Annotated in this window: 49 protein-coding genes and 3 pseudogenes (2 of these 52 running past the window's edge); 16 read left to right on the top strand and 36 right to left on the bottom strand. The window is 72.0% G+C overall.

Annotated features, from left to right (window positions below; genetic code table 11):
- The 5 genes from ACGFIW_RS29205 to ACGFIW_RS29185 all read left to right on the top strand — a co-directional run.
- Positions 1-504, top strand: the 3' portion of a protein-coding gene (locus tag ACGFIW_RS29205; protein ID WP_393322387.1) for a methyltransferase domain-containing protein. It extends 210 nt beyond the left edge of the window; 504 of the gene's 714 nt are visible here — the last part of the coding sequence; the start codon falls outside the window, past its left edge; its stop codon occupies positions 502-504.
- Entirely contained in the window at positions 501-1649 is a 1149-nt protein-coding gene (locus tag ACGFIW_RS29200) for a molybdopterin-dependent oxidoreductase (protein WP_393322384.1), read from the top strand. The genes ACGFIW_RS29205 and ACGFIW_RS29200 overlap by 4 nt, the downstream gene beginning before the upstream one ends.
- Complete coding sequence (locus tag ACGFIW_RS29195; RefSeq protein WP_393322381.1) at positions 1646-2059, top strand: hypothetical protein; 414 nt, start codon at positions 1646-1648, stop codon at positions 2057-2059. The genes ACGFIW_RS29200 and ACGFIW_RS29195 overlap by 4 nt, the downstream gene beginning before the upstream one ends.
- Positions 2060-2092: 33 nt before the next feature.
- Complete coding sequence (locus ACGFIW_RS29190) at positions 2093-2935, top strand: S-methyl-5'-thioadenosine phosphorylase (RefSeq protein WP_393322378.1); 843 nt, start codon at positions 2093-2095, stop codon at positions 2933-2935.
- 93 nt (positions 2936-3028) lie between these two features.
- Positions 3029-3640, top strand: coding sequence for a DM13 domain-containing protein (locus tag ACGFIW_RS29185; RefSeq protein WP_393322375.1), 612 nt, complete (start codon positions 3029-3031; stop codon positions 3638-3640).
- Positions 3641-3663: 23 nt separating this feature from the next.
- On the opposite strand, the gene ACGFIW_RS29180 is transcribed toward ACGFIW_RS29185, so the two are convergent.
- Together ACGFIW_RS29180 and ACGFIW_RS29175 are read right to left on the bottom strand one after the other, a co-directional pair.
- The gene (locus ACGFIW_RS29180; protein WP_393322372.1) at positions 3664-4266 is read right to left on the bottom strand and encodes a histidine phosphatase family protein; all 603 of its coding nucleotides are present in this window, start codon (positions 4264-4266) and stop codon (positions 3664-3666) included.
- Positions 4267-4275: 9 nt separating this feature from the next.
- Positions 4276-4935, bottom strand: a complete 660-nt coding sequence (locus ACGFIW_RS29175) for a transcriptional regulator (RefSeq protein ID WP_393322369.1) — start codon at positions 4933-4935, stop codon at positions 4276-4278.
- 99 nt (positions 4936-5034) lie between these two features.
- Between ACGFIW_RS29175 and ACGFIW_RS29170 the strand changes: the two genes are divergently transcribed.
- Entirely contained in the window at positions 5035-6168 is a 1134-nt protein-coding gene (locus ACGFIW_RS29170; protein ID WP_393322366.1) for a PEP/pyruvate-binding domain-containing protein, read from the top strand.
- A gap of 57 nt (positions 6169-6225) precedes the next feature.
- Here the strand turns inward: ACGFIW_RS29170 and ACGFIW_RS29165 are convergent, their stop codons facing one another.
- Positions 6226-6441, bottom strand: coding sequence for a 2TM domain-containing protein (locus ACGFIW_RS29165; RefSeq protein ID WP_393322363.1), 216 nt, complete (start codon positions 6439-6441; stop codon positions 6226-6228).
- 141 nt (positions 6442-6582) lie between these two features.
- Between ACGFIW_RS29165 and ACGFIW_RS29160 the strand changes: the two genes are divergently transcribed.
- The gene (locus tag ACGFIW_RS29160; RefSeq protein WP_393322361.1) at positions 6583-7380 is read left to right on the top strand and encodes an alpha/beta fold hydrolase; all 798 of its coding nucleotides are present in this window, start codon (positions 6583-6585) and stop codon (positions 7378-7380) included.
- A gap of 120 nt (positions 7381-7500) precedes the next feature.
- Entirely contained in the window at positions 7501-8781 is a 1281-nt protein-coding gene (locus ACGFIW_RS29155; RefSeq protein ID WP_393322358.1) for an MFS transporter, read from the top strand.
- 216 nt (positions 8782-8997) lie between these two features.
- On the opposite strand, the gene ACGFIW_RS29150 is transcribed toward ACGFIW_RS29155, so the two are convergent.
- Positions 8998-9717 (bottom strand): alpha/beta fold hydrolase, encoded by a 720-nt coding sequence (locus ACGFIW_RS29150; RefSeq protein WP_393322355.1) that lies wholly within the window; start codon positions 9715-9717, stop codon positions 8998-9000.
- Positions 9718-10338: 621 nt separating this feature from the next.
- Here ACGFIW_RS29150 and ACGFIW_RS29145 point away from each other — a divergent pair.
- Entirely contained in the window at positions 10339-10860 is a 522-nt protein-coding gene (locus tag ACGFIW_RS29145) for a monooxygenase family protein (RefSeq protein WP_393322353.1), read from the top strand.
- A gap of 40 nt (positions 10861-10900) precedes the next feature.
- Here ACGFIW_RS29145 and ACGFIW_RS29140 read toward each other — a convergent pair whose 3' ends face one another.
- From ACGFIW_RS29140 to ACGFIW_RS29120, 5 genes are all read right to left on the bottom strand, one after another.
- A complete protein-coding gene (locus ACGFIW_RS29140) occupies positions 10901-13021 on the bottom strand; it encodes a B12-binding domain-containing radical SAM protein (RefSeq protein WP_393322350.1) in 2121 nt (706 codons plus the stop codon).
- Positions 13022-13031: 10 nt separating this feature from the next.
- Positions 13032-14429 carry a TfuA-like protein gene (locus tag ACGFIW_RS29135; protein WP_393322347.1) on the bottom strand — a complete coding sequence of 466 codons (1398 nt, stop codon included), beginning with the start codon at positions 14427-14429 and terminating at the stop codon, positions 13032-13034.
- A complete protein-coding gene (locus ACGFIW_RS29130; protein WP_393322345.1) occupies positions 14422-15588 on the bottom strand; it encodes a YcaO-like family protein in 1167 nt (388 codons plus the stop codon). Before ACGFIW_RS29130 ends, ACGFIW_RS29135 begins: the two co-directional genes overlap by 8 nt.
- Positions 15589-15614: 26 nt before the next feature.
- Entirely contained in the window at positions 15615-15989 is a 375-nt protein-coding gene (locus ACGFIW_RS29125) for a class IIb bacteriocin, lactobin A/cerein 7B family (protein WP_357079234.1), read from the bottom strand.
- Positions 15990-16121: 132 nt separating this feature from the next.
- Positions 16122-16484 carry a hypothetical protein gene (locus ACGFIW_RS29120; RefSeq protein WP_393322342.1) on the bottom strand — a complete coding sequence of 121 codons (363 nt, stop codon included), beginning with the start codon at positions 16482-16484 and terminating at the stop codon, positions 16122-16124.
- Between the two features lie 355 nt (positions 16485-16839).
- Between ACGFIW_RS29120 and ACGFIW_RS29115 the strand changes: the two genes are divergently transcribed.
- Complete coding sequence (locus ACGFIW_RS29115) at positions 16840-17583, top strand: MerR family transcriptional regulator (RefSeq protein WP_393322339.1); 744 nt, start codon at positions 16840-16842, stop codon at positions 17581-17583.
- Positions 17584-17586: 3 nt separating this feature from the next.
- Here ACGFIW_RS29115 and ACGFIW_RS29110 read toward each other — a convergent pair whose 3' ends face one another.
- The 7 genes from ACGFIW_RS29110 to ACGFIW_RS29080 form a co-directional block, all read right to left on the bottom strand.
- Entirely contained in the window at positions 17587-20619 is a 3033-nt protein-coding gene (locus tag ACGFIW_RS29110; protein WP_393322337.1) for an ATP-binding cassette domain-containing protein, read from the bottom strand.
- Positions 20620-20643: 24 nt separating this feature from the next.
- Positions 20644-22827 (bottom strand): NHLP family bacteriocin export ABC transporter peptidase/permease/ATPase subunit, encoded by a 2184-nt coding sequence (locus ACGFIW_RS29105; RefSeq protein WP_393322334.1) that lies wholly within the window; start codon positions 22825-22827, stop codon positions 20644-20646.
- The gene (locus tag ACGFIW_RS29100) at positions 22824-23633 is read right to left on the bottom strand and encodes a hypothetical protein (RefSeq protein ID WP_393322331.1); all 810 of its coding nucleotides are present in this window, start codon (positions 23631-23633) and stop codon (positions 22824-22826) included. The genes ACGFIW_RS29105 and ACGFIW_RS29100 overlap by 4 nt, the downstream gene beginning before the upstream one ends.
- A complete protein-coding gene (locus tag ACGFIW_RS29095; RefSeq protein WP_393322328.1) occupies positions 23630-25093 on the bottom strand; it encodes a SagB family peptide dehydrogenase in 1464 nt (487 codons plus the stop codon). Before ACGFIW_RS29095 ends, ACGFIW_RS29100 begins: the two co-directional genes overlap by 4 nt.
- A gap of 52 nt (positions 25094-25145) precedes the next feature.
- Complete coding sequence (locus ACGFIW_RS29090) at positions 25146-27419, bottom strand: TOMM precursor leader peptide-binding protein (RefSeq protein ID WP_393322326.1); 2274 nt, start codon at positions 27417-27419, stop codon at positions 25146-25148.
- A 149-nt stretch (positions 27420-27568) separates the two neighbouring features.
- Positions 27569-28594 carry a hypothetical protein gene (locus tag ACGFIW_RS29085; protein WP_393322324.1) on the bottom strand — a complete coding sequence of 342 codons (1026 nt, stop codon included), beginning with the start codon at positions 28592-28594 and terminating at the stop codon, positions 27569-27571.
- 151 nt (positions 28595-28745) lie between these two features.
- A complete protein-coding gene (locus tag ACGFIW_RS29080; protein ID WP_393322321.1) occupies positions 28746-31625 on the bottom strand; it encodes an ATP-binding protein in 2880 nt (959 codons plus the stop codon).
- A 591-nt stretch (positions 31626-32216) separates the two neighbouring features.
- Between ACGFIW_RS29080 and fxsT the strand changes: the two genes are divergently transcribed.
- A complete protein-coding gene (gene fxsT / locus ACGFIW_RS29075; protein WP_393322318.1) occupies positions 32217-34559 on the top strand; it encodes an FxSxx-COOH system tetratricopeptide repeat protein in 2343 nt (780 codons plus the stop codon).
- Here fxsT and ACGFIW_RS29070 read toward each other — a convergent pair.
- The 3 genes and pseudogenes from ACGFIW_RS29070 to ACGFIW_RS29060 all read right to left on the bottom strand — a co-directional run.
- A pseudogene (locus tag ACGFIW_RS29070) lies at positions 34529-34639 on the bottom strand (hypothetical protein); the annotation flags it as partial. The gene fxsT and the pseudogene ACGFIW_RS29070 overlap by 31 nt on opposite strands.
- A gap of 160 nt (positions 34640-34799) precedes the next feature.
- Positions 34800-34988 (bottom strand): annotated as a pseudogene (locus ACGFIW_RS29065) (amidase family protein); the annotation flags it as partial.
- Positions 34989-35027: 39 nt separating this feature from the next.
- Complete coding sequence (locus tag ACGFIW_RS29060; RefSeq protein WP_393322315.1) at positions 35028-35264, bottom strand: hypothetical protein; 237 nt, start codon at positions 35262-35264, stop codon at positions 35028-35030.
- Between the two features lie 616 nt (positions 35265-35880).
- Here ACGFIW_RS29060 and ACGFIW_RS29055 point away from each other — a divergent pair.
- The 3 genes from ACGFIW_RS29055 (at position 35881) to ACGFIW_RS29045 (ending at position 38291) form a co-directional block, all read left to right on the top strand.
- Positions 35881-37239: a ricin-type beta-trefoil lectin domain protein gene (locus ACGFIW_RS29055; RefSeq protein WP_393322312.1), complete on the top strand. Its 1359-nt coding sequence runs from the start codon at positions 35881-35883 to the stop codon at positions 37237-37239.
- A gap of 86 nt (positions 37240-37325) precedes the next feature.
- Positions 37326-37856: a GNAT family N-acetyltransferase gene (locus tag ACGFIW_RS29050; protein WP_393322309.1), complete on the top strand. Its 531-nt coding sequence runs from the start codon at positions 37326-37328 to the stop codon at positions 37854-37856.
- A gap of 51 nt (positions 37857-37907) precedes the next feature.
- Positions 37908-38291 (top strand): hypothetical protein, encoded by a 384-nt coding sequence (locus ACGFIW_RS29045; protein ID WP_393322306.1) that lies wholly within the window; start codon positions 37908-37910, stop codon positions 38289-38291.
- Between the two features lie 268 nt (positions 38292-38559).
- Here ACGFIW_RS29045 and ACGFIW_RS29040 read toward each other — a convergent pair whose 3' ends face one another.
- The 5 genes and pseudogenes from ACGFIW_RS29040 to ACGFIW_RS29020 all read right to left on the bottom strand — a co-directional run bounded on the left by ACGFIW_RS29040 (position 38560) and on the right by ACGFIW_RS29020 (position 40854).
- The gene (locus ACGFIW_RS29040; protein WP_393322303.1) at positions 38560-39030 is read right to left on the bottom strand and encodes a hypothetical protein; all 471 of its coding nucleotides are present in this window, start codon (positions 39028-39030) and stop codon (positions 38560-38562) included.
- A 391-nt stretch (positions 39031-39421) separates the two neighbouring features.
- A complete protein-coding gene (locus ACGFIW_RS29035) occupies positions 39422-39613 on the bottom strand; it encodes a DUF397 domain-containing protein (protein WP_393322299.1) in 192 nt (63 codons plus the stop codon).
- Positions 39604-39705: pseudogene (locus ACGFIW_RS29030) on the bottom strand (XRE family transcriptional regulator); the annotation flags it as partial. The gene ACGFIW_RS29035 and the pseudogene ACGFIW_RS29030, both read right to left, overlap by 10 nt.
- Positions 39706-39904: 199 nt before the next feature.
- Positions 39905-40090: a DUF397 domain-containing protein gene (locus ACGFIW_RS29025; RefSeq protein ID WP_357555450.1), complete on the bottom strand. Its 186-nt coding sequence runs from the start codon at positions 40088-40090 to the stop codon at positions 39905-39907.
- Positions 40087-40854, bottom strand: a complete 768-nt coding sequence (locus ACGFIW_RS29020) for a DUF5753 domain-containing protein (RefSeq protein ID WP_393322296.1) — start codon at positions 40852-40854, stop codon at positions 40087-40089. Before ACGFIW_RS29020 ends, ACGFIW_RS29025 begins: the two co-directional genes overlap by 4 nt.
- A gap of 365 nt (positions 40855-41219) precedes the next feature.
- On the opposite strand from ACGFIW_RS29020, the gene ACGFIW_RS29015 reads away from it, so the two are divergent.
- Entirely contained in the window at positions 41220-41504 is a 285-nt protein-coding gene (locus ACGFIW_RS29015; protein ID WP_393322293.1) for a hypothetical protein, read from the top strand.
- Between the two features lie 302 nt (positions 41505-41806).
- Here the strand turns inward: ACGFIW_RS29015 and ACGFIW_RS29010 are convergent, their stop codons facing one another.
- The 12 genes from ACGFIW_RS29010 to ACGFIW_RS28955 all read right to left on the bottom strand — a co-directional run bounded on the left by ACGFIW_RS29010 (position 41807) and on the right by ACGFIW_RS28955 (position 57168).
- Positions 41807-42859, bottom strand: coding sequence for a discoidin domain-containing protein (locus ACGFIW_RS29010; protein WP_393322290.1), 1053 nt, complete (start codon positions 42857-42859; stop codon positions 41807-41809).
- A gap of 343 nt (positions 42860-43202) precedes the next feature.
- Entirely contained in the window at positions 43203-45311 is a 2109-nt protein-coding gene (locus ACGFIW_RS29005; protein ID WP_393322287.1) for a hypothetical protein, read from the bottom strand.
- A 234-nt stretch (positions 45312-45545) separates the two neighbouring features.
- Entirely contained in the window at positions 45546-47984 is a 2439-nt protein-coding gene (locus ACGFIW_RS29000) for a right-handed parallel beta-helix repeat-containing protein (protein WP_393322284.1), read from the bottom strand.
- A gap of 55 nt (positions 47985-48039) precedes the next feature.
- Positions 48040-48345 carry a hypothetical protein gene (locus ACGFIW_RS28995; protein ID WP_393322281.1) on the bottom strand — a complete coding sequence of 102 codons (306 nt, stop codon included), beginning with the start codon at positions 48343-48345 and terminating at the stop codon, positions 48040-48042.
- The gene (locus ACGFIW_RS28990) at positions 48338-48790 is read right to left on the bottom strand and encodes a YbaB/EbfC family nucleoid-associated protein (RefSeq protein WP_393322278.1); all 453 of its coding nucleotides are present in this window, start codon (positions 48788-48790) and stop codon (positions 48338-48340) included. The genes ACGFIW_RS28995 and ACGFIW_RS28990 overlap by 8 nt, the downstream gene beginning before the upstream one ends.
- A complete protein-coding gene (locus ACGFIW_RS28985; RefSeq protein WP_393322275.1) occupies positions 48783-49703 on the bottom strand; it encodes a hypothetical protein in 921 nt (306 codons plus the stop codon). Before ACGFIW_RS28985 ends, ACGFIW_RS28990 begins: the two co-directional genes overlap by 8 nt.
- A 3-nt stretch (positions 49704-49706) precedes the next feature.
- The gene (locus ACGFIW_RS28980) at positions 49707-52598 is read right to left on the bottom strand and encodes a hypothetical protein (protein ID WP_393322272.1); all 2892 of its coding nucleotides are present in this window, start codon (positions 52596-52598) and stop codon (positions 49707-49709) included.
- Between the two features lie 83 nt (positions 52599-52681).
- Positions 52682-52984 carry a WXG100 family type VII secretion target gene (locus ACGFIW_RS28975; RefSeq protein ID WP_393322270.1) on the bottom strand — a complete coding sequence of 101 codons (303 nt, stop codon included), beginning with the start codon at positions 52982-52984 and terminating at the stop codon, positions 52682-52684.
- 32 nt (positions 52985-53016) lie between these two features.
- Positions 53017-53340 carry a hypothetical protein gene (locus ACGFIW_RS28970; RefSeq protein ID WP_393322267.1) on the bottom strand — a complete coding sequence of 108 codons (324 nt, stop codon included), beginning with the start codon at positions 53338-53340 and terminating at the stop codon, positions 53017-53019.
- A gap of 130 nt (positions 53341-53470) precedes the next feature.
- A complete protein-coding gene (gene eccB / locus ACGFIW_RS28965) occupies positions 53471-54883 on the bottom strand; it encodes a type VII secretion protein EccB (RefSeq protein ID WP_393322264.1) in 1413 nt (470 codons plus the stop codon).
- Positions 54883-56271, bottom strand: coding sequence for a type VII secretion integral membrane protein EccD (eccD, locus tag ACGFIW_RS28960; protein ID WP_393322261.1), 1389 nt, complete (start codon positions 56269-56271; stop codon positions 54883-54885). Before eccD ends, eccB begins: the two co-directional genes overlap by 1 nt.
- 18 nt (positions 56272-56289) lie before the next feature.
- Positions 56290-57168, bottom strand: a complete 879-nt coding sequence (locus ACGFIW_RS28955) for a WXG100 family type VII secretion target (RefSeq protein ID WP_393322258.1) — start codon at positions 57166-57168, stop codon at positions 56290-56292.
- Positions 57169-57370: 202 nt separating this feature from the next.
- Here ACGFIW_RS28955 and eccCa point away from each other — a divergent pair, with 202 nt between their 5' ends.
- On the top strand, positions 57371-57671 hold the start of the coding sequence (gene eccCa / locus ACGFIW_RS28950; RefSeq protein ID WP_393322255.1) for a type VII secretion protein EccCa. 3671 nt of this gene lie beyond the right edge of the window; only the first 301 of its 3972 coding nucleotides appear in the window; the start codon lies at positions 57371-57373; its stop codon lies off the right edge, out of view.

Raw genomic sequence — 57671 nt, 5'->3', positions numbered from 1 at the left:
GCCCGCTGCGACGGGCCCACGATCGACCTCGGTTGCGGCCCCGGCCGACTGACCGTGGCACTCGCCAAGCGTGGCCTCGTGGCGTTGGGGGTGGACATCTCCGCCGAGGCGGTACGGCTGACCCAGGGCCGGGGTGTGGTGGCCCTGCGCCGCGACGTCTTCGAGCCCCTGCCCGGCGAGGGGAGGTGGGCGCACGCCCTGCTCATCGACGGCAACATCGGCATCGGCGGCGACCCGGTCCGACTGCTGCGCCGGTGCGGGGCCCTGATCGCGGCCGACGGGACACTGTTGGTCGAGGTGGAGCCTCCGGGGGCCGGGCTGTGGCAGGGGCAGGCGTACGTCCTGTCCGGGTCGTCCGGCGCGGGGGAACGGCAGGGGCCGGCGTTTCGCTGGGCGCGGGTCGGGGCGGAGGCGGTGACCGCCACCGCCACCGCCGCCGGCCTGCGGGTCGCCACCACGTTGCGGTTCGGTCCACGCTGGTTCGCCGAGTTGGTGCGCTCGTGATCCGCCGGCCCCGCGTCCCCGTGCCCGAGGACTTCACCGCGCCGACGCACTCGCCGCTCGTCGCCGCCCGGCTCGGCCTCTGGCTCGGGGTGGCGTTCGGGTTGTGTTTCGTCACCGGTCTGCTCAGCCACTACATCCAGCACCCGCCGGGCTGGTTCACCTGGCCGACCCGACCGGTCGACCTCTACCGGGTCACCCAGGGCGTCCACGTGCTCTCCGGCGTCGCGGCCATCCCCCTGCTACTGGCCAAACTGTGGAGCGTCTACCCCCGGCTGTTCGTCCGTCCGCCCCTGCGCCGGCCGATCCGGCTGTCCGTCCACGCCCTCGAACGGATCTCCATCCTGGTCCTGGTCTGTGCCGCGTTCTTCGAGCTGGTCACCGGCCTGTTCAACGTCGCACAGTCGTACCCGTGGGGGTTCTTCTTCCCGGCGGCGCACTACGCGGTCGCCTGGCTGGTGCTTGGCGCGTTGCTGCTGCACGTCGCGGTGAAACTCCCGGTCGCCCGCACGGCGCTCGGGACACCGCTGCGGCCCGGCGCCGGTGGGCGGGACGACCGGGACTCGTCCGGACGGCGCGCGTTCCTGCGTACCTCGGTGGGTGTCGCCGGCATCGCCGTGCTGGCCACCGCCGGGGTCACCGTGCCGTGGCTGCGTCGGGTGTCCCCGCTGGCGTGGCGGTCCGCGTCCGGCCCGCAGGGCGTGCCGATCAACCGGACGGCCGCCGCCGCGCACATCGCCGTCCCACCCGACTGGCGGTTGGAGATCCTCTGGCCGGGCGGTCGGTACGCCCTGTCCCTGGCCGACCTGGCGGCCCTGCCGCAGCGTACGGCGGAACTGCCGATCGCCTGCGTCGAGGGCTGGAGCTTCTCCGCCCACTGGACCGGCGTGCCCGTGGTCGAGCTGTTGCGCCGCGCCGGCGCACCCACCGGTCGACCGGTTCGCGTCACCTCACTGGAGACCGACGGCCTGTACGCGGCGAGCACACTCCCCGCCGCCCACGCCCGCGACCCGCTGACCCTGCTGGCACTGCGGATCAATGGCGAGGAACTGTCCCCGGACCACGGTTACCCCTGCCGCCTCATCGCCCCGAGCCGGCCGGGCGTCCTCCAGACCAAGTGGGTGGCCCGGCTGGAGGTGCTGCGATGAGAACCGTCCGGCTGCTCCTGCTCGTGTTCGGTGCCGCCGCGGCGGCGTACGGCGGTTGGCTGCTCCTCCCCCAGCTCGACACCACCCTGCCCTGGCTTCTCGGCGGCCCGGTGCTGCACGACCTCCTGGTGGCACCGCTGGTCGGGTTGGTCGGGTTGGCGCTGGGCCGACTGGTGCCCGACCGGCGACGCCTGGCCTGGCTCACCGCCGGCCTGCTGGCCAGCGCCACGTTGCTGCTGATCGCGGTGCCACTGCTGTGGCGACCGCCGACGGCGCCACCGAACCCCGGCCTACCGGACCGCGACTACCCACTGGGGCTCACGGTCGGGCTGGCCGCCGTCTGGGCCGTCATCGTGCTCGTGCTCGTCGTCGCCACGGTCGTCGGCCGGCGCGGCGCGAACCGTTCCTGAGTCGACACCACTCTCTCCGAGGAGAACGCACGCATGTCAGAAGGTAACGTCCGCCCGCCGATCGGCGTGATCGGCGGGTCCGGCTTCTACGAGTTCCTCGACGACGTCACCGAGGTCGCGGTCGACACACCGTACGGGCCGCCGAGCGACGCGCTGTCGGTCGGGAACGTCGCCGGGCGACCCGTCGTGTTCCTGCCCCGGCACGGACGTCGACACACCCTCCCCCCGCACCGCATCAACTACCGGGCCAACCTGTGGGCGCTGCGGGCGGCGGGCGTCCGCCAGGTGCTCGCCCCGGGCGCGGTGGGCGGTCTGCGACCGGATCTGGGCCCCGGCACCCTCGTCGTACCGGACCAGCTTGTCGACCGGACCAGCGGTCGCGAGCAGACCTACTACGACGGACGACGACGCACGGACGGGCAACTTCCCGGGGTGGTGCACGTGCCGTTCGCCGACCCCTACTGCCCGGTCGGACGCGCCACGGTCCTCGACGCCGCCCGGGCCGCCGACTGGCGACCGGTCGACGGCGGGACCATGGTCGTCATCGAGGGCCCCCGGTTCTCCACGCGTGCCGAATCACGCTGGTACGGCCAGGCGGGCTGGTCGGTCGTCGGCATGACCGGCCACCCCGAAGCCGTGCTGGCCCGCGAACTGGCGCTGTGTTACACCGCCCTGTCGCTGGTGACCGACCTCGACTCGGGCGTCGAGGTCGGGCACGGCGTCACCCAGCAGGAGGTGTTCACGGTCTTCGCCCGAAGCATCGACCGCCTGCGTCTCCTGCTCGGCGACACGGTCCGGGCGTTGCCACCGGACCAGGCGGGCTGCCCGTGCGGCGGGGCTCTGTTCGGCACGGACACCGGCATCACGCTCCCCTGACATCGGGGGCGTCGGCAGGGGCACGGGCCGTCGTAAGGGTTCCGAAAGGGTTCGCGACCGTTTCGACGGCTGCCGCGGCCGTACGCTGCGGTGGTGGGAAAACCGATCTTCCGGTCACCGGTGGCCTGGGCCGCTCTCGCCTGCGCCGTCGTCGTGGCGGCCCTGGCCCTGTTCTGGTTCCAGCCGTGGAAGCTGTTCACCGACACCTACGTCGACGAGGCGATCCCGGGCGCGGGGACGACGCCGGCCGTCCCCGCGCCGACCTCCGCGACCCCGGCTCCCGCGACCCCGACCGTCACGACCCTGGCCCCCGCGACCCCGGCCCCGGCGTCGAAGGCCACACCGGCTGCTAACGAGATCGTGGCCGCCGGGACGTTCGTCACCCACGAGCACCAGACGACCGGCAGTGCCGAGATCCACCGGCTCGCCAACGGGCGCCACCGGCTCGTCCTGCGCGACCTTAAGACGTCGAACGGACCGGATCTGCGGGTGTGGCTGACCGACCAACAGGTCATCCGGGGCACGGCCGGCTGGCGCGTGTTCGACGACGGCGAGTGGGTCGAGCTGGCACGACTCAAGGGCAACAGGGGCAACCAGGTGTACGACCTACCGGCCTCGGTGGACCCGGGCGACTTCCGGAGCGTCTCCATCTGGTGCAAGCGATTCTCGGTCTCCTTCGGTGCGGCCGATCTCAAGACCACCTGACCTGGCCGCACCCGGCAGGCCCCTCACGGGCGGGTGGTCGAGCGAAAACCGGTCCAGCGCAGGTCACCGGACAGGTGGCTCTGGTCGTTGAACATGACGAGCGTGGGTGCCAGCCCGGCCCGGTATTCGATTACGGTGAGCCCGGTGTTCGCGCTGTCCAGGCCGAGCCACCTGGTGGGCGGGGCCCCCAGGGCGTGCCGCACCAGCCACGCGATCGGGTACGCGTGCGTGACAAGCACCTCGTGCGAGTCCGGCTCGGTGCGCTCCGGGGCGGTGGTGAACCGCGCCACCAGGGCATCCGCGGTGCGTCTGCCGGCCACCGCCTCGGCCTCGTCGTAACCGTCGAAGAAGCCGGCCCAGGAGCGGGGCATCTCGTCCGGCGTCGGCACGTACGGCACGTGGTCGACGAGTTCGGCCGCCTCGGCGACCGGCACGTCCGGCAGGTGCTTGGCGATCTCGCGGGCGCTCGCGGCGGCTCGCGGCAGCACCGAGTGCCACACCGCGTCGATCGGCAGACCGGCGAGCCGTCGACCGAGCAGGTCGGCCTGCCGGTGCCCCACCTCGGTGAGTTCGCCGAAGGCGTCCGCCGCGCCGTGTCGTGCCAGGTAGAGATGTCGGACAGCCACGGCGCAAACCTACCGGCTTCCCGGTTCGGCGGCGCCGCGAGCGATCCCGAGCGTCGACAGGAGATCCTCGTGCAGCTCCATCCACACGGCGTGACACGACGCGACCCCCACCCCGGTCACCCAGCGCCCGTCGCCCGCGCGACCCCGTGCGAGCGCCGCGTCGAACCGATCCGCGTAACCGTCGAACCGGCTCAGCGCGCTCGCCAGTACGCCGGTCAGCCGGGTCAGTTCCGCGCCGATCGCGGTGAGCTCGTCGAGCACCCGACCGTCCCACTGCGGGTCGCTGTGGTCGTTGGACGTCAACCGGTCACCCTCGACCGGCCGCAACTGCCAGTCGGTGCAGGCCCGGACCAGTCGCCCGTTGAGGGTCTCGAACTCCTTGTGGGCCTGTTCGACGGTGGCCCGCGCGCCAGTCTGGTCCAGCTCCTCGCCGAGCTTGCGGGAGTCCTGCGCACGGCCGCGCTCGGTGAGCGTCCACCCGCTGGTGCCGGCGAACTCGACGTGTGTCACCCACCCGTACGCCTCGAAGTCCCCCAGCAGTTCGGAGGCCGTGTCCAGGTCGATGCCGGTGCGGCGGGAGACCGCCGCCTCGTCGGCCACCCCGCTCACCCGTACGGCGTGCAGGACGGACAGCTCCGGTGCTGAGGCATGCGTCATGGTGATCAGCATTCCGACTCCCCCACCGGGCGTCAACGCGGCGCACACCCGGCGCGAGTGGGGAATCGCGCCGCTCGGGTCCGGATAGGCTTCCCGGGAGCTGGAGGTGGCGTGTTGCTGATCGACCTGACCGACGCCGACCCCGCGACGTGCGGCGGCAAGGCCGCCACGCTCGCCCGGCTGCTCCGCGCGGGCCTGCCGGTTCCACCCGGTTTCGTGGTGCCGACCGCAGCCCACGCGCAGGCGGACGACGGCCCGTCCGCCGAGCTGATCGACGAGATCGCCCGGGCGCTGCCGCGGCTCGGCGACGGCCACCTCGCCGTGCGGTCGTCGGCGACAAGCGAGGACACTGCCCGCGCCACCGCGGCGGGGCAGCACGACACCTTCCTGGGCGTGCGTGGCATCGATCAGGTGGCTGACGCCGTGCGCGGGTGCTGGTCGTCGGTGTGGTCCGAGCGCGCCGTGGAATATCGGCGTCGGCAGGGCGACACGCGGTCGCCGGCGGTCGCCGTGCTTGTGCAACGCCTGGTGGACGCGGACGTCGCCGGGGTGCTGTTCACCGGCGACGACACCCGCGTCGAGGCGTCCTGGGGTTTGGGGGGGAGCGTGGTCAGCGGCCACGTCACCCCGGACTCGTGGACGCTGACCGGCGGCGAGATCACCAGTCGGTCGCTCGGCACGAAGAAGACCCGGGTCGACCACGGGGTCACCCGCGAGGTGGCGCGGGCCGACCGGGAGCGCTTCTGTCTCGCCGATGACGAGCTCACCCGCCTCGCGCAGCTCGGTAGCCAGGCAGCCGACCTGCTGGGCGGCCCGCAGGATGTCGAGTGGGCCATCGCCGGCTCCCGGATCTGGCTCCTCCAGTCGCGCCCGGTCACCAGCGCCCTCCCTCCCGCGTCCACGGCCGGCGGCGACGGCAGCGAGGCACTCACCGGTACGCCCGGCAGCCCCGGTCGCGCCGCCGGGCCGGCACGCGTGGTGCGTGGTCCCGCCGACTTCGCCCGGGTCCGGCCCGGTGACGTCCTCGTGTGCCGCACCACGGATCCGGCCTGGACCCCACTGTTCGGCGTGGTCGCGGCGGTCGTCACCGAGACCGGCGGCCTCCTGTCGCACGCCGCGATCGTCGCCCGCGAGCTGGGCCTCCCGGCCGTCCTGGCCGTCCCGGACGCGACGACGGCCCTGCCCGACGGCGCGCCGGTCGAGGTGGACGGGAGCACCGGCCGGGTCGTACCCCTGGGTCCCTGATCCGTCGCAGGTCGGCCGACGTCACGCCGAAGCGAAACCGTATTCGTCGCTGCCCGCTCAGCCCTTCGGCTGCACGTTGACCGGTGACCTGACCGCCCAGCCGTGGAAGAACAGCCCCACTCCCCAGCCCAGAATCGACCACAGCGGCCAGAAGAAGTGGTCCGGGGTGAAGAGCCACCAGGTCACGATCTGGGCCAGGTTGCCGATCACGTACGAGAAAATGTGCACCCGTAGGCCCCATTTTCTGGCGGTTTCGCTCGTCGTTGCCCTCATGATCGCAGACTAGGTCCACGGACTTGACGACGACGGAATCCGTCGATGGCTGGCCTGCGGCTTCGTTCAGTGCTCGTCAAGTGGCCGAACCTACGCTGGCCCGGAGTCACGACCGAGAACGATCATCGAGAGGTCAACCCAATGACAACAAGCCGTCGTACGTTGCTGGCCGGTTCCGTCGCGGCCGCCACCGGGGCTGTGCTCGGGGCACCCGCCGCGCAGGCCCACCCCCGACCCGGTAACCAGCCCAAGCCGACCGTCGTCCTCGTCCACGGGGCCTTCGCCGACGCCTCCGGCTGGAACGACGTCGCCACCCGGCTCATCCGCGACGGCTACCCGGTCATCGCTCCGGCGAACCCGCTGCGCGGCGTGGCCACCGACTCCGCATACCTGGCCAGCATCCTCGCCACCCTGAGCGGTCCGATCGTCCTCGCCGCGCACTCCTACGGCGGGATCGTCACCACGAACGCCGCGACCGGCAACCCGAACGTGAAGGCACTTGTGTACGTGGCCGCGTTCGCGCCCGATCAGCACGAGTCGTTGCTGGGTCTGCAGACGATGTACCCGGGCAGCAAGCTCACCGAGGCGGCACTGGACTTCCGGCCGTACGACAGGGATCTCGTCGACGGTTACATCAAGCGGCAGTTCTTCCGGGAGGTGTTCGCGGGTGACGTGCCGAAGGCGACCACCGAGCTGATGTGGGCCGGGCAGCGGCCGGCCGACACCCGCACCCTCGGTGAGCCGTCCGGGGTGCCGGCGTGGAAGACCATTCCGTCCTGGTATCTGGTCGCCCGCAACGACCAGGTGCTGCCCGCCGCGGCACAGCGGTTCATGGCGCAGCGGGCCGGCGCGCAGGTTCGCGAGGTCGCCGCGTCGCACGTCGCGATGATCTCGCAGCCCGCCGTCACGGCCGACATCATCAGGCGCGCCGCGCGCTGACGAAGCGCTCCGCGGGCTCGCGAGGTCCGAGCGGTTGAGGTGGCCACGCGGCCCGGTCCGATCGTGGCCCACCCCAGCCCCACCGCCAGTTGGCCGATAGTTCACGCGAAGGACGACACGATGCACCAGAAGGCGTATGACGGTCAGTGCGCGGTCGCCGAGGAGATGCGACGCGCGTCGACGGCGGCACCGATCCGATATCCGAAGCTGACACTGCTCGCGTTGGCGCTTGGCACCTTCGCGATCGGCACCGGCGAGTTCGGCAGCAACGGCATCATCCAGCTCTTCTCCTCCGATCTGGACGTCTCCCTCCCGGTCGCCACCTACGCGATCACCGCGTACGCCTTCGGTGTGGTGATCGGTTCCCCGGCGATCATCCTGCTCGCGGCCCGAGCCAACCGGCGCACCCTGCTGCTCGGCCTGATCGCGCTGTTCCTGGTCGGCAACGGGCTCTCCGCCCTGGCACCGAACATCGCGCTGCTCGTCCTCTTCCGCTTCGTCGCCGGCAGTGTGCAGGGTGCGTTCTTCGGCGCGGGAGCCGTCGTCGCCGCCTACGTGTACGGGCCGGGCAAGGGCGGCAAGGCGTTCGCCACGGTGATGGGCGGCCTCACCGTCGCCACCATCGCCGGGTCCCCGCTGGGCACCTTCATCGGTCAGAGCGCGGGCTGGCGAGTCATGTACTGGACGGTGGTCGCCGTCGGTCTGCTTGCCGGCGCCGCCCTGGTCGCCTGGCTACCGCGCACCGACGAGCTACGCGGCACCTCGATCGCGAACGAGCTGAGAGCGCTGCGTCGGCTGAACGTCTGGCTGATGGTCGCCGTCGCCGCGCTCGGCATCTCCAGCATCTTCGCCGTCTACACGTTCATCGGCCCGTTCGTCACCGACGCGGCACGGCGGGACGCCTCGCTCATTCCGCTGGCGCTCGCCGTCTTCGGTCTCGGTATGGCGGTCGGCAACTACCTCGGTGGCCGGGTCGCCGACCGGCACCAGAATCGCGGGCTGCTCTGGGGCTACGGCGGCGTGCTGGTCCTCCTCGTGCTGATCGGCGTGGCCGGCAGCGACCTGGCGGTTCTGCTGCCCTGCCTGTTCGGCGTCGGCGCGACCATGATGTACGCGATCCCCACCATCCAGGTACGGCTGACCAGCTTCGCGCCCGACGCCCCGACCCTGATGGGCGCCCTCAACCTGGCCGCCCTCAACCTGGCCAACTCTCTCGGCGCGATCGGCGGCGCGGTCACCCTCGACGCCGGCTGGGGAACCCTGTCCACCGTCTGGGCCGGTTTCGTCCTCACCGCCGCCGGCCTGCTCCTGTACGTCGTGACCGTCGGCCGGCGCGGGCCAGCACCGGTCCGCCCGGACGGGCCGGCTCGACCGCGGCCTCGGCAGCGGATCCAGGCGTGACGCGCAGCTCCACGTGAACGACCGTGGCCTGACGGGTTGGGGCGCCGGCGTCGCCTGCACCGCTGGGCGGTGCGGTCGCCGGACAGGTCCAGTCACCAGCACTGACCTACGTGACCCGGCGGGCCTGGCCGACAGGTGACGGGTCTCCCGTGGGCCGGCCTGGAGCAGCCTTCGAGAGGCTGTCCCAGACCGGCCCACCGGCGGGATGGGCGACGATCAACGTGCGGTCTCGTGGGCCGCCTGTTCGATGAGGGCCACCGCGGTCTCCGGGTGCGAGACGAACACCAGGTGCGAGGCGTCGTCGACCACCCGCACCGTGGCCCCGGCCCGCTCGGCCATGAACTCCTGCGTCTCCGGCGGAATGATCATGTCGGCGCCACTGATCAGGGTGAAGGCCGGAATCGTGTTCCAGCCCTGCGGCCCGGCGGCAGGCTCGCCGAACGCCGCCGCTGCGGCCGGACGCTGCGCGATGGCGTACACCGCAGCGTCCTCGGCGGGCACGTCGGCGGCGAACCGGGAATGGTAGACCGCCGGATCGATGTACAGGTCGACCTGCCCATCCGGCAGCGGCACCGCCTTCAGCGACTCGTTCACCGTGCTGCCCGGGAACTTGGCGACCAACTCCCCGACCGCCTCACCGGTGTCGGGAACGAACGCCGCCAGGTAGACCAGCGCCCGCACCTGGTCACTGCCGGCCGCTGCCGCGGAGATGACCGCCCCGCCGTAGGAGTGGCCGACCAGCACGACCGGCCCCTCGACGCTGCTCAGTAGCGCCTTGACCGCGGCCGCGTCAAAGGCGATGCCACGCAACGGATTCGGTGCGGCGACTACCGGATAGCCGCCGGCCAGGAGCCGCCGGATGACCGCGTCGAAGCCGCTGCTGTCGGCGAACGCGCCGTGTACGAGAACGATTGTTGGCTTGCTTCCCAGACCCACCGTCGCGTCCCTCTTACCTGGTCCTTCGTACTGACCGGTCCGACGTTAGAGACCGGGGGTGGACAGGGACTGAACGCGCAGATCATGGCCCGGCCGGGCCGTCAACTGACCGTCAAGTCGGTCGATGGGTGCCGGTACGGGTCGGAGGGCGGCAGCTCGCACGCCGACCAATGGCGTTTGAATGGTCGGGGCTAACGCGTAGCCTTTCCGCAGTATCCACCCGGTCTGAGGAAGAGCTCGGCACTCGACCTGACCGAGTTTCGCCAGCTCCTCGGTCTCGCCCGCGCCGCTCGCGGCACCCGCCGGTTCGAGGCGTACGGCGAACGGTATGCCGAAGGACTTGTTCTCCTCATCCGCGCGCAGGCGCTGCGAGCCGGCGGCGACCTCCGGTCCGCCGTGCGTGTCGCCCGGCGCGCGCGGGTCCTCTCGCAGGAGCGCGGGGCTCACCTCTTCGCGACGCGCGCCGACGACCTGCTCGCCGAACTACCCGGCGGTGCCGACGCCTGACCGATCGAGCAGGAGCGGGGAGGCGCGCAGTGGCATCCAGTCGCGTCAAGTGCCCGTTCAGTGCCCTCGCCTAGCGTCGGTCTCGTCGAGCTTCACAACCGAGGAGAGCCTCCGATGCCTACCCGCGTCAATCGGCAGACTGTCGACCTGTCGTCGTATCCGGACCTTGTGGTCGTCTATCTGGGCATGCGTGTCAACCGGTTCTACGGCCTGCGGACGCTGATGGGCTACGGCCCACAGATCGGCCGGTCCACGACCGCCGAGCCGGAGGGCCTGATCCACAGCGAATCCCTGCTGTGGTCGCTGTTCCCCATGCACGTCGGCATCCGCCAGTACTGGCGGGACCTGCCCGCGCTGCTGTCCTGGGCACGCTCCGAACCGCACCGAATCTGGTGGCGCAACTTCCTGCGCGACAGCGGCGGCACCGGTTTCTGGCACGAGACCTACCTGTTGCGGGGAGGGATGGAGGCGGTCTACGACGACATCCCGAAGCAGCGGGGCTTCGCCGCGTTCGCACCGGTGCATCCGGCACGGGGAGCCATGTTCGGTTCGGCCGCGCGGGTCGGGCGTCCCGAGGACAACATCGCACCGGTCGTCACCGAAGAGGAGCTTTACACCCGCGAGTCCGGCCACTGAAGCGCGGGGCCCCGGGAGGTGACGACGCGGCACACCGGCCCTACTGATCGGCCGGGAGCCGGTGCCGGCGGATCAACCGCTGCCCGATGAAGGTCCGCCAGACCCCGTCGGCGACAGTCGGTTCGACGATCCAGAGTCGGCGCTGCGCCTCGGCGAGGGTGAGCGGCGCGTTGAAGAGATCCAGGAACAGCCGGCTGCTGCGGTTGAGCGCGAACACCTGACCGTCGACCCGGCGGAACAGGTGCCGGTCCGCCGGCAGGTCGCCGGGGACGCCGTCCTGCTCGTCGGAGCGGATCCGCCGGTACGCCTCCCAGACCTGCTCGTCGTCGCGGTCCACGAACGAGCCGTTGGCGAGGAACTCGGTCTGGTCGTCGGTGTCGTGCCGAACCCGGTCGTGGGCGAGGACGCCACGCACCGCCGTGCCGTACCGGTCGTGGTAGAAGAACGTGTGCGGGGTGTCGGTGGCACCCAGCCACGGCCGGTGGTAATGGCCGGGGTTGAGGTTGGCCTTGGCCTGCGCGACCTCGGCCTGCGCCGCCTCGGTGACCGGCTCGTCGAACTTGAGCATCCGGACGATGTCCGAGCCTTCCACCGGCCGCACGTTGGTGATGCCGAACCGGTCCGGCTCCTTGGCGACGATGGCGCCCGGGGTCAGCATGAAGTCGCCGAGCCCGCCGAGGGTCCACAGGTCCGGGTTGTCGCGCAGGAAGTTGACGCTGTCCAGCGCCTCCTCGCGGGTCTCGGTGGGGAACCCGGTGAAGCCCATCATCTGCACACCGATGTTGGCCTTGGTCATCGCCATCATGGTGCGCCGCGCCTGCTCCGGCTTCGTGCCCTTGTCGATCAGGTCGAGGACGCGTTGGTTACCGGACTCGAAGCCGACCGAGATGGCCACGCAGCCGCTGCGCCGCAGCAGCTCGCAGCGCTCGTCGGACCAGTACTTCTCCAGCCGGATCTCGGCACCCCAGCGGAAGTCCAGACCGCGCTCGACGACCTGTTCGGCGAAGCGCAGGATCGTCGCGGGGGCGAGCACGTCGACCGAGAAGTAGATGAACTTGGCGAACTTGGACAGCTCGGTGACGTCCGCGATCATGGTGTCCACCGTGTCCTGCCGCCACGGGCTGGTCGGGCCGTCGGTGTTCAGGCCGTAGTCGCAGAACGTGCACTTGTTCCAGTAGCAGCCTCGGGTCGGCGAGTAGTAGACGAACCGTTCCGGGCTGAGGTAGAGGTCCCAGGGCAGGCCGGAGAAGTCCGGCACCGGTATCTGCGCCAGTCGTTCGTAGCGCAGGGGCAGTTGCCGCTGGCGGCCGTACTTCGGGTGCAGCCGAACGTTGGGGTGCCCGGCCGGCAGGGTGCCGGTCTGCACCGCGTCCAGGATCTCCGTGTACGCGCTCTCCCCCTCCCCGACCACTATCGCGTCGAAGTCGGCGAGCACCTGGAAGACGTACTCGGGTTTGCTGGCGCACTTCCACACGTCGGAGATCTCGGTGCCACCGGCGATGAGGAAGACGTCCGGGCAGGCCCGCCGCACGAGTCGGGCGATCCAGAGCGCGAACGGCAACTGCCACTGGTAGGTGACGCTGATGCCGATCACCTGGTTTCCACCGGCGACCAGCCGCGGGATCAGCACGTCCTCGTAGTACGGCAGGAAGGGCCGGTTGAGCCGGGCGAGCAGCGCCTCGTCGGTCAGCGCGGCCACCGAGCCGATCGAGATCATCGGTGGCGGGTGCAGCCGGAAACCGGCGTGGAACTGCCCGGGGAACCCGACCGTGCCGAGCGCGTCCATCCAGGAGATCACGCCGTCGACGGCGTCCTGGTAGTGCCGGTAGTCGTAGAACAGCGTCGGGTCCTGCAACACCCCGATCGACCGGCGCAGCCGCTCCGGGTCGGGGTCGGGCAGGCCGAGCTGGTTCGCCTTTGCCATCAGCGCGTCCGGGCCGCTGAGGTCGTCGGTCGACAGCCGGGACAACTCCCGCCGCAGCCACTCGTACGCCGACGGGGTGTACGAGTGGTGGAACGCCTCGATGTTGGCGTCGATGATCTCCGCCGGCCGGTGCCCCTGTGCCCGGGCGTACGAGTCGAGGTAGTTCAGGGAGTGGTATCCCGAGGTGGGATCGGTCAGCGGGGGGTAGATCAGTGCCGCCTTCACCGTGCCGCTCATCGACGCCTCCTCAACCGATCCGGGCCGCGGAACCGGCCAGGGTGTCCTCCTGCGCACGGGTGGCCACCGCCGGCAGTCGCGGGGCACCGAACGCCTTGACGTACGCGACGAGCGGTTCCGCCGCGTAGCGGAACGCCGCCAGGTCGACGAAGCCCCGGTCCCACGCCGCGGCTTCCAGGTCGTCGACGGCACAGCCCCACAACCTCGCGAAGTGCGTGTCGACGACCTCGGTGCGGAAGTGCAGCCGACCACCCGGGCGGCGGTGCCCCGTCGTACGCGGAACGAGCGTCTCGTTCAGCGACGCCGCGGTCGCCGCGATCTGTCGCGCCGCGGCCAGCATCGCGGGGGTACGCAGCGGCGCCGCGACCATCCACAGCGCCAGGCTGCGGTACGGCGTGGTGCCGAACGCCCGCACCAGCACCCGCAGCACCGCCTCGTGCTCGTCGAGACCCCGTTCGGAGTCGGTCAGCCAGTCCCACCCGGTCGGCGGCGCGGCGGAGAGCCCTCGCCGGCGGGCCACCTCGCGGGCGTGGTCCTCGACCATGGGGTCGGCGATGTCGACCTCGGCGAGCCCGGCCAGCACCCCCCGCCGGTGCCAGGCGGGCGACTCGGGGTGCAACAGCATCAGCACCGCGGCGGCCTCCCGGTCGCTGACCCAGTGCCCGCCGACCGACCCTCCGGCGAACCGCGACCGCCAGCTGTCGAGGAAGCGGGTGTGCAGGTTGTCGATCGGCTGGTCGTCGGCGTGCGGCGGGCGCAGCTCCGGCGCGTTGTCCGCGGCCATCGACAGCAGCAGCCGGGCGTCGGCGCCCTTGGCGTCGCCGGGGTCCCGCCGGCGCCACGTCAGGAACCGGTCCAGCACCGCCGCCGCCTCGGGTGGCGCGCTGCGCTCCAGTGCCCGGTACGACCGCCGCCGGAAGGGCAGGTCCCGGCCGATGTCCAGCAGCCGCACCGCCTCGGCGTCGCTGAGCACGCCGGCCGCGACGGCGCGACGCAGCTCGATCCGGATGTTCACCAGCGGGACGCTCATCGCGCGGTGGCCCTCCTCGGCGGGCCCGTGCACGACCGCCACCTCGTCGTCGCCCGTGACGACCCCGTCGCGGTAGAGCTGGAACACCTCACCCACGCCACGCATCCCGAACGGCCACAGCTCGGCGGCGCGCAGAGCGCCCATGCTGGCGGCGCCGGCCACCGTCACACCACGGTCGAGCAGGTCCAGGATCTCCCGGTGGCGCACCGGCGGGTGTTGCAGGAAGAACCCGTCGACGACGAGGACCCGGTCGCCGGGGCCGACGTCCAGGCGGAGCAGGTCGCCGTGCGCGACCGGTGGCAGCACCACCGCGTCGGGCAGCAGCCGAGCGACCTCGTCGGTCGGCAGGCTCGGACCGATGAAGACGACGTCAGTCACGGGGCACTCCCGGTCGGATACTCAGGGCCCGCTCGTCGAACATCCGCAGGCCGGGGGCGAACACCTTGCTCACCGGAATACCGATGTCGTCATGTGTCAGGTCGACGCTGAACGGTTCGACGCCGGTGACCCGCTGCACCCGCGACGCCAGTTCGCGCAGCACCTGGGTCACGTCACCCACGGGTGGCGAGTCCCGGCGGATCGGCCGGACGGGCCGGTCGACGGTGGGTGGCGGCACCGGCGGCCCGCCGACGTCGTGGTAGGCGGTGGCGTCGATGTCGTCCCGGGCTCCGGAGACCATGACCAGCCGCGACTGCGCTGCCTCCGCCATGGCCCGACCGACGGCGATCTCCGGGTCCACGTGGCAGCCGAAGCCGCCGAAGGTGACCGGCAGGTCCTCCGACCAGATCGAGGCGGCGTAGCACGGCACGCCGACGGCGTTGGTGATGTCGCAGATCTCCACCCAGCAACCGGCCCGCAGCAGCGACTCGTGCACGGTGCGGGTCATCGCGTTGGTGGCGGTGCCCGGGTCGGCGTAGGTGCGCTCGGCCAACGGCGAGGTGCAGTACGGGGCGATGCAGTCGCGTTCGACGACCTCCAGCAGGGCGTGCAGGCTGGCCTCGGCGAAGGTGTTCCCGGTGGCCAGCCCGTTGCTGCTGGGGGTGAACAGGGCGCGGTCCCAGCCGCGTCGGACGGTGAAGTCGAGTTCGATGGTGGCGCGGGGCACCAGGCACCGCGCTCCGGTCACCAGCCCACGGCCGGCGACCCAGTCGAGTTCGACGGCAGGGGTCAGGGGTGATCGTTCCGCCAGGTGCAGCCACCGCACGTCGTACGGCAGGTCGAGCGCCTCGGCCGGGGACCGGACGACGGTCCCCGGCCGGAGGTTCTCGGCATGCCAGGACTCGATGCTCTCCATGACCGCGCTGACCCGGGCCTGCGTCGCCGTGGCGCCGGTGCCGACGCTCACCGCCATGGTGGCTCCGACCGGCCGGTAGGCGACGTGCACCGGTAGGCCGATCTCGTCGAGCCGGGTGATGTCGGCGACCCGGGTGATCCGGAAGCGGTCGAGCATGCCACCGATCCGCGCCCAGGTCTGCTCCACGGTGGCCGTCCGGTAGGTGCCGGACCGGAACGCGATGCTTTCGGTCGTGTCAGTCATTGAGGCTCCCGGCGGGGGTCAGGAACTCAGAGGATGAGGACGGCGATGATGTTGACGTTGTTGTCGGCGATCGGTGCCACACCGCCGGCGACCGTCTCCAACTCGGCCTCGGTCAGCTCGTTGAGGTCGACCAGCGGCACCTCGGGCACGTGCAGCACGTGCAGGCCGGGCGTGCCGGCCCAGTCGGCGACGATCTGGTCCTTGGTGTAGAGCGTGGCGGGCTGGGCGCGGTCGACCTCGACCCGGGAACCGGCGGCGACCGGCAGGCCGGCGGCCGTCGCGTAGCCGGTCGGGTCGGCGAGCAGGCGTTGCAGTTCGTCGTCGCTGCGCCACACGGCGGTGACCAGTTCCGAGTACTTGGTCACGAACCTCGCGCCATATTCCTGGTCGTCGTTGCTCATCGTTCGGTCCTTTCCTCGGGATCACTGAGGCGTTTTATCGCTGTGGCGAGAACGTTACGAAGATCGAGGTTCGACAATCAATGACTGCCATCAGAATCTGCCGTGCCGACCGGTGGGCGGCAGACATCGGTGTCAGGTGCAGCAGCACGGGCAGCAGCACGCACAGCTGGGGTCCAGGCCGGCGACGACGCTGTCCAGCTCGTCCTCGGCCAGTTCCGCCTGGGCCACCGGCTGCAACGACGGCACGAACAGCACGAACGTGCCGGTGGTCCCCGCCCGCTGCCACGACTCGACCTGCGCCTCCAGGTCCGGATCGGCGTCGGCGACGTCGCGGACCACCCGGACCTGCACATCCTCGGACAGGTGCAGCCCGTAGCCGGCGAGGAACCCCCGCGGGTCCCGGTCGAGCGCCTGCTCCTTGACCGGGTCGGCCCAGACGTCGGCGACCAGCCTGCTGTACGCGGCCACGAAGACCGCTCGATCGACAGGTGTCACACCCTGCTCCCTTCGATGGTCGACCGCCGGCGGCGGCGACAGGCAGCGCGGGAGGTTCCGGGCCGCCGATTTCGCTTCATCGTGGGCCACCGACGGATCCGGTCCGCGCAACGAGTGGGAATTTCATCGAATGTGGCCGCGAAAAGGTCGCGCTGCGGCGAAAGCCGGGTAATTGGGAATCAGCGACATGCGGCGGCGAGCGATTGTAATGATTGTCACCACTGTGGACAAGTAGTAGTTCCTCGTCTGTCACCCGCGCGGTTGCCGCACCTACGCTGCGATCGGCGGAGCGCCCCGCGGTGACTCGGTTCGACGGGGTGCCGTGTTCCGTCACCGAGTGCTGCCGGAGGCGCCCGTGACCATCGACCAGGTGACGACGACCGGCGGCCCGGCCGGGTACAGCGTGGAGGAACTCGCCCGCAAGGTGGGGATGTCGCCCCGCAACATCCGGGCCCACCAGGCCCGGCGGCTACTGCCCCCGCCGGTACGGCGCGGCCGGACGGCCCTCTACGACGACTCCCACGTCCGCCGGCTGGACGCGATCCTCGCCCTTCAGCGGCAGGGCTTCAACCTGGTGTCCATCGAGGCGATGCTGGGGGTCCGGGCCAGTGACGAGGCGCCCGACGGGCTGACCGCGATGCTGCAACGCCTGACCGCCGACCGTCCCGCGCTGGCCCACGCGCTGACCCGGCACGGCGTGATCGGCCGGACCACCGACGGCACCGTCCGCACCGTCCGGCCACGACCGCTGCGCGCCGCCCTGGACCTGCACCGGGTACGCGTGGGCACGGTGCCGGCACTACAGACCCTCAGCGAGGTGCTGGACAGCCTTCGACCGGTGGCCGACGAGTTGGTCGCCGCCGTCACCGCCCGCCTGCTGACCCTCGCCCCGGAGCTGGCCCGCAGCGACGCCCGGTCGTCCTGGGCCGAACTCGACCGGGAGACCCTGCTGTTGACCCAGGGTGTGGTCAACGTGCTCACCGAGGCGTTCCGACTCGCCGTGGAGAACCAGTCGGAGGCGCACGTCGCCGAGTTGCTGGAGAACCACCTCGACACGGACGTGTGCCTGGAGGACAGCACGGTCATCGACAACGGCTGACGGTCAGCTCGTCGCGGGCTGCCCGTCGGCGTGCCGGCTCGGCACCACGGCGTCGGGCCGTTCCGGTTCGGTCAGCAGTTGCCGTCGCGCCAGCCGGTGGAACAGCCCGTCCGAGTCACCCATCAACTCGTCGAAGGTCCCCCGCTGGACGATCCGCCCCGCGTCGAGGACCACGATGGTGTCCGCCGTACGGACCGTGGACAGCCGGTGGGCGATGACCACCCGGGTCGCGGCCAGGGCCGCGGTGCTCCGGCTGACCACCTCCTGGGTCCGGTTGTCCAGCGCGCTCGTCGCCTCGTCGAGATAGATGATCCGGGGCAGCGGAGCCAACGCGCGGGCGATCAGCACCCGCTGCCGCTGCCCGACGGAGAGCGTCCCGCCGCCGAACGGCACCATCGTGCTCATCCCCATCGGCAGCGCCTCCAGGTCGTCGGCGAGGCCGGCCATCCGCGCGGCCTCCCAGACCTGGTCCAGTCCGAAGCTGCCGGCGCCACAGATGTTGTCGCGCACCGAGCCGGCGAAGAGCTGGCCATCCTGCAGGACAACCCCGCACTGCCGGCGGACCGCGTGCACGTCGAGTTCGGAGAGGTCCTGACCGTCGTAGAGCACCGCGCCCTGCTGTTGACGTTCGAAGCCGAGCAGCAGTCGCAGCAGTGTGGACTTCCCACAGCCACTCGGTCCGACGATGGCGACGAACTCACCCGGGCGGACGTGCAGGTCGATGTCGACGAGCACCGGCGGCTCGTCCGGCTGGTAGGCGAAGGTGAGCCGGTGCAGCGCGACCTCGCCGCGCAGCTCACCCGGGTCCACCCGGTCCGGACGCGCCTCGGGTTCGGCGCGCAGGATCTCCCGCAGGCTGCCCAGCCGGGGCACCGCCGCGATCACCTCGACCCCGGCCGACACCAGCACCAGCAACGCGCCGAGCAGCATCGCGAAGCCGACGTTGAGGATGAAGAAGTCGGCCGGCGCGACCCGGCCGGCGAGCGGCCCCATCAGCACGGCGAACAGGACCAGTTGGCCGGCGATCGGCAGCACGGTGCCGAAGGCGACGAGGCCGGCCTGACTCTGCCGGACCCGTTGCAGCGACGCGCGGGCCGTGGCGGCCACCTCCGACCAGCGCGCGTGGGCCCGGGTCTCGGCGGCGGCCAGTTTGATCTTCACGATGCCGCCGAGCAACTGGTTGGTCATCGCCGCCGCCCGGTGCTCGGCGGGCAGCGCGGCCCGTTGCTGACCGACGATCAGGACGGCGAACGCGCCGAAGGTCAGCATGGTGACGGCGACGATCCCCGCTCCCCAGAGCCCGAGCACGGGTTCGACGACCAGGAGCATGCCGAGGGTCACCGCGACGGTCGCGACCGCCGAGACGAGTTGCGGCAGCAGTGCGCTCAGCGCCTCACCGACGAACGAGATTCCCAACATCGAGTTGGCGATCTCACCGCTGCTGCGACCGGTGAAGAACCGGGCCGGCAGCCGCATGAGCCGGTCCCAGATCGCCAACTGCGCGCCGGACTGCAGCCGGCCGTCCAGGCGCAGCAGACGCAGGTTCTGCACCACGCCGACAAGCCCTGCGACCACCGCCGCGCTGAGCATCAGCGCGACGAAGCCGAGCAGGCCGTTCACCTCGCCCTGCCGGGCCAACTGGCCGAGCACCTCGCCGGTGGCCAGCGGCACTCCCAGGCCCAGCAGTGCCACGCAGATGGCGGCGAACAGCAGACCCCGCACGTCGCGGGACGCACCGACCAGCCCGGCCCGCAGCAGGTGGCGCATCCGCGCCGTCGGCGGTAGCGGCGCCTGCACCTCGGTCGCCTCGACGGCGAACGTCGCGGCCACCGTCGCGTCGATCGGACCGTACACGCGGGTGTCCGGGTCGACGTGGTGGTAGCGGCCACGGCGGAACACCAGCGGCACCGCGACGGCGTGCTCCGGGTCGGCACCGGCCCGCCACCCCACCAGGGGCCCCAGGTCCCGCCGCCACCAGCGCTCCGGCAACCGCACCTCGCGCAGGAACAGGCTGGAGGCCCGGGTCACCGCGTGCACCGCCGCCCGGTCGTCAAGCGGGGCGCGACTGCGGTCGGCCGGCTCGTTGATCGGGCTGCCCATCCGCTCGGTGACCACCCGGAGCACCGAGGCCGCCCGCCCGTACCTGTCGAAGCCGGCCTCGGTCTCCGGAACCGGCACCGCACCGCCGGCGCCGATCACCCCGATCGACCGGCGGGCCGCCGCGGCGAGCACCGCCGCGTCGGTCTGCCGGCGGCGCCGCACGGCGCTCACCAGGGCGGCGTCGGCCTCCTCGATCCGGGTCTCCACCATCCGCAACAACCGGGCCACGTGCTGGTCGACGGCCGATCGGAGCTGACCGTTGACCAGCAGGTCCCAGCTTCCGTGGCTCTCCACCGCGCACGGCGACTCGGCCACCACCCAGTCCCGCTCGGCGACGAGCAGCAGCTCCCGCTCCCCGGACATCTCCGCCGGGCCACCGTCGTTGCGACGCAACTGCCCGCCGGCGCTGCGCAACCACCAGGCGCCGCCGGTGGAGGTGAGGGCACTCCCCTGCGCCAACGAGATGATCTCCCGTCCGGACAGGGTGGACGCCTCCCGGGGCGCCTGCCCCCGGCGCAGCGCGTCGGCGACTGTGACAAGCACCAGGTCCACCGCGGCGACCAGCTCCGTCGCGGCGGTCCGGGCCCGTAGCGCCGCCCCCTCGTCCGGCTGGCGGCCCAGCCGGACGTGCCGCTCCAGCAGGGAGAGGTGCCGCCGGGACAGGCCGCGCAGCTCCGTGTCGGGCAGCGGCACGAGGATCAACTGCCACGCACCGATCGCGGTGGACGTCGGCACCAGGCCACCGGCCGGGAGCCGGGCCACATGGTGCCGCCGCGAAGGGCTCATCCCGGCCCGACGCACCGCGAACAGGTCCGCCTCACCCCCGGTCACCAGCCAGCCGGCCACCGGGCCGTCCAGGCGACAGACCTGGCGTACGCCGTCCGCGCAGAAGCCGAGCAGGCCGCCGGCCGGGAAGTCCTGCACCGCGCCACTCATCAGCGTCTCCTCGGATCGTCGTGGTCAGTGGTCCCGGACCAGGCGTGCGTACGCCCCGTCCTGGGCGACCAGTTGCTCGTGGGTGCCCCGCTCGACCTCCCGACCGCCGTCCAGCACGACGATCAGGTCGCAGTCGCGGACCGTGGACAGGCGGTGGGCCACGATCAGGCAGGTCGCGCCCCGCCTGCGCAGGTGCCTGTCGATCCGGCGTTCGGTCTCGGCGTCCAGCGCGCTGGTGGCCTCGTCCAGCACCAGCACCCGGGGGTTGCGCACGAGCGCTCGGGCGATCTCCAGCCGCTGCCGCTGGCCACCGGAGAAGTTGCGGGCGTTCTCCCGCACCGGGCTGCCCAGGCCACCCGGACGCGCCGCCACCTCGTCGTAGAGGCACGCGTCGGTCAGCGCCCCGACGACGTCCTCGTCGGCGACGGTCAGGTCCCACATGGTGACGTTGTCCCGGACCGTCCCCTCGAACAGCCGTTGGTCCTGGTCCACCATGGCGACGGTGGCCGCCCAGAGACCGTCGTCGGCCGCCGACCGCTCGACACCGTCCACGGTGACCCGACCGGTCCAGGGACGGTAGAGCCCGGCGACCAGCCGACCCACGGTCGACTTGCCACTGCCCGACCGCCCGACGAGCGCCACCCGGGCACCCGGCGGCAGGTCCAGGCTGAAGTTCTCCAGCAGTGGACGGCCCAGCGGGTTGTAGCCGAAGGTCACCTCCTCGATGCGCAGGTGCCCCTCCATCGGCGTCAGCGGACGGGCGGGGCGGTCCTCGTCCGGCGGCAACGGATACCGCTCCACGTCCCGCAGCCGGTTCAGGTCGGCGCTCATGTCCTGCAAGCGCGAGCCCAGCGCGGTCAGGTTGCCCAACGGCCGGTTCATCGCGGCGGCCAGGCTCTGCATGCCGACAAGCACCCCGACGCTCATCGCCTCCGCGACGACCTGCCGGCTGCCCAACCCCAGCAGCACCGCGGTGGTGCCCGAGGCGAGCAGCGCCGGCAGGACGGACAGCACCGCGGTGGGTACGCCCAGCCGCTGCTGGCGGGTGGCGACGGTGGCGTGGCGTGCCGCGAACCGGGCCACGGCGCGTTCCTCCTCACCGCCGGCCTTCACCGTCTCGATCATCTGCACGGTGGTGTACACGGTGGTCACCAGCTTGCTGCGGTCCGCCTGGAGGCCGGCGACGGCTGTCGACCGGGTCGAGGAGACATAGCGGAGCACGCTGACGTTCAGCCCGGCGAGCACCACCGCGCACAGTCCGAGCAGCAGGTCGTACTGGCAGAGCAGTGCCCCGTACGCCAGCACCAGGCCGGTGTCCACCACGGTGGTGGCCGTCCGGCGGGTCAGCACCTCGGCGACCACCTCGTTGCCGCGGACCCGCTGGCTGAGGTCGGCGGCCTGCCGCTGGTCGAAGAAGGTCGGCGGCAGCCGCAGCAGATGTCGGAAGAACCGGGCGGCGCTGCCGAGGGCGAGCGCCGTCTCCGCGCGTACGGTCAGACGTTGCTGGAGCAGGCTGGCCAGGAAGGTCAGCACGGTGGCCACCGCCACCGCCGCCACCAGGCCGGCGAACGCGGCCCGATCCTCCTGCAACAGCACCCGGTCGACGAAGACCTTGGCCATCACCGGGATGGTCAGACCGACCACGGCGATCAGGAGGCCGAGCAGCAGCATCTGCGCGATCGCCGACCCCGGGCCGCGCCACCGCTCGGCCAGCGCCCGCACCAGCCGGTAACGGGTGCCGCCGGGGCGGAACTCCGGGCCGGGCTCCATGGTGAGCGCGACGCCGGTGAACGCGCCGTCGAACTCCTCCCAGCTCACCGCGCGGGGGCCGGTGGCCGGGTCGTTGATGAAGACCTTGCGGCCCAGGCCCTCCAACACCACGAAGTGCTCGAAGCGCCAGAACAGCACCGCCGGCAGCGCCACGGTGGCCAGGTCGGCCAGGTCCATCTGGAAACCCTTGGCCACCATCCCGTACCGGCGGGCGCCCTTGAGCACGGTGGCCGCGGTGGAGCCGTCCCGGCTCACCCCGCAGACGCGGCGCAACTCCTCCAGGGGCACGTGCCGACCGTGGTGCGCGAGCAGGATCCCCAGCGCGGCGGCACCGCACTCCACCGCCTCCATCTGGATCAGGGTGGGCGTGCGGACCCGTCGACGCCGGATCCGCGGGATCTCCGGCACGCCACTGGCGGCGGTCGTCGACGCGCTCATCGCCGCAGCAACCAGTCGATGGGGTGTTCCCGGTCCACCGTGAACCAGGCGGTGACCTCGCTCGCCGAGTTGAGCTGGAACGGCGGCGGGGACTTGGTCCAGCGCAGGCCACCCGGTGCGGCCGGGTCGGGCTCCAGGGCGACTGTCACCCGCACCACGCTGCCCCGGGCGAGCAGCCGCCGGACGTCCGGCCCGGTGCCCAGGAAGGCGCGCAGCGACGCCTCGGTCTCCGGGAACGCCCCGACGGTGGTCACCTGCCCGGCCAGGGTGCCGAACACGTTGCGCGGGGCGGCTGCGGCGGCCACCTCGACGGACACGCCGGGTTGCAGCAGCGGCGCGGCCACGGCGGGGGCGTACACGACGGCCTGCAACGCGTCCCCGGCGGTGTCGAGCCGTTCCAGGTCGGCCAGGTGCGTGCCCGGGGTGACGATCTCGCCCTCGGAGACCAGCCAGGCGACCACGTACGCGTCCCCCGGCGCGGTCTCCACCCGCACCCTGCCGTCCGCCGTGCGCAGACTGTAGAGGGGGATGCCCTTCGGCACCCGCTGGTGCGGTGCCGCCCACACCTTGGTGACCTGACCACTCTCCAGCGCGTCGAGGGCCGAGATCCCGTTCGAGTGGATCAGCACCCCGGCCGCCTCCACGGTCCGGGGGACCACCGTGCGCACCGACCAGACACCCGCGGCGACCACGACGATGACCAGCGCGGTGGTGGCCAGCCAGTTCGGCACCGTGGTCAGCCGGACCGCCCGGTCCAGTTGCTCGGGCGCCTCCAACTGGCGCAGCGCCTGCCGCCGGAACTTCATGGCCGGCCCTCCGCCCCGGCCGGGCCGGTGGTGAGGCGCGAGCCGAGCAGGAAGTCGGCCACGCTCGGCTCGACGAGGGGGTCGATCCCGGACAACTCGGCGAATGCCTGGGAGTCTCCGGCGCCGAGGGCGCACGGCGCCAGCCCCATGGCGGTGGCGACGAGATACATCTGCTGGGTCAGCACACCCGCGTCCTTGAGAATCATCGCGTAGCTCATCCCTTCGTACTTCCACATGAGCCGTTGGACCCGGGCGGTGACCACCAGGACCGTCTGCGGCGGCCGGGGCAGGGCGCCGGCCGCCCGGGAGTACGCCAGCAGCCGGTCGGCGGCCGGACCCCAGCCGGCGACCGGTTCCAGCCGATGCCCGACCGCGTCGTAGTGGTAGAGCCCGGGGTCCAGCCCGGCGCAGCGTGCGACCAGGGGATAGATCTCCAGCTCGTAGACCCCGCCGCCGCCCGGGTACGGCCGCTGGCCGATCTCCTGCCCGCCGGCCGCGCCGACGGCGCTCGTGTGCTGCGACCGGTGCAGGAACTCGGCCAGCCGTTCCAGGGGCAGCGGCGCCGCGTCGTCGTGTTCACGCACCGTGCGTCGGTCCGTGACGACCTGACTGAACGCCGGGTCCGCCTTGGCGATCGTCGCCAGGTCGGGCAGTGGCAACTCGATCGCCCGGCCCCCGTCGTACGGGCGGCGCAGTGGAAGCGGTGCGAAGCGCTCCCGCATCCGGTAGGTGCCGCCCACCGGCAGCGCGTGCCGACCGGCCCGGGAGCGGTGGTGCAGCCGCAGCTCCTCCGGCGACCAGTAGGCCAGCGGCGCGTCGTCGCACTCCGCCTCGAACTCGGCGTCGGTGACCAGGATCCGGGCGGTGGCCAACTCGTCGAGCACCCGCCCGGCAGCCGCCGCCGACACGCCGAGCGTACGGGCCACCGTGTCGCCTCCGACGCCCGGCACGGCGGCGGCCAGCACCGCGCCGAGGGCGACGTCGGCGCAGCCGACCGCGAGCGTGCTCAGCGGTGACGCGGCCACCAGCATGCCCCGTTCGTGCTGGAGGGCGGCGAAACGGGAGAGCCGGTAGCGGACCCCGGGTGTGTGCAGGCGGCTCTCCGGCAGGCTGCCCCGGCCCAGGCCGGTGGGCACCAGGTCGAGCAGCGCCCGGTCGTCGACCTGTAGGCGGCGCTCCAGCCAGGAGTGGGCGAGCAGCCGCCGCAGCAGCAACTGCGCGGGCAGCACCCGGCTCTCCCCCTCCAGCCCGCTGATCAGCCGACCGACCTCGACGTCGTTGACCCAGTCGGCGGCGAGCCGCAGCAGCAGCGCCCGCCGGCCCATGCCCGGTTGCTCCAGGGTGAGTTGGAAGCGGGTCTGGCGCAGGGTCAGCGCACCGTCCTCACCGAGCCGCAGTTCCGCGTCCCGCCGCAGCCGGTACGACTCCTGCACCGGCGGGCCGCCGACGGTGCCGCTCACGACGACCGCCGACCGACCGGATCCACCATGCCTGTCATCTGCGTATCCCTCACTAGAAGAAGACGTTCAGTGGATTGGCCGACGTCTCGTCGGCGGCCAGCGGGCCCCGGCCGAGGCGGGCCGGCACGTCCCACAGCCGGCCGGGGCCGAGTCGGCGCCAGAAGTGCCGCAGCCCCGGCACGACGACCTTCACCACCGCCAGGTCGACGTCCGGGCGGGACTGGTCGACGACGATGACCTCCAGGCCGGCCCGCTCCGCCCGGCGTACGCACCGACGCACGTCGTCGCCGACGTCGCCGGTGGTCAGCGCCGGGTGGTCCGCGGCGGTACGCGGCGGCCGGGTGGGATCCGGGGCCAACCAGGGCTGGTCGGCCACCCGCACGGTGCCGAACCAGCGCGCCGTGTCCGGATCGTCGACGCCGTACCGGTTGCGCCCGGAGGTGGGTGCGGCGACGGCCGGCAGGAACTGGTTCACCTCGGTGAGCGCCCGTATCAGCGCGACCTGCGCGTCCAGGTGCGCACCGAAGCCGACCAGGACGTCCTCCGGCCCCGCGTCGACCCGCCGGGACACCGCGGCGAACGTGGGTACGCCGAGGTCGGCGGTCAGGTCGAGGGCCCACAGCTCGCGGCCCAGGGCGGTGGCGTGGTGGTCGACGCAGGCGGCGGTCCACGGGTCGGCGAACGAGGCGAGGTCCACCCCGGGCATCCGGGAACGGTGGTACCACCACAGGGCGACGCTGTCGCGCTCCACGAGTTCGCAGAAGCCCTGCAGGATCGCCTCGGACCGGTTGCCGCCGGCCGCGCAGCCGTTCGAGTCGGCCGAGCACACCCCCAGCCCGGTCAGCTCCGGATGCCCGTACCAGCAGTGCGCGGCGGGCAACTCGCGCGGTGTCTGCCGGGTCAGCGACCACCCCGTGGTCCAGTCCAGCTCCATCTCGTCGGGCAGCGGGCGGGGAACGCGGTGCAGGTGGCCCAGGTCGCGGTTGAGTCGATCCCGATCGGCGTACTGGCGCTCCGAGAACAGCAGCAACTCCCGCAGGTGTACCGCGCGGTCCGGACCGAGTTGCCGGTAGGACGCCCGGTGCACCGGGCGGTCGCCGCGCCACACCCCGCAGTAGCGCTCCACCGCCTCGCCGACCGCGCTCATCCGGGCCTGGAGGTCGGTGCGGCCCTTGCCGCCGCTCTGCCCGCGCAGGTTGCGGCGCAACGCGGCGAGCTGGCGGGGCTGCGCGAAGTTGTGCCCGGCCGAGTAGGTGTGGGTGACGCCGTTGTCGGTCGCCTCCAGCGGCGTCAGCCGGCTCACCACCCCCAGGTACCGGCTGACGTGGTGCGCGAGCGCCGCGTACGCCTCGGCGGGTTCCCGGGTGCGGGAGTCCCCACCCCGACTGGGCTGGGTGCCACTCGGTGGCAGGTCGATGCGTGGCTCGGCCTTACCGACGAGGTCCGGGTCGCCGCAGGCGGGGCACTGCGGCTGGCGTACCAGTTGGTGGCTCTCCGTGCTCAGGTCCCGGGTGTCCAGGGCGACCATCCGGCCGGTCAGGCGGGGTGACGTGCCCCGCAGGGCCAGCACGGCGAGTTCGGCGGCGAGCAGTCCGGCGGCCATGGTGGCCAGTCCGGGCAGGACCGCGCGGCCGGGCTGCGGTAGCGGGTCGGTCAGGTCCTGCCCGTCGAGGAAGGCGTTCACCTGTTCGTTCTCCTGCCACCGTTGCCGCAGGCAGGCCCAGCAGCCGGTGCGGCCCGGCACGAGGTGCGGGCCGAGGAAGACGACGTTGCCGTGGGGCCGGGCCAGCGTCCACGCGCGTCCGCCCGCCAGGTGACGGTCGTTGATCAGGGCCAGCCGGGGGTCGAGCATCGACGACGGCAGCACCAGCACCTGGGCGCTCGGGTCGAGGTCCGTCGCGTCCGGCCCGACCACCGTCGCGGCGAGCCCGAGGGCGCGCAGCGCATCGGCGGTCTCGGCCACCCGGGGCGCGCCGAGGTCCACGATGGTCACCGGGCCACCGGCCATCCACCGCCGTCCGGCCTCGGGCGGGACACCCCGGGCGTCCCAACCGGCGGCCTCGGCCGGCGACGTGTGCGCCGGCCCGGACACCAGCAGACCGTGGTCGCGCAGCCGGGCCAGGGCGGCGGCGACGGCGGCGACCGGGTGGCGGGTGGCCAGCCGGGCCACCACGTCGGCCAGCGGGGCGGCACCGTCGAGCTGGCCGGCCAGGTCCGCGGCGACCGGGTCGTCGATGAGGAGGCTGCGGGTCTCCCCCAGCACCACGAGCGGGCCGTCGGGCAGCGGCACCGGCACGTAGTCGGATCGGAAACGCGGACGCCACATCGTTCCTCCCGGGCCTGGTGGCCGGACCGCGGCACCGCCGGCCCCGCCGGCGATCACGGCTGCTGCCATCGTCGCGGTCGGTGGCGTCCGAGCCGAGTGATGCCACCGGTTTCTGCCGTCGGCGGCACCGTGGACGCTCGACGGCCGGATCAGCCGGCGGTGACGGTCAGCGCGCTGTCGTTGAGCCCCAGCACCGTTGTGCCGCTGGTCTGCGCCGGCACGAGCAGCACGAAGGTCTCCACCCGGGTGACCCGGATCGACTTCCCACGGACCGGGGTGCGGTGACCGGTGGCGATCAGGTCGGGGCTCTGCGGCACCATCTGGACGGTGGCCGGGCCGCCGGGCGCCGGGCTCAGCGTGTCGGTGGCGTGGATGGTCAGGAAGGTCAGCGTGCCGGTGGGCACCGCGACCGCGCAGTCCGACCACTCCGCCTTGTCCATCGTCCGCCGCACCGCCGCGCCGGCCCCGGCGAGCTGCTGCCCGTAGACCTCCCAACCGCCGGCGAACTGGCCGTCGAGCAGCGGGCTCGACGCGACCAGGGCCCGGTTGCCCGTCGTGGACCCGATGCTGCGGGCGAACACCTCGGCGGCGAGAGCCCGGCGGCTGGTCTCGTCCAGGGCGGTGCCGCCCGCCGTGGCCGGACGGCCGTCGATGCTCCGGGCGACCACCAGCGACGGTTGGGTGACCTGCACGTTGTGGCTGAGTTGCCACTGGTCGTCGGCACCGCGCACGAACTGGCTGACGTCGGTGGGGGCCAGCTCCGAGCCGCTCAGTCGGAGAGTGGCCGTGACGAGGAAGCAGGTCGGGTCGCCGGGCGGCACCGCGAAGGCCGGGTTGATGTGCTGGAAGGACGGTTGTGGGCGCTGGTTGTAGGCGGCCCGGCGAACCGCGGCGATGCTGACGTCCAGCGAGGGCGCGACTTCCTGGGCCCGCAGCGCCTCGACGTCGCCGGCCACCGAGGCGGCCGAGTCGGCCTGGTCGAAGGCGGTGAGCACCAGCGCGGCCCGGTCCCGACCGAAGGCGGCCGCACCCTGGGGTGCCGGGGTCGCCGCGTCCACCGGCTCGCCACCACAGCCGGCCAGCACGAGCAGCGCCACCACGGCGGCGCCGATCGGCGTGGCCGGCACCGGCGCGGTGAGGGTACGCGGGCTCCTGACGGATCTTCTGCCCAGCATCTCGTCCTCCATCCACCACCGGTGCACGGGAATCGCGCCCGATGCAGTCGAGTATGTGAGCGGCGCTCGGGCCACGCCGGTGGCGGCGCGGCCTCGTGCTGCCCGCCCCGTCGACGTTGCACCGAACGACGTCATCCGGCCCGGATCGCGGTCATCGATCGGTGTCATCGAGCCGGGCGACCCAGGCGACCAGAGCCGACCGGGAGGCGACGCCCGCCTTGCGGTAGATGCGGGTCAGGTGCGCCTCCACCGTGCGGGGGCTGATGCCCAGTTGCCGCCCGATCAGCCGGCTGGTGGCCCCGGTCGCCGCCAGCCGCGCGATGTGCCACTCCCGGTCGGTCAGGGCGGCGACCTCGCGCGGGCCGACCGGGCGGGCCAGTCGCAGGGCGACCCGTTCCGTCCCGCACCACCCGGCCAGCTCCAGCGCCCGGCGGCGGGCCCGCGCCGCCGGGCCGGGCTGGTCCGCGGCCTCCGCCGCCCGGGCCAGGGTGGCGAGCGCGAGGCTGCGCCGGAGCACCATCCCGCCGGCACGGAACAGGTCGGCCGCGGTCTCCAGGTGCGGCAGCGCCGCCGCGGCCTCGCCGCGGGCGAGCAACACCTCGCCGTACGCCGACTCGGCGAAGCCGCGCTGCCCGGGCAGACCGACCTGCTCCGCCTCGGCCATCGCCAGTCGCGCCTGCCGTTCGGCGTCGGCCAGCTCACCCGCGGCGAGTGCGGCGGCACAGAGCAGCTCGAACCACCGGGGCCGCAGGGTGGTCTGGAGACGGCTCAGCCGACTGTCGCCGCCGGCGGAGCGCACCAGCTCGGCACAGGTCGCCGGATCGCCGGACAGCAGCGCCGCGGTGGCCAACGCCGTCGCGGCGGTACGACCGCACCAGGTGGCCAGATCGGTGGCGATGCCGGCGGCGCTCCGGGCCAGCGCCACCGCCCGGTCGTCGTCGCGCAGGCCACCGCGCCACGCCGTCGCCTCCGCCTCGAACGCCAGGGCGAAGCTCAACAGGTGGTGGCTGCCGATGCGTCGAGCGACGATGCCCGCCTCGGTGGCCAGTCCGATGGCGGTGTTCAGTTGGCCGCCGTGGTAGGCGACCTGGCTGCGACCGAGCAGCAACTGGCACAGGCCGTCGTCGCGGTGCGCGGCGCGGACGAGCGTGAGCCCCCGGTCGAGGTGTCGCACCGCGTCGGCCTGCCGTTCGAGGTACAACTCGGTCAGGCCGAGCGCGGTGAGGCAGTCGGGGTGGTCCCGCACGTCGGTGTCCGGCAGCGCGTCGACGATCCGGGCACCGGCATCGAGCAGGCCCCGGGCGTCGTCGAGTGCGCCGTCGTGTGCGGCGGCCAGACCGCGGACGGCCAGCAGGCCGGCCCGATCCGCGCCGGAGCCGCCGAGATCCCCGTCGAGCCCGTCGGGCAGCCCGGCCACGGGGCGGCCGGCCATGATGCCGGCGACGCCGATCTCGGTGGCGAGGCGGTAGCCGCCGGTGGGTTCGGCCGCGGCGGGCAGGGCGGCCAACTCGCGCCGGCTGATGGCCGCCGCCTCCGCGTAGTTGCCGAGCAGGCGTTCCACGCGCGCCCAGAGGGCCACCGCCTGCGCCCGCCGGCCCTGGGGGTCGGCGGGAAACAGCGGCACGATCTCCTGGAGCAGTGCCCTGCTCTCGGCCAGGTCGCCCGCCTCCCCGGTGATCTGGGCCAGCGCGAGTGACACGTCCTGGCGACGTTGCGCCAGACCGGCTGTCGGCCGCAGCGCCCGCAACGCCAGCCGCAGCCAGCGGATGGCCAGGTCCGGTGTCTCGCGCCGGACCTCCTGCGCGGCCCGGCAGAGCACGGTGACGCAGTGCTCGGCCCAGCGGCCGTTCGGCAGGGCGAGCAGGCGCTCGGCGTAGCGGGCCAGGTCCGCGGGCGGCGCTCCCAGCTCGACCAACGCGCCGAGCGCCCGCGCACACGCCTCCACCTGCCACGCCGGGTCGGTGTCCTGGGCGACCGCCATGCGCAGCACCGGGTGCCGGAAGGCGAACCGTGCGGTGCCGGGGACGCGGCGGATCAGGTCGAGCCGGGCCAGCCGCCAGCCGGCCTCGACCGCCAGTGCCACCGGGACCTGCGCGACCTCGGCGAGCAGGTCCGCGGCGAAGGGCGCGTCGACGATCGCCCCGGCGCGCAGACAGGCCAGCTCGACGGGGGGCAGGCCCGCCCACTCGCGGCGCAGCACGGCCACCGCCGCGTCGGACAGCCGGGCGCCCGGTGCGGCACGGATCGGTTCGGCGCCGTTGGAGGTCGGGTCGCCCGGCAGCGCCGCCAGGTAACCGGGGTTTCCCTCGGTCACGTCGTACCGGGCGCGCAGTTCCACCTGGTCCACGTAGGGGTGCAACAGCGCGACCTCGGCGAGGCCCAGCGGGCGGAGCTCGATCCGATCGTGTGACGTCGGTGCCGCGTCGGCGTGCTCGCCGGGATCCGGTGGACCGAACGGCATCGGAGTCGCCATCTGCCGGGGGCGGTAGACGAGCACGAGCAGCAGCGGGGCGGGCACCGGATAGCGCAGGAGGTGGGTGATCAGACCGGCGGAGGAGGCGTCCGCCCAGTGCAGGTCGTCGAGGACGAGCACCAGACCGTCCCGGGCGGCCAGGCCGATCAACCGGCGGGCCAACTGGTAGGTCCGGAACCGCCGGGCGTCCGACGCCCGCGCCGGCGCCGGCGGCACGGCGGCAGCGGACTCCGCCCAGCTCTCCCCGGCCGACGCCCCGCTACCCAGCCCGCGGCGGAGTGGCTGCCCCTCGGTGAAGGCGTGCCGGAACACGTGGAAGGGAACTCCCCGCTCATCCGGCGCACAGGTCCCGATGGCCCAGGGAACAGTGGGGACGCACCGCTCCAGCGCCTCGCGGACGAACCGGGTCTTGCCGACTCCTGGTTCGCCGACCACCTCGCAAACCATCTGCCGGCCGCGGGTCAGCGCGGCGGCCCGCACTCTTCCGATACGCGCCAACTGTGGTCGCCGCCCGACGAAGCGCAGGTCTTTCGACGCATTTTCCAGCCCAGCTGTCATCACGCAGATCAGATGCTTTCTGGCGCGCTCAAAGGGGATTGGTCGCACTATACCGGAGCACCGCCGAATGTCGAATGTGCACTGCGACCAGCCCCGCCAGGCAGCGCATCGCAAAATGCAGAAAGAGACCGGTCACCGCAGGGCGTATCGATGTCCCTGAAAACCAATAAAATCACCCCTCGCCAGCCCGACCGAAACACTTTCCGACGAGGCCGAACCCGCCACAGGGCTGATTCCTGGTAGAGATGTGAACCACCGGCAAGACCCTTTCGCCACTTCGGCTAGGACACCCGGATGATTGCCAGGGTGAGTCTTCCCTGATATCTGCACAGTCATGACGGCCTATGCGATACGCTCGAAGCGGTCATATCTCTACGGGCGGGATATTCACCACCGCCGCGCTCCCCGGCCACCGCCACCCGCAGTCGGCGCCACCAGCCACCCGACCAGCCAACCAACCCCCGATCCGGGCCCCGGCAGCGCCGGCCCCGCAGGGGCATCCTCCGATCAGGACGGAGGGTGCAGGAGGTGGTCACGATGTGGTGAGGTGGAGCCGGAACGGCGACGTGGTCGACACCTGTGGGGGAGCGGATGACACAGGCACATCGGTGGACGGTGGCCAGCCTCCTCAGTCTGCTCGCCGTGGCTCTGGCCTGGCTCGCCTGCCAGCTCGGCTTCGGGCTCGACGTGGAGACGTCGGCGACGGTGGCGGCGTTGGCGGCCGCGCTCGTCGCCGCTCCGCTCGCCCAGTGGGCCAAGCAGGCAGCGGTCAAGCACTCCTCCCCCGCACCATCCGTCGAAGGCGTCCGTCGTCAACGGGAGCCGGACGGCACACCCCGGGCCGACGGGGTGACGCGGGCCTGGAACATCCCGGTCCGCAACGCCGGCTTCACCGGGCGGGACGAGTTGTTGACCGCACTTCATGCTCACCTGCACACGGGCCGGCCGGTGGCGGTCATCGCCCTGCACGGCCTCGGTGGGGTCGGCAAGACCTCCCTCGCTGTCGAATACGCCCACCGTTTCGCCGACGAGTACTCCCTGACGTGGTGGATCAACGCCGAACAGAGCGTCCTCATCGGGGACCAACTCACCGCCCTCGGCCTGTCCACGGGTTGGGTCACCACCACACCAGACACCGCCACCGCCGCCCGACAGGTGCTACGCCACCTCCGCGAAACCGACAACTGGCTGATCGTCTTCGACAATGTCGAGGCCCCCGAGGACGTCGTACCATGGCTGCCGCAGGGCCCCGGTCACGTGATCATCACATCCCGCAACCCGGGGTGGCGGCAGGTGGCGTTCCTCCTGGACGTGGACGTGTTCGACCGGGCGGAGTCAGTGGCGCTGCTGCGTCACCTCGCCCCCGAGCTGACCGGGACGGCGGCCGACAGCGTCGCCGATGCTGTCGGTGACCTTCCCCTGGCAGTGGCGCAGGCCGCCGGCGTGATCGGCGAGACAGCGATGACCGCCGACGAATACCTCCGGGAACTCGCCCAGCACGTCGCGCAGGTGATGACGGAGGGCAAGCCCCCGTCCTATCCCACGACACTGGCCGGGACGGTGCAGATCTCGCTGGACCGGCTGGCCGCCACGGACCAGGCCGCCGGGCAGCTGCTGCGACTCTGCGCCTTGCTCGCACCGGAACCCGTGCCCATCGAGATCTTCACCGGTGCTCCCGTCGGCGTCCTCCCCGAACCGCTGGCCTCCGTCGCCGCCTCCACGATGGCGATCCGTCGGTCGATCGGCCTCCTCGGCCGGTACGGCCTGGCCAAGGTCGGACCGGTCGGGCCGCAACTGCACCGACTGACCCTGGCCATCGTCCGGGACCTCACCGACCACGCGACCGAGGTCGCCGCCCGACGCCAGCTCGACGCACTCCTCGTCGCCGCGACACCCGGCCCCAGCCACGAACCGACCGCCTGGCCCTACTGGGCGCGGTTCCTTCCCCACCTCCTGGCCGTCGATCCGGGCGCGAGCACGAACCCGGCCCTGCGCGCCGTCGCCACTCAGGCAACGTGGTACCTGCGCGGGCACGGCGACCTGAGGGCCGGCCACGACGTCACCGAACACCTCTACCAGCAGTGGCGCAGCCGACTGGGTCCCGATGATCCGGCGACGCTGCAGGCCGCGCACAGCCTGGCGGACGCCCGGTTCCGGCTCGGCTTCGTCCAGGCGGCCCACGACATCGCCGACGAGACGCTGCGCCGCCGTCGGCGGGTGCTGGGCGACGACCACCTGGACACTCTCGCCTCCGCCTGCACCCTCGGGCTCTGTCTGTACCAGCTCGGGCGGTCCGCACCGACGGCCTCCCCGCGCTTCGAGCCAGCGCGGGCGCTGTTGGAGGACACGTTGTCGCGGTTGCGCTCGATGTACGGCGAGGACAGTGGGTTGACGCTCGGCACCGCCCACAACCTCGCGCTGACCCTGGGCGCGTTGGGCCGTCACAACGAGGCGCTCGCCCTCCACACGGACACCGTCGCCCGGCGCCGTCGGGTGCTGGGCGAGGACCATCCGCACACCCTGCTGTCGGCCGGCGACTTCGCCGAGGAGCTGGCGGCGTCGGGGTGTCCCGCGGAGGCACTGGAGCTGCATCGGGACACTCTCGCCCGCCAGCGGCGGGTGCTCGGTGACGACCACCCCGACGTCATGTTGTCGGCCGTGCGAACGGCTGCGGTGCTCCACCACCTGGGGCAGTCGGCGGAGGCACTCGTCCTGGCCCGGGAGACGCTGGAGCACAGGGTACGAGTTCTCGGCCCGGACCACGCCGACACCAGGAGCTCCGCGCTGGCGGTCAGCACGTACCTGCGTGCGCTGGGACGGACCCGGCAGGCGAGGGCGAACGACTCGCGCTTTCCCGCTGGTGGGGAGGGGGAACCGGGGACCGGTCCGGGTGGTTCCGCGTTTCACAACCCGGCGGAGAGCACGCCCGCCTGACCCGCCCCCGGCCCAGCGGACGGCTGGTCGGCCGGCACCGAGACGTGGGCGGTGACGATCCGCCAGCCGACGGGCAGGCGTACCCAGGTCTGGGTCTGCCGTCCGGTGCCGGCGGTGCCGGCGTACCCGACGGGTCGTCACGACCGCCAGGTCCGGCCCGAACGTGGTGACCGCCGTGACGCCACGGGCCGCGTGCAACACCTCGACGGCACCGGCGGCGTCGGCGGCGAAGACCGACACGCAGTCCAGCGAGCGGCAGGCCGGGACCACGCCGGCCGCGCTGAGCAGACCCCGGGTGGGCTTGAGGCCGACGATCCCGTTCAGCGCCGCCGGCACCCGGCCGGAGCCGGCGGTGTCCGTACCCAGAGCGAAGCTGACCTGGCCGGCGGCGACCGCGACCGCCGAGCCGGAGCTGGAGCCGCCGGAGATCAGCCCGCCGCCGAAGACGCTCGGGCAGCTGCCCGTCGGTCAGCCGTCGCCTGCGGCGCGCTGACGGTCGGCCTCGGCATCCGCGGCACCTGTCGGCACGCCGTCGCTGTCGCGGGTGGCATGGGAGAGGTCCACGTCAGCGCCGGTACGGGCGGCGTCGGCCGCCGCGTCGTCCGCGCCGACGATCTCCCCGCCGGAGTCGGCAACCGCGCCGTCGTCGTCGATGAGTTGCTCGGGGGCGGCCAGTGCAAACGGTACGTACCTGGGCTCGGTCATCTCGTCCTCCTCCGGGTTTGCTGTGTGCCTCTTTACCGCTACCCCCGAGAAGCGCTCGACACACCCTCGACGATCCCACCGAGGCCCGGGCGGCGACGCGACGGACACCGCCCAGATGCGAGCAGCCTCCACCGCGCCAACCCGCAGTGGCGTCTGACGTCTGCGGACCCGATCTCATTCCGTGGCGCGTGATTGACGCTGCGTTATGACGGCCGTCGATTGAACGGGCCCCGGCGTGACGACCACCGGACGACCCCTTCCCCCCGCCGTGACCTGCGGTTCCGGACCGAACAGGGCCCCCCGAGCCTTCGCTCCAGACCGCCGGTCGATACCCGCCACGGTCCGACGTCATACGTCAGACGATGATGCTAATCTATTTCAACGCGATAAACGGATCTCGACTGCGGAAGGATCACGATGGCATCGGATCAGTCGGCAGTCGGCTCCGCGTCGCCCGTCCCTACCCCTCAGGACGTCGGCGTCGCCGCGTCAGCCACGCCGTCCCCTGCTGACCGTTGTCCCGCCAACCAGAACGGGACGTCGGCCCAGCCGCGTGTCGCCGGCACGGATCGGACGCCGCACTTCGTCAACAACGCAAACCCAAGGAGGTTTGACTGTGCCACTTCGTAAACTCGCCACCCCCTGGACAGGGGCGGCCATGGCCGCCATGATGCTGGTCGCCGTCGCGGCGTACGTCATCATGACCGGCGCGTCGGCGTCCGCCGCCACCACCGCCGGCTGCGGCAAGGCGCCCGGCTTGAACAGCGGCACCCACACCATCCAGAGCAGCGGAAAGAGCCGTAGCTTCATCCTCCGGCTGCCCGACAACTACAACAACACCTATGCCCACCGGTTGGCCTTCGGGTTCCACTGGCTGGGTGGCACCGCCGGTCAGGTCGCGAGCGGCGGCTCCGACGGAGCCCCGTGGGCCTACTACGGCATGCTCTCCCAGTCGAACAACACGACGATCTTCGTCGCCCCGCAGGGCATCGGCAACGGCTGGGGCAACTCCAACGGTGAGGACGTGACCTTCACCGACGACATGATCCGCATGATCGACAACGCGCTCTGCGTGGACACCACCCAGCGTTTCTCGGTCGGGTTCAGCTACGGCGGCGCGATGAGCTACTCGTTGGCGTGTTCCCGGCCGACGGTGTTCCGTGCGGTCGCGGCAATCGCGGCCCCCGGGGCGATCAGCGGATGCAGCGGTGGCACCCAGCCCGTGGCGTACCTGGGGATTCACGGCATCAACGACAACATCGCGAGCGGACGGTCGCTGCGCGACAGGTTCGTCCGCAACAACGGTTGTGCCGCGCAGAACCCGCCCGAGCCGAGGGCTGGCAGCCTGACCCACATCACCACCGCCTACTCCTGCCGGGCCGGCTACCCGGTGCTCTGGGCCGCGTTCGACGGCGGCCACCAGCAGGGCCCGGTGGACGGGTGCGCCGGCTGTGAGAGCGGCGCGCGGAGCTGGGTCAAGCAGGAGGTGTGGCGGTTCTTCACCCAGTTCGGGTCCGACGTGCCGCCCACCAGCGCACCGCCCACCACCACTCCCCCGCCGTCGAGCCCGCCGCCGGGTGGTCAGCAGAACGTGCTGATCGCGGGTACCCAGTCCGGGCGATGCATCGACGTCCCCGGTTCCAGCACCACGAACGGGGCCCGCCCGGCGCTGTGGGACTGTCACGGCCGCACCAACCAGCGCTGGACCCACACCACCAACCGCACCCTGACCGTCTACGGCAACAAGTGCCTCGACGCCAGCGGGGCGGGCACCAGCAACGGCACCGCGGTCATCATCTGGGACTGCAACGGCCAGGCCAACCAGCAGTGGAACCTGAACTCCAACGGCACCATCACCTCGGCCCAGTCGGGGCTCTGCCTCGACGCCATCAACTCCGGCACGGCCAACGGGACGCAACTGCACCTGTGGGCCTGCCAGGGCAGCGCCAACCAGCAGTGGAGCACGCGCAGCTAGGGCACCGTCCGCCCTGCCAGACGCGCCGCTCGGGTCCCATCCCGGGCGGCGCGTCGCCGTCCGGGCATGCGGATTACCATTCCGCCATGGGCGACACCACCCACGGTGTACGGATCCGGCCTGGTGGCCCGGGCGATGCACCCGCCGTGCTGAAGATGCTTGATGCCGCGGTGGCCTGGATGAACGATCGAGGCAATACCGAGCAGTGGGGCACGACACCGTTCTCGGAGAAGCCCGGGGGCATCGAGCTGGTCGATCGGTACCTGACCGAGCACCTCCCCTACATCGCGGAGTTGGACGGGACGCCGGCCGCAACCCTGGTGTTGGACTCCGGGCCCGATCCCCGGGCGCCAATCACGCCCGCGGACGAACCGGAGCGCTACGTCCGGCTCCTGGTCTCCGACCGACGCTTCGCCGGTCGAAGCCTCGGATCGGCCCTGCTGGCGCATGCCGTGGCGGAGACCCGGCGTGCCGGCGTGCGGTTGCTCCGGGTCGACTGCTGGGCGGGCGGCGACGGCACGTTGGTGGCGTTCTACGAGCGCCACGGTTTCACCGCCACCGAAACCTTCCGGGCCGGCTCGTGGCCGGGGCAGGTGCTGGCCCAGCGGGTCGGTTGAGCGGCGCTTCGCCGGGGCCTCCGACGCCGATCACGGCCGACCGTCATGATCATGCGGCAGGGGGAACGGCCGATCACCGCGACCCGCGCGATGGTCGGGCGCTTCTCCGCCGGTCGACTGGGGACTGTCGTCTCGCAGGGGCTGATCCAGGCGGCCGCCGGAGCGACGGGCGCCGCACTGGCGCGGACCAAGAAGCAGTTCCTCGTCCTCACCGATCAGCGACTGATCTTTCTGCCGCAGACCTTCTTCGGCGGGCCCGGTACCGGCGTTCTCGGCGAGGTGCCCCGGGAACACGTCACGCTCGCCGAGGCGAAGATCGGAATTGTGAGCCTGTTGCGCGTCGCCTTCGGCGGTGCGGGGGACGGCGTCACCCTGACCTTCCCCCGGGTGGACAAGAAGAGCGCCGCAGCCCTGCCGCCGGTGCCGGCGGCCTGATCAGGCCCGGCCCACGTGGGCCAGGTCCACGTGGGCCCGACCGGCGAACTGGTGACCAGCGGGCCGTCAACCGTGGCCAGGCCCAGCTCCGCGTCCGCGGCGAACGGGCCATCGCCACGTTCAGAACCCGGAAGATCCTGGCCAAACTGCGTTGCTGTCCCCCACGCGACCGCGCTCGTGCAGGCCATCCTCGTCCTACCCCGCGTCGAGACCAGCCGCTACCCAGGATGAAACCGCTCAGCGAGTGGGCGTCGTTCTCGTACGGCCGCTAGTCAATCGAAAAGAGACGATCAACGGGGTCCACGACGGCGGCCAGCAACGCGCCGGGCACGAGGGCCGGGTCGTCGGCGCGGACCGTGTCTGCCTCGAACGTGGCGAACCCGGGCCCGCTGATCCGCAGGTGGAGTTCCAGCCCAGGATCCTCTCCGCCCAGATGGTTCGCCACCGTCAGAATCTCCGCCGTCGCGGCGACACCAGCGGCGGATAGCCGACGCGCGTCGCGGCGCGAGCGGGTGACCAGCCGCAGGCCGAAGACGCCGAAGCCGACACCGACGATCGTCCCCAGTACGCCACCAGCGAGTAGGCCCCAGAAGTCTGCGGGCGACGGCACTGGGTCCAGCGTCACGGCGACGGCGAACAGGACCGGTCCGGGCAGGCAGATGGCCAGGAACACCAGTCGGCAGAGTAGCGCGCCGATCGGACCGATGCGCGCCTCCGCTTCCCGCGGGGTACTCGTCACCCTCGCACCCTAATGCAGCGCCCAACGCGACTGACTGAGTCGTTTCATCCTTCGGTAGCGGGTCGTTTCGACGCGGTGTAGGACGAGGATGGCCCGGAGCCTCGCCTCATCAGTCCCTGGGTTCACCGCACCTCCTCCGGGCTGCGAGATCAGCTTGGAAGAGGTTCATCAAACGACAGATGTACGGCCGAGCCGGCTTCGACCTGCTCCGAAAACGCGTCCAGGCCCCGAAGACAACAGGCCGCTGGCCCTGGACTGGTTCGACTTCACCGACCACGACGCCGCAGTGCCGGCGAAGGTACCTACCCCAGGTGGCGGTGCCCCAGACGGCAGAGCACCACGCACGCAAAAGGCCCCCGACCAGCGCCGAGGACCTTCGCGGTGTCCTCGGTCAGCCGGCGTCCCGCGCCATCGCGACGAAACCCCGCCACGCGGCAGGGCTGAATGCCAGCGTCCCGCCGTCGCGGTCCTTCGTGTCGCGGACAAGGACCACGCCCGGCATGTTGTCGGCGACCTCAACACAGTTACCGCCGTTACTGCCGCTCTTCGTGCTCTTGCGCCACTGCGCGCCGGTCATGTCCATGATGCTGCCACTTTCCTGATGAGGTCGAGTGATTGCGCCCGAGGTAGGGCCTCGCCAACTATGCGCGCCCACCGTCGCCCCAGGGTAGCAATTCCCCCGTGGGCCCGACCGGCGAAGTGGTGACCAGCGGCCCACTGGATAAGACGGTCGCCACTAGCCTGTGACACAAGTAGACGACGGCGAGTGCACCACGGGCGGAGCGTAGGTTGATCGCGACCTGCCCCAGACGGCAGAGCACCGCGCACACAAAAGGCCCCCGACCTGCGCCGAGGGCCTTCGCGGTGTCCTCGATCAGCCGGCGTCCCGCGCCATCGCGACGAAACCCCGCCACGCGGCAGGGCTGAATGCCAGCGTCCCCCCGTCGCGATCCTTCGTATCGCGGACAAGGACCACGCCCGGCATGTTGTCGGCGACCTCGACGCACGCGCCGCCGTTGTTGCCGCTCTTCGTGCTCTTACGCCACTGCGGACTAATCATGTCCATGTCAATGCCGCTTTCCTGATGAGTTCTAGGGACTGCGCCCGCGGTAGGGCCTCGCCGCTGATCCGCGCCCACCGCCGGTCAAGGGTAGCAACTTCCGCCGCCGCCTCGATGATTTGCGCGCGTGCCTGTCCGTCGACATGGGCCACGCGTGCCCCGTCCGGCATATCGGCGAGGATGAACGGACCGCCGAGGCCCGGGTACATGCCCGCCGACTCCGGCACGATGTGAACCTGAACCGACGGCAACTCTGCGCACGCGGCGAGATGCTCGCATTGCTCTCGCATCAGCGCCCGGTCGCCGCCCAGCGTCCGGCGAAGCACCCCCTCGTCGAGGATGGCCACCAGCAACGGCGGCGGGTCGCGGCGAAGGATGGCTTGCCGAGCGACGCGCGCCGCCGCGAGTTCGTCGACGGCGTCCCCGCTCAAAGCCTCACCCGCGAGCGTCGCCCGCGCGTACGCCTCCGTCTGTAGGAGCCCAGGAACCCACGCGAGTTCGAACCATCGCAGCACCAACGCCTCGTGCTCGATGTCCGCCCAGCGGCGGAACCACACGGGCTCACGTCTCTTGAGGACGTCCGGCCATAGATCTTCCACGCTCCGGCCGAGAAGTGCAGCGACCGCCGCACGCTGGCGGGGACGCGGCGTCCGTCCGGGGTTGACCCAACGCTGAGCGGTCTTCGGGTCTACCTCTGCCTGCACAGCAAGGCTCTCGGCGGTCTCCCCCGCCTCACTCATCGCGGCAATTAAGACGTGGTTCACTACGCCTCCATTAAGGACGTCCTAAACATTCCGCCATCATATGCGCACGGCGTGTGAGCGTCCCAGTACAGGGCGGCAGGGTGTCGGGTAAGCGGCACCGCTGGTGGAGGCGCAGCCCGGCGGCGGTGTCAGCCCGGGGCCGCCTCGTGGGCGAGCACTCACGGGGCGGCCCCTCCAAACCCACCGAAGGGGGAGCACATGCCGGACAGCCCGAAGCCTGAGCCGAAGACCGCACCGAAGCCCGCCCCGCCGCCGGTCCCGTGGCCGCCGGGGACCATCGTCCCGGTCGGGCCGCCCTCGGTTCCGCCGATCGAGCGCCGAAACCGCGTGCCGGAATCCCGCTGGCGGCCCTCGAAGGTGGTCGCATGACGGGGCCACGCTTGCGCGGCGGCGACGTGGTCCGCCTGACCAGCACCGCGAGCGTTCAATTCTTCCGCCCGATCACCGTTCGGGTGATCCGGGAGTTGGACCACGTCACGTACGACGGTTGGCTCTGGCTCGACGGGTACGAGTTGGGCGCGAAGGGTGCCGCTGTCGCGCGGCGCGAGCTGTATGTCCGCCGCGAGGGCGTGCAGCTCATCGAGGCCGCCCCGACTGCTGCCCCCGGCGTCCGCCAGCCCATCCGCCGCTCCCCGGTGCGCGTCAGATGACCACCCGCCCGCGTCGGATACGCCCCCGGCCGCACCACCCCGGATGCCCGCACTGGCGCTGCACGACATGCGGTGCCCTGTGGCCGTGCTCGTCTGCGCGGCTGTCGCTGTTGCGGCGGTGGGAACGTGACTTCGACGGCCTGGGGCGGTTGATGCACCTGCTGGCCGTAGAGGCGCTGACGGATGCCTTCCTGCTGGGTCTGGATCCCAAGCCCGCGGCGTACGCCGAACGGTTCCTTGGATGGGTGCTCGACCGCGCCCGGAAGGACGTCGAAGAGAAGCCTAAACACCGGCACCGCCCGTCAGGAGACGCCCAACTCCCAGAGTGAGTAGCCGTACTGGCTGACCCGCTTGGTGCCCGTGACACGGACGAACCGCCCGGCCACCTTGTCGCCCGGGATGAGCACGGGGCCCGGCGCTCCCGACGTCGTGGCGAAGATCCTCTTCCAGGAGACGCCGTCGACTGAGACGTCGACGTGGTAGGCGGTGGCGTACGCGTGCTCCCAGTTCAGGCTCACGGTGGTGATCGCGTACACGTCGCCGAGGTCGACGGAGATCCACTGGGGATCCGAGAAGACGCTGCCCCAGCGGGTCGACGCGTCGCCGTCGACGGCGTACGCGGGGCTCCACCAGTCCTTCTCGAAGCTGGAGGCGGAGGCCGGGCGGTTCAGCGCGAGGTTCCTGCCCGAGGGGTTCGCCAGGCCGGCGACGGGGCCGTTGGTCTTCGGCGCCGAGCCACCGGGGGGATTCCCGGCGTTGCTGGCGGTGGCGCGGCTTGTCGCGGGCGGTGTCGGTACGGGCGGTGCCGGCACGGGTGACGCCGAACCGGGCGGTGCCGACGGGGCCGATGCCGACGCGGTGGGCGGCGCAGTCGGCGGGCCGCTCCCGGGTGGCAGCGGCGGCCCGTAACCCGGCCCCGCGGTGATCACGAACCCGCCGTCCCCCGGCGGGGTTGTCGGGTCGACGGCGCGATCGTCGGGCAGGCGGCTGCCGAGCGTGACAGCGGCGACCGCCACCAGCCCGACCAGGAGAAGCGACACGGACCAGGGCCGGAGCAGAGTAGCGAAGGGACGGGCCGGGGCATCCTGCTGCTCGGGCTCGGGCTCCGGCTCGGCAGGCGTGGCGGGCAAGGGCGAGGGCGGCTGCGCGCGCGACGTGTCACCAACAACGGGTGCCACGTCGTCCACCGGCCTGTCGACCGGGGCCACACGCGGAGCCGGGGCCTTGTCGACCGGGGCCGCACGCGGAGCCGGCGGCGGGGCGGTCGGGGCGTCCGGTTGGGCCACCGGCTGGCCGGCGGCGGCCTCCTGCCGGGCCGGTGGCAGGCCGCTCGGAGCGGCGGGAACCACCGCCATCGGCGCCGCAGCCTGCGGGAGGGTCGACGCAGGCGTAACAGGCCGGGGTGGCCGGAGCATCGTCGGTGCGGTGTCCGATCCATCCTCGGCGGGCCGGCGCGCCGGCATCCGGATCCGGTTGGCGGTCGGGAGCGGCGGCGCGGGCCGCAGCGCGGCGGCAGGCGGGGAATCGGCGGCCGGGGCGGCGTAGGGGGGCAATCCGCTCAGCGCCACCGCTCGCTGCACGGGGGGTCGACGGTCGCCCGGGGCCGCCGGCACGTCCCCGTCACCGGCCTCCGGCGACGGTTGGCGCGCCCTCGGCGGGCCGTCGCCGGCAGGGCCGGATTCCGGCGTCGACCCTCGCTCAGGACTTTTCATGTTCGTGACTCTCCCGCTCCGTGAGGCTTCCGCGCCCGTTCTGGCCGGAATCACCCTCGCCACCGTCGACACGCGGTGACACCGTGCACCATCCGGACGCCAGCGCGGCCGGCGGCGCGTCCTGCACCAGCCCGGCCCGTGCGCCGACCGGGCAGCCGAGGTAGTTGGCGAGCAGCCGCAGCAGGGGCTCCGTGAGCTGACCGGCCTCCACCCAGACGACCTCCCGCCCGCCGACCCATCCCGGCCGCCGGTCGGCGACGACCGTGGCGAAGTCCCAGGCGGTGACCGGCTGGCCCGCCAGCAGGAACGGCCGCCGCCAGTCCGGGCCGCGCGCCGCCACCACCGTACGGAGACCGGCCTCGTGGGTCCGTTGCCGGATGTCCGCACCCTCGGGAATCCGGGCCAATGCCAGCAGTGGCTCGTCGTCCGGGGCGTCCGGGGCCCGTGGCGGTGTGGGCCGGGCCGGTGCCAGCATCCCGGTCAGGTCCTCCTCCCGGAAGGGGAAGGCGGAGGCGAGGCGCAACGCCGGGCGGGGCGCACGGTCCACCCGGCGGGGCAGGCTGGCCCACCAACCGTCCGTCCGGCGACCGATCGTCGCGACCTGCATCTGGTCGGCCACCTGCTGCTCGATCTCCGGGGCGACGGACGCGGAGGAGACGAGCAGGACCGGCCGCGGATCGAACTCCCGGTACGCGGCGATGATCTCGCCCAGTTGCCCGGGTTCGACCTCGCCCGCATCGGTGTGCACCGTGCCGGTGCGGGCGTCGGCGGTGAGCAGCACCGCGAAGAGCCGGCTGTCGCGGCGCCACCAGCGCGGTGGTGTCGCGCGCTGTGCCGCGAGCACCACGTCGGGCCGGTCGGCGGGGTCGGGCGCCAGCAGGTGGCTCAGCTCCTCCGGAACGAACCGCGTTCGGGCCCGCACGCCTGCCGGCAGGCGGTTCAGCAACAGGTGCAGGATCGGCAACACGTCGTCGGACAGCGGCAGGCCGGGCAGGCCGACGACGATCGTGAACCACTGTGCGTGCCACGGGCGACGGCGGACGTCACCGGTGTGCTGGCCGGCGAAGGGGGGTCGCACCCAGAGCCCGAACTGGGTGGGCTCGACCACCCAGCGCTCGTCGAGCCGGAACGTGCCGGGGCCGGCCGGTCGCAGGTCCGCGAGGAAGTCGGCAGTCCCGATCGGCATCGGCGGGACGCCCGGGGCGCACCGCAGCCGGGCCACCGGGGGCGTCCACCAGGTGTCGCCACCGGGGTCGATCACGACCGACACCAGCCGGTGCTCGTCGTCCAGGATCGGCAGGCCGGCCGCGACCTCGACCGGGCGGTCCCAGCGGTCGGCGATCGTGGCCGCCAGGCGCATCGCCTCGTCGGCGGCCACGCCGTAGGGGGCGATGACCATCGAGGGATCCAGCGCGTCGAGGATCGACAGCGTTGCCTCGACGCCGGGCGCGGCCGCCCCGGGACGCCCGAGCACCACAGTCACCCGGTCGGCGTCCATCGGCACCGCGAACGCCAGGTCGTCCGGGCTCGGGGCCGGCAGGCCCGGTGCGTCCGCGTGCAGCCACAGGCCGGCCGGTACGCAGTGGGCTCGGATGCCCGCGCCGACGTGCCGGACCAGGGTGTCGACCTCGGCCTCCCAGTGTGGCGGCGGATACCGGTGGCCACCGTCGGAGACGCTGCCGTCGGCCCGGAACCAGCGCCACCCGTCGACGGCGAACAGGCCGCCCCCGGGCACGAGCAGGAGCTGACCGCTCGGCGCGTACACGTCCGCCTGGAGCTGTCGGGCCAGGGCCGCGGCCGGGGGCGGACCGGTTGTCGAGGTCGTGCCGGTGCCGCTGACCGCGAGGCGGGCCGCCGCCCCGGGCGGAACCGCGATCGGCAGAACCTCGGTGAGCAGGGCCCAGTCGTCAGGGTCGACGATCTGGCCGACCACGGTGACGACTCCGGGCTCCGACGGCAACAGGCGCGCCATCGCGACGATGGTGCCGCCCGGGTCGGGCCCGACGACCGCGAGATTGTCCGCCACCCACCGCAACGCGGTCGCGGAGCCACGCCGTGGACCGCTGCCCAGGGGCGCCGAGGCCGCGGACATCATGGACGGCACCCGGGACCACTCTGGAGCAATCGATGGGATCGCTCCCACGCGAGACCCACCAATCCTGTCTCATCTCGTTCCACCCGCACCCCACCCCGAGATCCACCACATGGTTGACTCGGGACAACGAAATTGTCAATCGGTGCGGATGCCCGTGGCACGCCGGAGGCGGCGCGTTCCGGGGAATGATAGGGCCTCGGTGTTTCCGGCATGCTGCCTCAGGTGGGCCGGTCCTCACTCTCCCGCGACGCCCACACCGACGACGGCGGTCGGCAGGTCCTCGGCGGTGAGCAGCGCCAACTCGGCGGTCGTCACGTCCGACGCGGCCGCCAACCGGGACGCCTGTAGGTCCGCCATCCGCTCGAAGACCTTACGCGCCTCCCGGCCGTTGCCGAAGGTGCCGTCCTTGGGGATCCGGTCGAAGTGGGTCAGCAGCGCCGACGCCGCGGCGGGATCGAGCTGGTAGTCGTGCCGGACACACTGGTTCTCCACGATGGTCACCAGCTCCGCCGGCGTGTAGTTGGCGAACTCGATGGTCCGGCTGAAGCGTGACTCCAGACCGGGGTTCGCCTGGAGGAAGCGTTCCATGTCCGCGGAGTAGCCGGCCGCGACGACCACCACCTCGTCACGGTGGTCCTCCATCAGCTTCACCAGCGTGTCGATGGCCTCGCGACCAAAGTCCGGGCCGGTGCCGCCACGGCTGTTGCTGAGGGTGTACGCCTCGTCGATGAAGAAGACGCCCCCGAGGGCCGAGTTGAACGCCTCGGTCGTCTTGATGGCGGTGCCGCCGATGATCTGCGCGACGAGGTCGGCGCGGGCGACCTCGACGAGGTGACCCTTGCGCAGCACCCCCAACTCGGCGAGGATCCGCCCGTACAGCCGGGCGATGGTGGTCTTGCCGGTGCCGGGCGCGCCGGCGAAGACCAGGTGCCGCGCCATCGGCGGGGCGGACAGCCCGGCCTCCTGGCGGCGCTGGGACATCTTGTTGAGGTTGACGAGCGAGGTCACCTCCTGTTTCACCCCGTGCAGGCCGACGAGGGACTGCAATTCCCGCAGTGGGTCGGAGCCGCGGGCAACGATGCGCCGTTCCCCCTCGGCTGATGTCTCGGCGGCGGGGGCGCTCCCGGCGGTGGCGACGGCGGCCGTGCCGTACGCGTCGGGGAGCTTGTTGCGGGAGCTGACGAGTTCCTCGACCGTCAGGTGGCCGTCCGGCACGGTCTGTCGTACCCCGGAGCCCTGGTTGTCCCGCACCACGCAGCCGATCAGCCGCACCGAACCGCCGGTCCGCACCGCGATGCCGTCGCCACCGCTCGCGGTGAACTCCGAGTCGGTCACCGTCCCCCGCGACTCGTCGCCGAAGACGCACCCGTCGCCCTCGGCGGCGTGGACCCGGCACCCGGTCAGCGAGATGTCCCCACCGGCGCCCACCGACACACCGTCGGCGCCCGCGTCGGCGATGTCGCAGTCACTGAACGAGGCTGTCGCGTCAGCGACGACCACACCCGCGGCGGCGCTGCCGCGCATGCTCAGACCACTCAGCGACGGCCGGGCGCGGCCGCTGACCGAGATGCCGACGCCACCGCAGCGTTCGATGGTGAGATTCTCGAACCGACCACGGGCACCGCCGACGATCTCGACGGCCGCCCCGTCACAGCCGTGCACCTGCATCCGTTGGAAGAACGGGTCCGCGCCGCCGTCGAGATGCACCCCGGCCTCGGTGCAGTCGCTGACCACCAGGTCGGTGAGTTCGGGTGTGCCACGGTCGCCGACGCCGACGCCGACGCCGTCGATCTTCGTGGCGACGCACGCCTCCAGCCGACCGCCCGCGCGACCGGTGAAACGGAACCCAGAGCGCCGGGCCCCACTCACCCGACACCGGCGCAGGACCGGTGTGCACCGCTCGTCGGTGAAGACCCCGTCTGCGGCGCAGCCGTCCACCGTGCAGTCCTCCAGCAGGCACGCACCGGCGGTGGCCAGGTAGATGCCGACACCGTTGGTGTCGCGGATGCTCAACCGGCGCACGGTCGCCGCAGACTGCTGCTCGGCGGCGAGCGCGGGCTTGCTCGTACCGATGATCTCGGTGTCCTCGATGGAGATCCGGCCCTGGCCGTTGAGGCAGATACCGTTGCCGCCGGCGTCCCGCACGGTGCAGGCACGGACCCGCAGCTCCCCGCGCTCGGCGACGACGACACCGGAGGTGCCGAGGCGCTCGATGCGGCAGTCGTCGAGCACGCTGCCGGTGGAGGAGGTCACCACGACCCCGGCACCGACCTCGTTGCTCACCAGGCTGTCGCGCATGGTGAGTGAGCCGCTGTCCCGGACGAAGACAGCGGCCCACGACGACGCGACCAGCTCACACTCGGTGACACTCAGTTGACCCATCACCAGGGCCAGCGCCGGGCTGTCGGCATCGGTCGCGATGATCGACAGCCCGGACAGCGCGGCCGACTCCGCCGCGAGGACGACCGGGACGCCGGACGGCGCGGTCAGTTTCACGGTGCCCGGCCCGTCCTCCGCGGTGATGGTGACGATCTTCGTCAGCACCAGGTTCTCGGTGTAGCTGCCGGGCTGCACGCTGATCACCGACCCGTCCGACGCCGCGGCCAGCGCGTCCGTGAGTGTCCGGTACCCGGAGACCGCCGACTGGGTGACGGTGATTCGCCGCTGGTTCACGCTCGTCCTACCTCCACAGACACCGAGACTCCCCGATGCGGCTGATGACGCGGACCTACGAGAGGTTCGCGCTGTTGTCGTTGTCCTGGTCCACGAGCGCGTCGATCGCGCCGTGCCCCTCACGGGCCAACTCCCTGATCCCGTCACGCACCGTAGCGACGTAACCAAGCGTCTGTTCGGCGTTGGGCTCCCGCTGCTGCGCCCACTTGCGACCGTGTTCGTCGGTGCCCCACGGCTCGTTGAGGCTCGCCCGGATGTTCCGGACCCGCGTCAGGGCACCGTCGATGTCGTCGGCGACGCTGTCGACCACCTTGAAGAGGTGGTGGGCTCCCTCCGGGTCGATCCGCGTCTCGTCAACCATCGGCCCGGCCCGCCTCGCTCTTCGCGGCCTGGACGATCGACGGCAGGTCGATCGCGGAGGTCATCAACGATCCGACGACCACGTCGAGATCCACCTTCCCGCCGGCCAGGTCACCGAAGGAGACACCGGGCACGACGTCCCGGCCGGCCATCTCGTCGATCTTCCCGAACGCCTCGGCACGGCCCCGGCGCAGCGTCTCGACCAGCAGGCTGCTCAGCTCGTTGGGTGCCATGCCGCGGTACTTGGTGTTGTTGAACGTCAGCTTCACCAACTCGCCCCGGCCGTCGAACACGGCGCTGAGCATCTTGTTGGGCGACTCGACGGTGGTGCTCGCCGCGCGCATCTTGGCCTGGAACTCGTCCAGTTTGCGCCGCTCCTCGGCGAGCATGGCGAAGACCGCGTTCAGTCCTGAGCCGCCTGGCCCGTGGTCGGTATGGTCAGCCATTCCGGTCACCCTTCCTCGCGTCCCCGAGCTCCTTGCGGAGCCCCTCCCGAATGTGCTCGTCGATCCGTTCGCTGCGCCCGAGCACGTTCCACCCGGCATCGGCGTCCTTCCACACCGTCGGGTCGCCCTGCGCGAGCGTGCTGCCGCGACGCTGCCCACCGCCCTCGTTTGCCATGCCACCGAGGCCGCCCATGCCGCCCCCCATGCCGGCACCCATGCCGCCCATCGGCATGAGCGGCATCATCGGGAGGCCACCGCCGCCCGCCCCGCCGCCGCCTCCCGACGGCGCGGCGGCGGCGTCGCCGGGTTGACCCGCCCTGATCGTCGGGGCCGCCGGGCGGAAGAGGTCGGCGGCAGCCGAGTCCGCCGCGAGCACGACCCCCGGCGGGTCGTCGCGCGCCCCGGAGAGGGCCTGGCGGATCCCCGGCTCGTCGACGGTCTCGGCGGTCGGCGGGTCCTGGCCGCCGAGACCGAGACCCACATCGCGGTACGTCTCGGAGAGGCCCTGGAGTACGACCCGCGCCCGGCGGTCCCACTCGTCGTCGGAAGGACCGCTGTCCGAGGCCCGCTGCACCTGGAGGTCCCGCACCCGCGCCTGCCCGACACCGAGCGCGTTCGCCGTGACCCGCAGTTGCCGTCCGCACTCGGCGTCGTCGAGGCGGTGCACCAACTGCCGGGTACGACGTGACGGTTCGCCCAGTCGGACAACAGTGGCCTGGGTGCTGCGCCACGCGTCGTCCAGCTCACCCAGCGCACGGTCGAGCGACTCGGCAATCGCCCGCAGGCCGCTGCGGGCCTCGTCGAAGAGTCGGGCGGACGCCTCGATGTCCGCCGGGGACGCCGCGTCGAGAGCGTGGGCGATGTCCCGCAGTGTCTGTGGCTGCCCGGTCGGGCCTCGTCTCGCGATGCCCACGGGTCAGTTCCTCCCCACGGCCTTGCTGGAGACCGCCTCGCCGTCGTCGCCCCACATGCCGTCCTCGCCGACGAGCCAGGTGTTGCGTTCGCGGTCCCGGTCGCCCTGGTTGCCCATGCCGCCACCCATCGGCGGGGACATCGGCATTCCGGACCCGGCTCCCTGGCCGGCCTGAGCGCCGGCCGACAACGCGGACGACGGGGGGTTGCCGGGATCCCCCGAGGCCACCGGCGCCAACTCAAGCGGAGCGGGCAGGTTCTCCCCGCCGCTGTCGCCACCGCCGCCGGAACCACCGCCATCGCCACCGCCGCCACCGCCGAACCCGCCACCGGGGCCGCCACCTGCGCCCCCGCCGGGACCGCCGCCCGAGCCGCCGCCCGCTCCGGCTGTGGACTTGCCGTTGAGGTAGTCCGAGATGGACGAGTGGCCGCCGGGCTCGTCGATCAGGTCGTCGATGGCCTCGTCGGCGGCCTCCCTGGCGTCGGTGAGCGCCTCCACCCGCGTCTCGCGCTCGGCGGCCGTGTCGCCCTCACCCCGACCGGCCCGCTCATCCTCGATCATGTCGTCGAGCGCGTCGGTGACGGACTCCTTGGCCTCGACGAGGGCACTGTCGCGGGCCTTCTCGCCGGCCCCGTCGCCCTTGCCGTCGCCCTTGCCCTCGCCGTCCTTCCCGCCCTGACCGTCGCCCTTGTCGGGCTGACCGTCACCCTTGTCGCCCTGACCGTCACCCCTGTCGGGCTGGCCGTCACCCTTGCCCATCAGGTCCTCGATCGCGTCGTCGGCCGCATCCCGGGCGTCCGCGAGGGCGTCCGCGCGGGCCTGCTTGGCCTCGGTGTCCGCACCGCCGCCCGTCGTGCGCTCGCCGTCGAGATCGTCGATGGCGCCGTCGACGGCCTTCTGCGCCTCGTCGAACGCCCGCTCGCGCGCCTCCTTCGGGGTGGTGTCGCCCGCGTCCTCGTCCTTCAGCTCGTCGATCGCCTCGTCCGCCGCCTCCCGGGCGTCCTCCAGCGCGTCCTTGCGGGCGGCGTCGACCTCCGGATCACCTGTCGGCTTGTCGATCAGATCCTCGATCGCCTCGTCGGCCGCCTCCTGCGCCTGCTCCAGCGCCTTGTCGCGGGCCTGCTCGGCGACCGGGTCGGTGGTCGAACCGCCCTGCAGATCCTTGATCGCCTCGTCCGCCGCCTTCCGGGCATCCTCCAGCGCGTCCTTGCGCGCCTCCTCGGCTACCGGATCAGCCGACGAAGTCGGTGGTGTCCCGTCCTTCGAGTCGCCGCCGCCCGCGAGGCCGTCGATCGCGTCGTCGGCCGCCTCCCGGGCATCCTTGAGGGCATCCCTGCGCGCCTGCTCGGCGGCCTCACCCGGGCTACCCGAGCCGCCCCCCGGCTTGCCGGACTCGGAGCCGGGACCCTTACTCCCGGGCTCACCGGACGTCACCGGGACACCGCCAGCCCCACCCGACAGGCCGTCGATCGCGTCGTCGGCCGCCTTCTTCGCATCCTTCAGCGCGTCCTTGCGCGCATCCGCGCCTGGTGCCGCACCCGAGCCGGGGCCGCCGCTCGTGGGGGGTACGCCAGCACCCGCCGAGCCGAGCCCCTGAATCGCATCGGACGCTGCCTTCTTGGCGTCCTCAAGCGCACGGTCGCGTGCGGGGTCACCGTTCTTGAGGTCATCGATGGCATCGGTTGCCGCGCCCTTCGCGTCACTGAGCGCCTTGTCCCGCGCGGCGTCACCACCGGAGGTCCCACCGCCGATCGGCGCTCCGCCGCCGGAACCAGAGGGCGCACCACCGCCGGAACCAGAGGGCGCTTTCCCGCCGGAACCGGAGGGCGCACCACCGCCGGAGGTCACTGGAGGGATCTCCCCGGGGGTCGTGATGCCCCTGGTCGGCGGCGCCGCACCGCCGGAGCCGTCGGACAGGTCCTCGATCGCGTCGGTCGCGGCCTTCTTCGCCTCGTCGAGCGCGGCGTCATGCGTGGGGTCACCGTTCTTCAGATCGTCGATGGCTTCGGACACCGCGCCCTCGGCCTCGTCGAGGGCCTTCGAACGGCCATCGCCGCCCTTGCCGCTACCGCTACCGCTACCACTACCGCTGTTCCCGCCACTGCCACTGCCACTGCCACTGCCGCTGCCGCTGCCGCTGCCGCTGCCTTCGTTCTTCTTGTCGTCCTTCTCGTCTTTCTTGTCGTCTTTCTTGTCTTTTTTGTCATCCTTCTTGTCGTTACCGCTGCTGGTGTCGATCGGCTTCAGCACGGCGATGTCGAACGGAGGCAGTCGGCCACCGATCTCCTGGTACGTCGTGGACAACTCCATCAGCCGTGCGCGCAGGTTGGACATGATCCAGCGTTCGCCGGCCTGGTATGCCTGGCCCAGCCCACGCTCCAGATCCGCCTGCTTGGAGCTCTGGTCGTCGACGCCGGTGTAGATTCTGTCGATCTCGGAGGTGACCCAGTCCCGCAGCCGGTCGGTCAGGCGGTGGCCAGTTTCGATGATGTCCCAGAAATCCCGGCGGAAACTCACGATGGCATCGCCGACGTCGCCGATCTTGGTGCCGTAGGCGTTGCCGTCGAGGACGTTGTAGACGCCCTTCCTGCTCTTTCCGACCACCTCCGCGACATGGGTGTCGAAGGCGGCGGCGGCATCTCCGGCGAAGGCCGGTTTCGCCCCACCGGTCAGCTCCTTGGCCAACTTGTCGAAGTCCTCCAGGACGAGGTCGAGTTCGACCTCCGCCTTGTTGAACGCCTCCTCCGCCTCGGCCCAGCCGCCCTCGGCGTTGAGGCCGGGCTCGGTGATGTCCGCGACGAACGGGCCAATCTGCGTCCACACCTCGTAGTTGCGGAACGTCTCTCCCGTGGGTGGGCTCTTCTCGTCGAAGGACCCAACTTCACCCGTTGGCACGATTCCCCCACCGCTCGGACTCGTCACGATCTGCCGGAATGCGCCGAGGAGCCCGCGGGCCCCTCGGCGTCACTTCGAAACGCTCAGCGGTTGCCGAACCGGTTGCCGGAGCGGATGTCCTGCTCCTTCATGTCGTCGGCACGGATTCCCAGTTCCTTGGCCAACTCCGCGACGATGGTGTTCATGTCGCCGAAGTTGTCCTCGATCCGCTTCGAGAGCTGGTTGTAGTTCGCGGCCGCCGGCCCCGTCCAGGTGTCGAGCGCGTGGCCGGTCTCCTGGGACAACTTCTCGATGTAACCCTCGACGTCGCGGTTGACCCTCTGCATCTGCGAGATGCCTTCGAAGATCTGGTCGTACTGGTAGCCGATGAGGCCGTTGTCGGGCATTGCCGGTTCCCTTCCCGATCGGTTGTGCTGGCTCAGATGTCCTTGAGAATGCCCACGCCGATGGCGCCGACCTGGCCGGCGTTCGCCAGATCCTGCTCGTCGAAGTCCTGCACCGTGCCGTCCACGTTGCCGGCCATCTCGTTGAGGTCCGCGACGATGCGGGACACCTCCGCCATCCAGTCGTCCCGCGCCTCCAGCAGCGCCTTGATCATGGCGCCGTCGCAGTAGTCGTCCATCAGGTCGACCGCGGCACTGAACCTGCTCTTGGCGCTGTCGACGTCGCCGGCAGTCTGGCGGTGATCCCCCGCGACACGGTTCGCGACGCGCGGATCGAGGGCGGTATTCCCGTTGGCCATGACTTCCTCTCCCTGCTGTGGACCGTGGTGATCCGGTTGTTTCTCGCCTGGTGGGGCTCATGCAACCAGCGGGTCCGGCGACAACACCGCCCCAGCGCGCCCACCGGTCCCTTCGCGGGGAAAACCCCCGTCAACCACCCCAGGTCTCGCTCACCAGCGCCGCGGCCGGGTCCAGTGCCGGACCGGTCGGCAGCAGTTCCAGCAACTCGGAAGGGACGTCGACAGGAGTCGTGCCGGCGTAGCCGAGCGCCTCCGCGCCCCGGGGAGGAAGCGGGAACTTCACGCCGTACTCGGAGACGAGAAAGAGCGCCCCACCACCGCCCGGCGCGTACGGGTTGCGGGCGAGCACCCCCGTGCCGGCGGCGATCAGGATCCGGTCCACGATGCCGCCCGCCGCGACGGCGGTCCGTGGCACCGGCAGGGCGGACCGCGCCGCCGACGCCGAGATCCTGGTCAGGGTGACAGTCACCGCGTCCCGCGTCGGCCGGAAGCCCACGCAGGGCAGCACCGACGCACCGCTCACCGGTTTCGGCGGCTCGGGCGGATAGCCGTCCACGAACTCGGTGCTACCCGCGACCGTTGCGCCCGCCAGTTCGTCCGGCCGCGCGGGAATCGGCGCGACCCCACCTCCGGGGTACGCCGCCTGGATCCCCGGATCAGCCAGAACCAGGGCGGCGGCGGTGCGGCTCAGTCGCACGAATCCGTCCGAGCGGGACAGGAACAGCTCGGGTGCATCGCCAACCGGGTTGCGTACCTCGTACACCTGGCCGATCAGGCTGACCCGGCCGCCGATCGACGGTCCCGGCCTCCCGCGGTCGCCCACGGCGGGGAAGGCGAGGTCCCGTCCGGCCGGGACGGGGTTGAGCCACGCCGGGGTCACGAACACCGGTTCGACCGCCGCGTAGCCCAGCGCCACCGCGGCCTGGTCGGCCAGGTGGTGGCGGCGTCCCTGCCAGACCAGGTATCGCTGGCGGTCGGTCGTCTGGACCAGAAACCCCTCACGGTCGGTCAGCGCGACGGGCCTGGCGAGGTCACCCAACAGCAGCGTGGTGGCGGCCGCGCCGGAGGGTTCGGGCGGTTGGGCGCACACCGTCCAGGCACCCGAGTAGAGGCGGCCCGCCACCGGCACCGTGTCGGGTGCGCCAGGTATGCCGATCGGGGCTCCCACCGGTACGCCCCGCAGCGAGTTGCGGGAGACCTGGACGAGGCGTGCCGGGCTTCCGCTGCCCAGCACCAGGCGGGCGGTGGCGTAGTTCAGCACCGGTCGGAGCTGCCCCTCGATCAGCAGGTAACGCGCGCCGGTCTCCTTCACCGCGATGACGACACCCGCCTGCCGCCAGGAGGAGTCTCCGCCGGGTCGGAAGATGCCGTAGATGCCGAAGCCACCGGCGACGACGATGGCCAGCAGGATCCCGATGACGAGGCCGAGGAGCGGACGCTGGTTCGGCGGCTCGTGCGGGTCGGGACGGCCCTGCATCACCGCCGAGTTGAGGCGGCTGACCGTGTAGAAGTAGGCGTGGACCTGATCCTTGCGGGACTCCATCAGCTGGCCCAGGCCCGGACCATCTGGTAGATCCCGAGCACCGCGCCGAGCACCGGGATCAGGGCCACCGCGAGAAGGATCTCCAGCACGTCCACGGTGCGCGCCCAGTACGGCCGCAGCCGACGGCCGGGCAGCGTGGACGCCGCGGTCAGGAACGCGCCGGCGACCGCCACCACGGCGGGCACCAGGACGGCGGCCCGCGCCACGCCCTCCTGGTTCGCGGCGTACCGGAGCAGGGTGAAAAGGACAAGCGCGACGGCCGGGGTCATCGTCGCCCAGCGTGCCACCAGGCCGCTCAGGTGCCGGGCCCGCATGCTCAGCAGGGTCGCCGCCAACAACGCCAGGATCATCTCCCAGCGCCCGCCGCCCACCAGCAGCGCCGCGGCCATCAGGACCTGCGCGGCACCCACCCCGATCGAGAGCGCTGCCAGGTACGCGAGACCCGCGCTCCCCCGTTCGACGACGATCCGGTGCGGCTCGGGGTCGATGTCCTCGGAGAGTTGCTCGGGCTTGCCGGGCAGCAGCGGCAACGTCAGCCCACCGAGGCGGAACGCGGCCGGCGGCAGCAGCAACGCCGCCACCATCGAGAAGACCAGCCCACACGCGGCGGCCTCCGACGGGGTCACCGGACCCGCCGCGGTGAGCAGCGCCGGGACCGCGACGCTCACCGCGAGGGCGAGCGCACCGGCGAAGAGCAGGCCGGCGTCGGCCACCGCGGAGAGCCCGGCGGCGAGCGTCACCAGCGCGGCCAGTGCCGCCAGGCAGATCCGCACCGAGAGTGCCGAGTGCGGGGCGATGGCGACCGCCCCGAGCCAACCGGCTGTCGCGGAGTATCCCGCCGCCGCCATCGCCAGCAGCGTTCCCGTCCGCGGGTCCGGAACCGCCCGGCTGACCAGGCCGGCGGCGGCGAGGAGCACGACGGCCAGCGCCGCGGCGACCGTGGCACGCACCACCGCCGGCCCGCCGAGCCAGAGCACCACCAGGCCCACCGCCAGCAGCACCACGCCGTCGGTGAGCAGCATCGCGCGGGTCCGCGCCACCGTCCAGCGCCACGGGCTGGTACGCGCCTGCTCCCCCACGCCGTCGACCAGGTCGTCGAAGTCGATCGGCGGCAACTGCTCGGCCCGGGGCAGCAGGTGCAGCGCCTCACCGTCGAGCAGGTTCAGCTCGACGGCCGACTGCTCCTCGTCCAGCGGCGGCTCGCCGACCCGCTGCACCACCCACCCGTCATGCTCGGCGCCGTGATCGGCGGCCTCCGGGTTGAGTTGGAGCAGCACCGACGGCAGCAGATCGACAAGCGGCGCGTCCCCGGGCAGGGCCACGTCCACGGCACGCGAGCCGAGCACGAACCGGAGGCGGACGGGTGCCGAGAGGCGCTGCGTGCTCAACCGTTCCATCTCGGTGGGTCAGTGCTCGTACGGACGGTAGTAGCGGCCGTCGTAGTAGTAGGGCTCCAGGTCCGTCCACCAGATCTCGACGCCGCCCGGACCGGTCTGGTGCTTGCCGTCGATCTCGTAGTACCGGTACGTCTTGCCCTGGAAATCCTCGTCGTTGGAGGGGTTGTGGACGATTTTCTCCCCCGACGGCTCGTGATGCGGATCGAAGTTGTCACCGGTAGGGAGTGGCTTCTCCTCCGGTTTCTTCTCGTCCGGTTTCTTCTCGTCGGGCTTGTTCTCCTCCGGCTTCTCCTCGGTGCTGTCCTCGGCGAGCCGGGAGTCGGGATAACCGTCGGTGTCCTTGAGTAGCGGGCTCTCACGGAGGTCGAGGTTGGTGTCGTCCTTGGGCCCCACGCCCTTGATGTCGAGGAATTCGTCCATGCCCTCGATGTCGCCCGGCTTGAAGGGCTTGATCAGGTCCTTCCCCGGGTCGATCGTCGACTTGTCCACCTCGGAGCCGTAGTCGCCGGTCTTGTAGCTGGACTGCTCACGCACCTTGGTCGGCTCGAACTCGGCGTCGCCCATGCCGCCGACCACCTTCTTGGCGTCCTTGTTGAACGCGGACACCGCGTCGGCGTTGCCCTCGTCGATGCGCTCGTAGTCGTCGGCGATCTGGTACAGGCCGGTGTTGATCTCGTCGAATGCCCGTTGCAGATACTTCACGTGTTCCACGATTCCGTCGCGGCGGTCGACGAAGAGATCCTCCAGCCAGGTCGCCGCGTCGAACTTGCCGGCGTTCGGCTCCATCTTCGCCAGTTTGTTGAAGACCGACTGGTGGTCCTCCAGAAGGGCGCCGATCTTCTTGCCGATCTCCCGCAACTGATCCGGGGTGACGCGTGTCTCCGCCACAACCGCCCCCTCCTGCTATGGTTCCTGCTGTTCGTTTCTCCGGTGCCGGGTCAGCCTCCACAAGCGAGACCGCGGCCTCCGACATCACTCCCGGGTCGAGCGCCGAATCCCCAGGACGATAAGCCCGCTGCCGCGCGCCCGACGGGTGCTCGGCAGGCGACCGGGCCGATCGGAGGGAAACCCCTCACCGAAGGAGACGAACGTGGGCACGGTGCCGTACGTCCGCAGGGCTCGCCGCGCCGGCCCGGTCGCGCCGGCCGAGGAGATCGCGCTCCAGGAGCCACCGGTCATCCCCGAGCCGGCCGAGCGGGGCCTGAGCGCCGTGCTGATGCTGGCGCCGATGGCCATCGCCTCGCTCGCCATGGTGCTCATGTTCCTGCGCCCCAACGCGGGCGCACTGGCCTACGTGGGCGTCTGCCTGATGGTGCTCTCGGCGATCGCGATGTTGATCGTGCCGTTGATCCGCAACGCCGGGCAGCACAAGCACCGGCTCAACGGTGAGC

Source organism: Micromonospora sp. NPDC048935 (assembly GCF_043197875.1).
Taxonomy (GTDB): domain Bacteria; phylum Actinomycetota; class Actinomycetes; order Mycobacteriales; family Micromonosporaceae; genus Micromonospora.
The sequence above is the reverse complement of the archived record's forward strand: the minus strand, read 5'-3'. Positions and strand labels throughout refer to the sequence as shown.

Excerpts from the sequence above, each read along its gene's own strand:
- ACGFIW_RS29195 (WP_393322381.1), top strand. The coding sequence starts at position 1,646 with ATGAGAACCGTCCGGCTGCTCCTGCTCGTGTTCGGTGCCGCCGCGGCG.
- ACGFIW_RS29190 (WP_393322378.1), top strand. The coding sequence starts at position 2,093 with ATGTCAGAAGGTAACGTCCGCCCGCCGATCGGCGTGATCGGCGGGTCC.
- ACGFIW_RS29175 (WP_393322369.1), bottom strand. The coding sequence starts at position 4,935 with ATGCTGATCACCATGACGCATGCCTCAGCACCGGAGCTGTCCGTCCTG.
- ACGFIW_RS29165 (WP_393322363.1), bottom strand. The coding sequence starts at position 6,441 with ATGAGGGCAACGACGAGCGAAACCGCCAGAAAATGGGGCCTACGGGTG.
- ACGFIW_RS29160 (WP_393322361.1), top strand. The coding sequence starts at position 6,583 with ATGACAACAAGCCGTCGTACGTTGCTGGCCGGTTCCGTCGCGGCCGCC.
- ACGFIW_RS29155 (WP_393322358.1), top strand. The coding sequence starts at position 7,501 with ATGCACCAGAAGGCGTATGACGGTCAGTGCGCGGTCGCCGAGGAGATG.
- ACGFIW_RS29145 (WP_393322353.1), top strand. The coding sequence starts at position 10,339 with ATGCCTACCCGCGTCAATCGGCAGACTGTCGACCTGTCGTCGTATCCG.
- ACGFIW_RS29140 (WP_393322350.1), bottom strand. The coding sequence starts at position 13,021 with ATGAGCGGCACGGTGAAGGCGGCACTGATCTACCCCCCGCTGACCGAT.
- ACGFIW_RS29130 (WP_393322345.1), bottom strand. The coding sequence starts at position 15,588 with ATGACTGACACGACCGAAAGCATCGCGTTCCGGTCCGGCACCTACCGG.
- ACGFIW_RS29125 (WP_357079234.1), bottom strand. The coding sequence starts at position 15,989 with ATGAGCAACGACGACCAGGAATATGGCGCGAGGTTCGTGACCAAGTAC.
- ACGFIW_RS29110 (WP_393322337.1), bottom strand. The coding sequence starts at position 20,619 with ATGAGTGGCGCGGTGCAGGACTTCCCGGCCGGCGGCCTGCTCGGCTTC.
- ACGFIW_RS29105 (WP_393322334.1), bottom strand. The coding sequence starts at position 22,827 with ATGAGCGCGTCGACGACCGCCGCCAGTGGCGTGCCGGAGATCCCGCGG.
- ACGFIW_RS29100 (WP_393322331.1), bottom strand. The coding sequence starts at position 23,633 with ATGAAGTTCCGGCGGCAGGCGCTGCGCCAGTTGGAGGCGCCCGAGCAA.
- ACGFIW_RS29090 (WP_393322326.1), bottom strand. The coding sequence starts at position 27,419 with ATGTGGCGTCCGCGTTTCCGATCCGACTACGTGCCGGTGCCGCTGCCC.
- ACGFIW_RS29085 (WP_393322324.1), bottom strand. The coding sequence starts at position 28,594 with ATGCTGGGCAGAAGATCCGTCAGGAGCCCGCGTACCCTCACCGCGCCG.
- ACGFIW_RS29080 (WP_393322321.1), bottom strand. The coding sequence starts at position 31,625 with ATGACAGCTGGGCTGGAAAATGCGTCGAAAGACCTGCGCTTCGTCGGG.
- fxsT (WP_393322318.1), top strand. The coding sequence starts at position 32,217 with ATGACACAGGCACATCGGTGGACGGTGGCCAGCCTCCTCAGTCTGCTC.
- ACGFIW_RS29060 (WP_393322315.1), bottom strand. The coding sequence starts at position 35,264 with ATGACCGAGCCCAGGTACGTACCGTTTGCACTGGCCGCCCCCGAGCAA.
- ACGFIW_RS29050 (WP_393322309.1), top strand. The coding sequence starts at position 37,326 with ATGGGCGACACCACCCACGGTGTACGGATCCGGCCTGGTGGCCCGGGC.
- ACGFIW_RS29045 (WP_393322306.1), top strand. The coding sequence starts at position 37,908 with ATGCGGCAGGGGGAACGGCCGATCACCGCGACCCGCGCGATGGTCGGG.
- ACGFIW_RS29035 (WP_393322299.1), bottom strand. The coding sequence starts at position 39,613 with ATGGACATGACCGGCGCGCAGTGGCGCAAGAGCACGAAGAGCGGCAGT.
- ACGFIW_RS29025 (WP_357555450.1), bottom strand. The coding sequence starts at position 40,090 with ATGATTAGTCCGCAGTGGCGTAAGAGCACGAAGAGCGGCAACAACGGC.
- ACGFIW_RS29015 (WP_393322293.1), top strand. The coding sequence starts at position 41,220 with ATGACGGGGCCACGCTTGCGCGGCGGCGACGTGGTCCGCCTGACCAGC.
- ACGFIW_RS29010 (WP_393322290.1), bottom strand. The coding sequence starts at position 42,859 with ATGGCGGTGGTTCCCGCCGCTCCGAGCGGCCTGCCACCGGCCCGGCAG.
- ACGFIW_RS29005 (WP_393322287.1), bottom strand. The coding sequence starts at position 45,311 with ATGATGTCCGCGGCCTCGGCGCCCCTGGGCAGCGGTCCACGGCGTGGC.
- ACGFIW_RS28995 (WP_393322281.1), bottom strand. The coding sequence starts at position 48,345 with ATGGTTGACGAGACGCGGATCGACCCGGAGGGAGCCCACCACCTCTTC.
- ACGFIW_RS28990 (WP_393322278.1), bottom strand. The coding sequence starts at position 48,790 with ATGGCTGACCATACCGACCACGGGCCAGGCGGCTCAGGACTGAACGCG.
- ACGFIW_RS28975 (WP_393322270.1), bottom strand. The coding sequence starts at position 52,984 with ATGCCCGACAACGGCCTCATCGGCTACCAGTACGACCAGATCTTCGAA.
- ACGFIW_RS28970 (WP_393322267.1), bottom strand. The coding sequence starts at position 53,340 with ATGGCCAACGGGAATACCGCCCTCGATCCGCGCGTCGCGAACCGTGTC.
- eccB (WP_393322264.1), bottom strand. The coding sequence starts at position 54,883 with ATGGAGTCCCGCAAGGATCAGGTCCACGCCTACTTCTACACGGTCAGC.